Origin of the sequence: Duganella aquatilis, from assembly GCF_009674565.1 — a bacterium.
In the GTDB taxonomy this organism is placed as follows: domain Bacteria; phylum Pseudomonadota; class Gammaproteobacteria; order Burkholderiales; family Burkholderiaceae_D; genus Rugamonas; species Rugamonas aquatilis.
Map to the genome: position 1 here is coordinate 56936 of NZ_WKJL01000015.1, position 57671 is coordinate 114606.

Genomic DNA, 57671 nt, shown 5'->3' on the forward strand with positions numbered 1-57671 from the left:
AATGTCCCTGATTCTTTTTAATAAACCGTTTCAAGTGCTGTGCCAGTTTTCGGCGCAGGACGGCAAGGCCACGCTGGCCGACCACCTGAGCATTCCCAACATCTACCCTGCCGGCCGGCTCGACTACGACAGCGAGGGCCTGATGCTGCTGACCGACGACGGCAAGCTGCAGCACGCCATCGCGCACCCGGACCACAAGGAGGCCAAGGTGTACCTGGTGCAGGTGGACGGAATTCCCGATGCGGCCGCGCTGGCCAGGCTGCAGGCGCCGATCGACCTGGGCGACTTCGTGACGCAGCCGTGCAAGGCCACGCGCATCGCCGAACCGGAATGGCTGTGGCCGCGTAATCCGCCGATCCGCCAGCGCGCCGAGCAGCCGACCAGCTGGCTGGCGATCACGCTGCAGGAAGGCAAGAATCGCCAGGTGCGGCGCATGACGGCCGCCGTGGGCCTGCCGACGCTGCGGCTGGTGCGCACCGCCATCGGCGGCATTTCGCTGGCCACGCATCCGCTGATGCCGGGCGAGTGGATGGAGGTGGCGCCGAAGGATCTGGCGCGCTGAGTCTTACCCCGCGCGGCGCTCAGTCGCGCGGGGGGCATACGCCTGGCGTACAAACGACAAAACCCGCACTGGCAAGCCAGCGCGGGTTTTTTGCTTTGCTTCCCGGCGAGGGGAATTAAGCTGCCAGTGCTTTCAGAGCAGCGGCCAGACGGCTCTTGTGGCGAGCTGCCTTGTTTTTGTGGATGATCTTCTTGTCAGCGATGCTGTCGATGGTCGAAACCGACGATTGGAAGATGGTGGTCGCAGCAGCTTTGTCGCCAGCCTGGATTGCCTTACGCACAGCTTTGATAGCGGTACGCAGGGTCGAACGTTGAGCCGAGTTATGAGCGTTTTGCTTAACTGCTTGACGAGCGCGTTTGCGCGCTTGTGCGGTATTTGCCATGAAATTTCCTAAACAGGTAAATGATGCGTTTGCAAACGTTAATGTTTGGCAAACAGGTGCGTCCAAGGTTGCCATCAGAGCGAACCGTGTGAGTCAAACTACTGCCTGCCAAACATTAATGTCTGCGCAACAGAATTTTGTACAGCCTGTGATTATAGCGATATTTTTCGGCAGGAGCAACTATAATCACGTCCCATGAACTTGCTTAAGACACTCTCCGCCATCTCCAGCATGACGATGCTGTCCCGGATTACCGGCCTCCTGCGTGAAACACTGATCGCCCGTGCCTTTGGCGCCGGCGGCATGACCGATGCCTACATCGTGGCCTTCCGCATTCCCAACCTGCTGCGCCGCCTGTTTGCCGAGGGTGCCTTCTCGCAGGCCTTCGTGCCGATCCTGTCGGAATACAAGAACAAGCAAGGCCAGGAAGCCAGCAAACAGCTGACCGACCATGTCGCCAACACGCTGGTGTGGGCCACGCTGATCGTCACGGTGATCGGTATTATAGCCTCCCCGCTGTTTGTCTACCTGATCGCCACCGGCCTCGAAGAGTTCGACGCCGCCGTGTGGATGACGCGCCTGATGTTCCCCTACATCGCGTTCATGGCCTTCGTGGCGCTGGCCGGCGGCGTGCTCAACACCTGGCGCGAATTCAAGATTCCGGCCTTTACGCCGGTGCTGCTGAACCTGTCGTCGATCGTCGCTTCGCTGTTCCTGCAGCAATATCTGGAGCGGCCGATCTACGCCATGGCCATCGCCGTGTTTGTCGGCGGCGTGCTGCAGGTGGCGATCCAGATTCCGGCGTTGGTCCGTATCGGCATGCTGCCGACGCTGTCGTGGAACCCTGCCGCCGGCCTGGGCGATCCCGGCGTGCGCCGCGTGCTGAAGAAAATGGGGCCGGCGGTGTTTGCCGTGTCGGCCGCGCAGATCAGCCTGATGATCAACACCAGCATCGCCTCGCGCCTGGCGCAAGGCAGCATTTCCTGGCTGTCGTACGCCGACCGCCTGATGGAATTCCCCACCGCCATGCTGGGCGTGGCGCTGGGCACCATCCTGCTGCCTAGCTTGTCCAAGGCGCAGGCCGACAACGACCCGCGCGAATACACCGAACTGCTGGACTGGGGCCTGCGCCTGACCTTCCTGCTGGCGCTGCCGGCGGCGGTGGGCATGGCGGTGCTGGCCGAGCCGATGATCGCCACCCTGTTCCATTACGGCGCCTTCACCGACGAGGCGGCGCAGCAATCGGCGCGGCCGCTGATCGCCTACTGCGCCGGCCTGCTGGGCATTATCCTGGTCAAGATCCTGGCGCCGGCGTTTTACGCGCAGCAGGACATCCGCACGCCGGTGCGCATCGCCATCGGCGTGCTGCTCGCTACCCAGCTGATGAACTGGCTGTTTGTGCCGTATTTGCAGGTATCGGGACTGGCGCTGTCGATCGGCCTGGGCGCCTGCTTGAACGCTGGCTTCCTGTACGCTGGCCTGCGCCGGCGCGACATCTATCGCCCACTGCCGGGCTGGCCCAAGTTCTGCGGCAAGCTGGTGGTGGCGTGCGGCCTGATGGCCGGCGCCGCGTGGCTGGGATCGCAGCAGATTGACTGGCTGGGCCTGCAACACCACGCCTGGCTGCGCTTCGGCGCGCTGATGCTGCTGATCGGCGTGTGCGCCGGCGTCTACTTCGCCGCCCTGCTGCTGATGGGCTTCCGCCTGCGCGACTTCAAGCGCATCGCGCGCTAAGCGGCGCCGGCCATCGCGGCCGACGCGCGGCAAAAAAAAGCCGCCTTGCTTGCGCAAGGCGGCTTTTTCTTGAACGGCTACCTTAGCTGGCAGCGCGTTTGCGGCGCGCAGCCACCGCACCGATCAGTCCCAAACCACCCAGCAACATGCCCAGGGTTTCAGGTTCCGGCACGGCCGTGACGCTGTAGTTCAAGCCCAGGAAAGCGGCATTGGTAAATTGACCGTTGTGGCCCAACACACCCGATGCGAACACATCGTAGGTGCCAGCCGCCACGTTGTGGTAGCTGAACGCCCCCGTGGACGCATCCAGGTCGCCGATCAGCGTCTGAACCGACGCGCCGGTGAAAGTGACGGTATCCAGGGTAAATGGAGCGCCGAACGGGAACGAGACGGTGGTCGCGGCAAACACGCTGCCGGTCAGGTCCGACAACGAAGTCACGGTAATACTGCCGATTTTCACATTCGAGAAGCTGTAATCCGGCGCGGTTACAGCAACAACTTCCGGTCGGTAGAGCACATCAGCCGATGCACTGAACGAAGCAGCCAACATCAAACCTGCAACAAGTGCTTTGATTTTCATATTAGTACCTTTAGGAAAGAAGGTGGAGAGGCGAGATCCACACAAAGTTCACAACGAAAGAACCTGATGAATAATAGCATAAATTCATCAGAATCAATTATTATTTTCATATTTCAAATGCCGGAAGGAAACTTTTTACATCATGAAAAACCAACTTGCACTGCACCAAATTTGATCGCCAGTGTGCATGATTTTGGGGCCGCGAAAGATCGCTACTGTAGAGTGAAAACTCGCGCCGCAGCGCCCGGCAAGCGGTTTCCGCCGTCAGTTTTGGTGCAAGAATGGCGCTGTTGCAGCAAGGGGACAATTTGTGGCACATGATGCATATTGTGCTATACTAATTTCTTAATTGTAATTTTTAGGCCCGAGATCATGCTTACGCTCCAACGTTTCGCTTGCCTGGGTGCAATCGCCGCAGCCATCACTACAAGCTGCCCCTCGGCGGTTGCGGTACCGATTCTGGAAGCGCCGCCCCATTGGCAGGCGGAACGGGCCAAGCCGCCCGCACCAGGCATGTCCAATTGCGTCGGCCAGCCAGCGGGCGCCACCCGGCCGCCGACCGCATGGAACGGCAGCGGCGATGCCCCGCTGTCGGCCAGCGCCAAGCGCGCGCTGCATGGCGGCGGCAGGAACGATCTCGACAGCTATAAAGGACGCTGCCGTCTGGTCGATGCCGATCACGACAGCTCAGAGCCGCTCAATGACGGCGTCGATCCGGAACAATTGCTGAAACTGCTGGATGAAATGGACGCGATGAATCGCACGCTCAGCGAGGACGAAGAGCAGTCGCTGCTGGGCAGCCGCATACACATCGCGGTCGATAGCACGGACAATGAATTGCATGCCTACATCGGCGCCGGCGGCAGCCGCCTGGATCTGGGACAGCTGTCGCGTCTGGATCTGGAGAATCTGCCCGAAGGCGACGACCTGGCGCCGCGCTACGATGCCAGTGAGCGCACTGGTCGGGCGGAAAAACAGCTGAACCGGATGGGCCAGGCCAATCCGGTGGTACTGGCCGCAGCCATACCCGAGCCCAGCACTTACGCCATGTTGCTCGCCGGCCTGGGCATGCTGGCCTTGATGCGCCGCCGCAAGGACGGCGCCTGATACCAATTAGAACGGTTTGCTTGCACCCTTGTTGCGACGACGACCGGCAAAGCCGATCAGACCCAGCCCTGCGACCAGCATGGCAACAGTTTCCGGCTCCGGCACCGCCGTCACCGAAACGCTGCCACTGTACGACGTGGCGGCCGATGTCAGCAGCTTGCCGGTGACCTTCACGATGTAGCTGTCGTTCAGCAGCGAACCGGAGCTGGCAGCCGTCCAGGAGTCGAACGCGCCTTCCGACCATTTGGCGCCAGACAGGATGAAGCCAGCCGAGTTGATCACCTGGAAGCCGGTAATCTGGATGGCGTCGCTCAGCGATGGATTGGTGAAGGCCGAAACCACCGAACTCAGTACGCCACTGCCGGAGAACGAGAAATTGTCGGCGAAGGTATCGCCTGCCGCAGCCGAGGTGAACGAGTGGCCAAAGTAAGCGGTGCCGCTGTCGAACGTCAGCGTCTGGGATGCCTGGCTCACATCTGCCGCGCTCGCCATGCCGGAAGCTAACGCTGCAGTCGCCAGAGCGCCAGCCGCGACCAGAGATTTCAATTGAATCATAATTCCTCCTTGATAGATCGTTGAGGCCGTGTACACAGCCGCGATGGTTGTATCGCGCAACCATCCTAGCATGGCAAAAACACATATATTGGTATTTTGTCAGCAGAAAATTTCGCTCAAGTAATTGATTCCAAAAGGAAATTTGGCAGATCGGGGCGAGTGATATCCCCGCCACCATAGGAGAAATCTGGCTCTGGCGGCATTGCAGCGCAACATACGGCTGCCGATGTAGGATAACTCCTACAGAAAGACGGGAAAAAAGCGCGGGGGAAGCGAACTGTTCAGCGACGATACGGCGCCGCCAGCGGCTCGCCGATAAACACCCCTTGCGCAGGCCAGGCGACGCTCTTCCAGTAGGCTTCGATCGCCGTGTTGCCCTGCAAATACTGTCGCAGCAGCACCGTCGGCTGGGGGAATTTTTGCCAGTAATTGCACGGCTCGGTGACACTGCCATAGCTGGCGGTGGCGCCCGCATCGAGCCAGCGCAAGCTGCTCATTTGACCATCGCTGAGCAGGTCTCCGCCGGTCGACGTCAGGTGGTCGGCCAATGCCCCTGGCAGGAAGCGCAGCGTATCCAGCTTGGCCACCCGCGCCATGCCGGTCTGGTAAATCATGATGTCGCTCTGCCCTTCCAGGCTGTCGGCGTGCAACTGCTTGATGGTCAGTTTGCGCGCCGGCAGCGCACCCGGCCGGGGAAAGAACGGCGCCCGGCTGTTGCGCGGGGTTTCACTGGTAGTCAGGTAATAGGCGCTGGCGTTCGGCATGCTGAAGCCACTGGCCATGCCACGCCCGATCAGTGCCTTGGCCGCCGCCAGCGACTCGGTCGGCAACAGCATCGACAACCGCATGCCGTAGCCCTGGAATGGCAGGCCGGCGGGAGCATTGAAGTAGTTGCTCGGCTTGGACGGCTCGCACGGCTTCTGGCACAGCGCGCTGTCGAGCCCGAGCGTGTAAGCGGAGGTGATCGAATTGCATTCCACCGCGTAGGGGGCGGTCCAGACCATCAGCACGGCCTGGATCTGCGGCGTCAACCTGGCGTCGATCTGCTCTTTCAGGTGGCGGAACTGCTCGGCATTGAGCTGGCGCGGCGAGTTGGGAATCCGCACATGCACCACGTTCTGCGGCGGCACATCCCGCACCTTGCGGTAATACTCGCCGACCTCGACGCTGAGAGGGTCGTCGTCGTTGATCACCACGGCCAGCTGGGCAGCGGTAAGCGGGCTACCCTCGGCCGGGCGCACCTGCTGCGCCTGTGCAGCGCAGCAGGCCAGGAAAGCAAGGCTAAACAGTATTCGAAAACGCACGGGCAACCGATCATGGCGAAGCGGACGACGGCGCCGTCCTGATTCCATTATGCCGCCAACCAACACCAAAAGAAAAGCCCCCGCAGGACAGTGTCCGGCAGGGGCTTTCGCGCAGCGCGCCGCCGTAGCGGCGCAGTCTTAGGCGATGGTCTTGCGACGACGCGCAACGAAACCGACCAGGCCCAGGCCTGCCAGCAGCATTGCATAGGTTTCCGCTTCAGGCACGGCCGACACCAGCAGATTGCCGGAATAGGTTACCGCGTCATTGGTGGTGATGGTACCCTGGACTTTGAAGTAGTAGCTACCAGCGGTCAGGTTGGTACCCGTCAGGAACCACAGGCCGCTGTCCGCATCCAGCGAACCGCTGGCGGCAGCCACCGACGAGCCGACTTTGTACAGGTCGAAGTGGCTGAAGTCGATACCGGTGGTATCGCTGAAGCTGATCGACGAGATATTCGAGTCGGCATTGCTCAGGCTAGGAACGCTGAAGTAAAACAGGTCCGAGAAGGTCTTGTTCAGGCTGCCGTCGGAGAAGCTGCTCAGTGGACCGAAACCCGAGGTGCCGTCGATCAGCGTGATGTTCGAGGTGCGCTCGAAATCAGCGGCGCTGGCGAAGACGCTGGCGGCTGCCAGGACCAGACCGATCAGAAAGGAAGTATATTTTTTCATGCTTATCTCAAGGTTAAAGTCGACGTTTAAGCGCGCTTGTTACGGCGTGCAACAAAACCTACCAGGCCCAGGCCTGCCAGCAGCATCGCATAGGTTTCAGCTTCCGGCACAGCCAGTGCTTTCAGAGCAATATTACCCGACAGGCTACCAGCGCCAGCCGAATTGATTTTGCCGATGACTTGCAGGTAGTAGTCGCCAGCGGTCAACACCAGGTTCGAGGTGTTCAGCTTCCAGTTATCAACGCGGCCGGTCGACTTCTGTGCACCCGAGTACAACAGGGTGCCATCGAGTTTATAAATCGCGAAGGAAGTCAGATCCAGGCCGACGGCTGCAGAAGCGGCGGTCGAGGTCACGTCAGCGGCCAGCAGGCTCTTGGTGTCCACGTGGAAGCTGAACTGGTCAGTGAAAGTAGCACTTGCCAGGCCGCTAGCGAAGCTGGCGGTGTATTTGGCAGCGCCAGAGGTCAGATCGACTGCCTTGCGGGTGTGCGAGGCGTCGGCTGCATTTGCGGAAAAGGCAGCACCCGTCAGCAACAGAGTTGCGATGATAGCTCGTAAGATATTTTTCATGCCATGCCTAAAGGTTGAAAGTGATGCCAAAATCGCATCTGATTTATCGGAGAAACAACAACACTATGTGAAGTATATTGGATTTCGACCAACAAAGCTTGTGTATTTTAAATTTTTTTTTAGGGAAATGATAACTAGCGGCAACATCAATGCAAGTTACACAGTTTTAACGCAATTTCAGCCGGGAAAAGTCCTGAAATAGTGCTTTTGCGCCGTCGACATTGCATCGCAGCATCAAATTCCGTTATCGCTTGTCACTACGTGTTGTTTTTCTGTTGCATTGCAACCCGGCTGGCGGCAGCGGCATGTCAACTGCCCTGACCAGACGAGCATCGACGGAATGCACGCGGCATTCCGTCGATTTTCCGCATTGCAACATCAAGCGCGCTGGTAGACGTCCTCGAAGCGCACAATATCATCCTCGCCCAGGTAGCTACCGGACTGGACTTCAATCAGATGCAGCGGCAGCTTACCCGGATTTTCCAGGCGGTGGGTCATGCCGATCGGGATGTAGGTCGACTCATTTTCGGTCAACAAGGTCACCTTGTCGCCGCAGGTCACGCTGGCGGTGCCGCTGACCACGATCCAGTGTTCGGCGCGGTGATGGTGCATCTGCAGCGACAGCTTGCCGCCCGGGTTGACGGTAATGCGCTTGACCTGGAAACGGTCGCCGAGATCGATGCCCTCGTAGCAGCCCCATGGGCGATACACCTTGGTGTGGTGCAGGTGCTCGGTGCGGCCCTGGGTCTTCAGGTGATCGACGATCTGCTTGACGCGCTGCACCTGGTCCTTGTGCGCCACCAGCACGGCGTCGTTGGTCTCGACCACCACCAGATCCTGCACACCGACCACGGCCACGATGCGGCTTTCAGCCCGCACCAGCGAGCCGGAAACATTGTCCAGATAGACATCGCCACGCGCCACATTGCCTTGCGCGTCGGCGGTCTGCACCTCGTGCAGCGCCGACCACGAACCGACGTCGTTCCAGCCGATATCGGCTGGCACCACCACGGCGTCGCGGGTGTGTTCCATCACGGCATAGTCGATCGAGTCGGACGGCGCGCTGGCAAAAGCGGCCTCATCCAGGCGGCAGAAATCCAGGTCGCGGTAATCGCCCTTGATCGCCGCATCGCAGGCGGCCGCCATGGCCGGCTGGAACTCTTTCAGTTCGGCCAGGTAACGCTCGGCGCGGAACAGGAACATGCCGCTGTTCCAGAAGAAATTGCCTGCGGCGACAAAGCCCTTGGCGGTTTCCAGATCCGGCTTTTCGACAAAGCGGTCCACCGCGTAGCCGTTGGCGCCGCCGGCGATCGCCTTGCCGCTCTGAATGTAGCCATAACCGGTTTCAGGGCCGGTCGGCACGATGCCGAAGGTAGCCAGCTTGCCTTCCGCGGCCAGCACCGCAGCCTGTTCGACGGCGGCGTAGAACGCATCGACGTTCTTGATGACATGGTCGGCCGGCAGTACCAGCATCAGCGCGTCCGGATCGGTGGCGATCAGGTAGTGGGCGGCTACGGCCACGGCCGGCGCGGTGTTGCGGCCGACCGGCTCCAGCAGGATGCCCAGCGGCTCGATGCCGATTTCACGCATCTGTTCAGCCACCAGGAAGCGGTGCTCGTTACCGCACACCACCAGCGGCGCCATGACGCCAGGACGGCCGGCCAGGCGCAACGCGGTTTCCTGCAACATGGTCTGCTCTGACACCAGCGGCAGCAGTTGCTTAGGCAGCGCCGCGCGCGACAGCGGCCATAAACGGGTGCCGGCGCCGCCGGACAGGATGACTGGATAGATTTTCATATGATTTTCAGGACTTTCTCTTCTTGATTAACTTCACTACTGTTATCAACACGGCGCTTGGCACGACGATCGCGGGCGTTGCTCCATTCACCGTCGGTGTATTCGGACACATGCCGCATGTCACCGGAACGGTCGACACTGTAATCTTTGAATACGATCATTTCATTAAGCGAAACATCTGGTAACACGCGTGTATATTCAAACAGTACGCTGCGCACCACCGTTGCGCCCTGGCAGATATGGCTGCCATGGCCAATCCAGGTCGGCCCGACGATGGTCACGCCGGATTCGATGCGCGAGCCCGAGCCGATGTAGACCGGGCCCTGGATGCGCGTGCCCTTCCAGTCGATGGCGGTGTTCAAGCCGACCCACAGCCCCTCTTCCAGCTGGATGCCCGGCACGTCGAGATGCGCCACCTCGCCCATCAGCACGCTCTGGCACACTTCCCAGTAATCCTTGACGCTGCCGATGTCGATCCAGTTGAATGGACGTTGCTGGGAATAAAACGGCAAACCTTTTTCCGCCAGCAGCGGGAACAGCTCGGAACCGATGTCGAACGGCCGGTCGGAAGGAATCAGGTCCAGCACTTCCGGCTCGAAGATATAGATGCCGGTGCTGACAAAATTCGACAGCGCCTCCTCCTGGCTCGGCTTTTCCTGGAACGACTGGATGCGGCCGCTCTTGTCGCTGACCACCACGCCGTAGCTCGACACACTCTCCCATGGGACTTCCTTGGTCACCACCGATGCCAGAGCGCCCTTGCGCTTGTGCTCAAACAACGCCGACTTGATATCGAGGTCGATCAACGCGTCGCCGCACAGCACGATCGTCGTTTCGTCGAAGAAACCGCCAAACTTCTGGATCTTCTTCATGCCGCCAGCCGAGCCCAACGGCTCCGGCACGACTTCTCCTTCGTTATTGGTGTAACCCTCGAACGAGTAACCGATCTGCACGCCATACTGGTGGCCTTCGCCGAAATAATCTTCGATTTTTTCGTGCAAATAACTGACGTTGACCATGATTTCCTTGATGCCATACTTGGCCAGGTGCTCGATCAGGTAAGCCATGACTGGCTTGCCCAGGATCGGTATCATGGGTTTTGGTAAATCATAGGTCAGTGGCCGCACGCGCGTGCCCTTGCCTGCCGCCAGGATCATGGCCTTCATAACGAATTGCTCCTCAGATGAATTCTGCTATTAATTACGTTACCGCGCTGTGGCCCTACCAGCTCGCTGCAATCATAAGCAATTTTCAACATTCTCGCCGCACCGCAGCATTGGTGATCATAATGCAATATTTTAGCCAAAACATCAACATCAAACCACATAGCTGGCAACTCTTGGCGCGCTTTTCTTAAACAACCATACTGTCGCCGCCGAGATCGCAAACACCGCGAAGGGCAGCAATAAATCCGGCATCGGAAGAAACTTCTTAAACAATTTCATCCAAAAAATATGGGATAGATAAATTCCCAACGTGCACTCCGACAGCCAGCGTATATCGAAATGGATGTAGCGGTCCCAGGGCAGCAACAATGTCACCGCCGCCGCCGTCAGGCCAAACAAATAAGGCACGCCCATGCCGGGACTAGGCATGGCAAAAAAGACAATTAGCACCAGCACTACGCCGATGGCGATAGCGCAAGCCTGCCGTGACAAGGCATGGCAGTTGGCGAAAAATACGCCCAGTAATACGCCGTCCATCGCGTGTGCGTACTGTGCATACGGATAGTCGAAGGCCAGCGATGGCTTGCGCCAGAAATCGCAGAATCCCAGGGTCAACGCCGCCAGCAAGATACAGGCGTACGACAAAGTGTGCTGGTTGACCTTATCCTTGATCTGATCGAATGCCACAATACAGACAAAGATAAACGGCAGATACCACAGATGAATGCTAGTACCCACCAGCAAGCCGGCGATCCAACCATGTTCCAGCGACAAGAACGGCTTGTGCAGCGTCAGATTCAGCAGCCCGTAAAAGACACACCACACCAACCACGGCACTAGCAAGACACGCGCCCGCCGTGCCACGCTTTTGGGCGGACTACCGCTCTGGGCGGCGAAATACATCGAGATGATCAAAAACGCGATCAACCCCGAATATGCGACATCGCGGCCGATCGTTGCGGTGTGATACCAGACGATGCCGAAGGCGCTGAGCACGCGCAGCAGTTCGATTTCCTGCCGTCGCTTGCTACGCGCGGCCACAACCGTTTCGGCTGAACAGCCATCCGTATTGAGATATCTGATTTCGGCCATTTCAGTCGTCCGATCATATCGTTGCTGCAGCGGTGTCCGAGCTGTCCAGCACGGCCACCGTCCTTTTCTTATTTTACTTACGCTGCCGCGTCTTTCCAGTTATCCTGCACCAGCTGGCGGGTGCTGCGGATATTGCCGCGGCTGGAAGCGCCAAACACGATCGATTCGATATTCGGCTGCTCGCAGACCCAGTCGATCGCCTCTTTCGGCGGGATGGCGCCGGATGCAAACACCGACATGGCGATGGCGCGGAATTTACGGTTGCGCAGCGCATCTTCATACGCCTCGACGCCGCCGGAAACGCGGAAACCGATCTTGTTGATGTTCGAGCAGACGATCGGGTTTTCGATACCCAGTTCATCCAGCACGTCCAGCAGCTTCGGCAGGTTCATCGTGATGAAACCCGGCTCGGCGTTGTAGCGCTTCTTGACGTGATCGGCAAAGATCGCAAACGCTTCCTTGAAACCCAGGCCCAGCAGCAGGTCGACTACCACGTTCTGCAGGAAGATGACTGGCGTTTTCAGGCCCTGGAACATTTTCATTTCAGCGTCGATCAACAGCGTGGTGATGCCTTCGATATCCTTGCGCGCCAGCGACATGCCACCGCGCAGCGCCGCATCCAGGAAGCCCTCGTCGGGCATGAAGCGCTTGATCGCGCCCATCATGCCGTAATCGGTCATCGCGTTGGCGTATTTATGCGCGTAAGGCATGCATGGGTAGAACTGGAAATCGGCATAGCGCTCCGGCTTTTCGCGCACGATGTCGCACACTTCGGCGATGCGCTCGTGGGTGGTGCACATGAACGTCTTGATGCCTTCATCGTAGGCGATATCGAGCACATCCATAATGGCCTTGGTGTCCTGGAAGCGCATCGCTTGCGCGCGCGCTTTTTCCTCGGACATGTGATTAACGCCAAAGAACTGGTTATCACCAAACAGCAAACGATCCATAACTTACTCCCTCAATTTATTCCGTGACTATGCGTGATTACAGACCGAAGAAACCGCGCTTCTTGCGCGCAGGTTCAAACGTCGCACCTTCGGCCAGCGTTGCCGGGCCCTTTTCCGCATCGGCGATCATCAGGGCGATAACCTTGTCGGTTTCTGCCGCACTGGAGAAGGAGTTCACGTTCTCGGCGCGCGATTGCTGGATGCTCTTGACGAAGTAATCCAGCTGGGCGGTGTACTCCTCGCCACGCAGGTAGAAGTCCACCGGCTCAGTCAGTTCGGTTGTGTAGCGCACGTTCCAACCCACTTTATAACCTTCCGGGATGACGGCGTCTTCGCGCAGGTAGACCTGGCATTCCTGGCGGTCGGCGTAGATGCGGCCTGCCGGACCCTGGATGGTGATCTTGGTGCTCATCTTGCGGTACGACTCATCGCTCCAGTTGACCGACACCTGGGCGCTCTTGCCATCGTCGAAGTACAGCGTGCTGTACACCTCGTCGTCGGTATCCTTGGAGAAGATCTTGTTCAGCACCGTGCCGCCCACGCCTTTCGGCGCGCCGAAGTACCAGTTCACCAGATTGATCGGGTGGGCGGCGTAGTCGTACAGGCAACCGCCGCCTTCGCTGCGCTGCGTGCGCCAGGTCGAACCCTTCGGTTTCAGCACGACCGGACCGTAGGCTTCGGCCAGCACATGGCTGACGTCGCCGATGACGCCGGCGTCCAGCAGGCGCTTGACTTCCTGGAAGGCGCCGACGAAGCGGCAATGGTAACCAACCTGGTTGACCAGACCTTTTTGCTGGGCCAGCGCGGTCAACTCTTCCGCCTCAGCCACGCTCAGCACGAACGGTTTTTCGCAGAAGACATGCAGGCCTTTTTCCAGCGCCGTGCGCACCATGTCGGCGTGGAAGCGCGATGGCGTGGCAATCAGCACCGCGTCCAGTTCCACTTCCTTCAGCATCAAGGCGTAATCCGAATAGGTTTTCACGCCCGTGTATTTATTCAACACATCCAGCAGGTAGGCAGTGGCGTCGCACACGGCGACCAGTTGCACGTCCTTGTGCGCATTGATCATCGCGTGGTGCGACAACCCCATTTTCCCCAACCCGACCACGGCAACTCTAACCATTTTTCACCTCATCAAATATTTATCAATGCAACAAAACCAATCGCGGCAGAACGATTACTTGGGCAAATAGCGCAGCAATAACTGCTCATATTGACCGGCAACGTGCTCCCACGTGAATTCCTCAAAGAAGCGGCGCTTGCTGTTCGCGCGCAGCGTTGCCAGCGTCTCCGGCGACGTCAGCAACTGCTCAACGCAGGCGCCGAAACTGGCGGCGTCGCTGAAGTACACCGCCGCGCCCTGCGCCACCCAGCGGTTGTACACATTGTCGTGCGCGATCACGGCATTGGTGGCGGCCATCGCCTCCACCAGCGACGGATTGGTACCGCCCACGGTGTGACCATGCACGTAGGCCAGGCTGTGGAACCGCAGCGCCTGCACCACGGCGGGGTCGTAGATCGCCCCCGGGAACACCACCTCGTCACTGGCGGCCGCCAGCACCTCGCGGTGGTAGTCATCCAGTTCCGGCTGATACTTGCCCAGGATGACCAGCTTGCAGCCGCGACGCTTGGCGGAGAACCCTTGCACCATTTCCAGGATCGAGTTTTCCGGAATCGGCCGCGCGATCAGATTGAAATAGCTGCCGGGCTCCAGGCCCAGCGCACGCACCGCCTCTTCCGGCGCCGAGGTGACCGGATCGGCGCCGTAGGTCAGCGTGCTGACCTTGCGCTGCGGCGCCCGCGTCAGCAGGTGCTTTTCAATTTCCGGGTGATCGGCGATCAGGTGATTGCCGACGTAGCAGCCAATACGCTCGTTGACGTACAAGATGGTCTGCTTCATCCAGCCCCAGCGTGCGCGCGACCATTCAATCCCGTCCATATTAATCACGTTCGGAATGCCTTTGATGCGCTGCAGCGTATTGAACACAGCCGTGTTGTAGCCAAAGGTCAGGCACAAATCCTTGCTGCTGCGGCAAGCATGCTTGATCGATTTGAGATCGAACTGCGAGGTGCCCTTCCAGCCGTCCGTTTCGACCGGAATCGAGACCCGCTCAATGCCGCGCCACACGTCTTCGACGATCGGACCGCTACCTTTGGTTTGACAATACACAATCACACGCCAGCCCTTTCGAACCAGAAACAAAGCGATATTTTCAGCTGCGGTTTCGAATCCACCGTAAGCGGCCGGCACACCATGGGTACCCAGTATTCGTACAGTTTTTTTCATTTTTCCTATATCTGTGTGTTGCATCGAAAGGTTTTCTTGCGCACCGCAGCATTAGCTCGACAATTTTAACATCAACACAATTAAAGTGAGCAAATGTGCAATCAAATTCTCATTTTTATTGTAATTTGCGATTGAGCATGCGATACCGCTCAGCCACAGCCTCCGCTGCCACATCCCAGGAAAACTTTTGCGCCTGCTCCAGGCCGCGCGCGCGCAGTTCGTCGCGCAATGCAGGCTCGCTGACGACGCGGCGCATGGCCTCGGCCAGGCCATCGACATCGGTCGAACCCACCAGCAAGCCGCCCTGCTCCACCACCTCGGTCAGCGCGGTGTTGTCGGCAACGATCACCGGCACGCCGCTGGCCATCGCTTCCAGCGGCGGCATGCCGAAACCTTCGGCCAGCGACGGATACAGGAAGGCCATGCAATGGCGATACAGCACCGGCAGCTCGCCCTCGGCCACATCCTCCAGGATCAGCACGCGGTCGCGGCAGCTATTGCCCGCCACTTCATCGAACATCGCCTCGAAGCCAAAGTCCTTCTGCCCGACGATGACCAGCTTGGGTGCATCCGGGCCCAGCTTGGCGTAAGCCTTGAGCAGGGTCACATGGTTCTTGCGTGGTTCCAGGCGCCCCACGGTCAGCAGATATTCGCCCGAGACCAGGCCGCGGCGCGCCAGCATGGCCTCGCCATCGGAACCCGGATAAAAACGACCGTAGTCGACGCCGTTCGGCGTAACGGTGATCTGCTCCGGCCGCATGTTGTAGCGGCGCTCGATTTCGCCTTTGGAGAATTCGCTGACGGTAAACACGTGCTCGGACTGCAATGCCGCCAGGCGCATCAGCAGGCGCGAGCGCAGGCGGAAAAACGGCTGGAAAAATTCTGGATGGCTTTCAAACAACACGTCATGAATGGTTACCACGGTCTTCGACATGGAGGGCAGCGGGATAATATATTGCGAGTGCAGCAAATCCAGGCCCAGCTTGCGCTGCAGGCGCGGCAACTCCCATGTCAGGCGGCGCACAGCGCCGGTGTGCGGCAGATGCTCGACCCGCACATTCGGCAAATTGAACGAAGGATAGTTGCGCTTGAACTCGTCGACCTTGTCGAGCAAGCCGACAAACTCAATCTCCGGGCACAGCTTGGCTACGCGCGCAAACACTTCAAGCACGTGCGAGCGCGACCCCTGGAAGATTCCGTCCACCACATGCAAGTCCAGTCCTACTCTCATATTTTGCCCTTTATCTTTTAAGCTGTTTTACGGTCCGCCAGCGGCCGGCCGATGGCGCGGCGCATGGCGTCGATGGCGGCGGCCACCGCCTGCAAGGAAAATTGTTCGCGGCCGCGCACCCGGGCCGCAACGTCGATGACCGGCGCGGCCAGGCCGTCGACAATCTGCGCCGCGAACGCCGCCGGCTCCGCCGCCACGCGGCACAGCGACTGCAATGACGCCGGCAAACCAGCCACGCCTTGCGGCGTGCTGACGATGGGGCGCTCGGTCATCAGCATGTCCAGTGTCTTGACGTTGACGCCGCTGCCCGACAGTACCGGATTGAGCAACAGCCCGGCGGCAGCCATCAGGCCCGGCGCATCGGCGACATTGGCGCGCAATTCAAGGCGGGGATCGGTGGCGATCAGTGCGCTCACCTCGGGCAATGGCGACGAGCCGGCGATGGTCAGCCGGGCGTCGGGCAAACGTTGCCATACCAGTGGCATCACGTCCTCAATCAGCCAGCGCACGCCACGCACATTATTTGGCGCGCGCAAGTTGCCGAGGAATAGCAACTGCGGGCCGGCCGCTGGCGTACTCACCGGCGCGGCGTCAAACACCGCCTCCGGCAGCGGTGGCAGCCAGTGCGCATTACGGATGCCTTCGGCCTGCCATGTTTTGATATCGTCGGCCGAAATATCGAAGGTGATCAATGCCTGCGACATCAGTCCATGTTCATAGGCATGCAGATGCCAGCGCGCCAGGTTCCAGGCCAGCCGGTTTTTCAGGCTGCTGCTGGCGGCGGCCTGTCCAGCGAAATACGCGTGTTCAATATTGTGCGAGCGGTAAAACAGCGGCAGCGCCAGTTGCGCGCTGACCTCGCGCGCGAACACGCCGCCGTATGGGGAATCGAGGAAGACCGCGTGCGGCTGGAATGCGCGCACCTCGCGCATCAGCGGGCCATCTGCGGCAGTGTCGGCCATGCGGGCGGCGGCATGCGAAGGAATGCCACGGGCGATGCGCGCCAGCCGCAGGCTGTCCTGGCGCCAACCGCGCCGCTTGACGATCACATGCACGACATCGGCGACCTGCCGGACCATTTGCAAGTGGTCGGCGCTCGGCTGATCATAATCATCGCACCAGCACACCAGCATCAGCGGGCAGCCGAGTCGTTGCAAAGCGCGCATGCGGCGCCAGACGTCTGCCCTGCCGCCATGATTCGGGGGATACGGAAACTCCTGCGCCACGATCAACAGGCGCAGGTCATCGCTCGCCATGCGCTCCACCGAGCTTCGGCTCATGCTGGGATTCATTTACTCTCCGGCTCAAAAAAATCTGCAATCCGTACTGTTGGCCACCGCCCACACAAGGTAATTGCTGCAGTGCGACAACATAACACGTACTTAACGAACATACCACGCAATTGAACCGACCAGACTTTGCTCCCAAATTCAACTTCATCATTATTGAGCATGTTACAATGGATTGAAAATAACATAGTTACAACATTCTAGCTTTTTTTTCTAGTCCAAAATGACATATAAAGGGATCTTGATGAGTGCCTCTCCGAATCGCTTGCAATTCCTGGATGCGTTACGCGGCATCGCTGTGCTGCTGGTGATCTTTGCCCACGCAGCCCACTCCCGCTTTCCCATCGTCCAAGTCATCGATGCCAATTATTTCCAGACCGGGCAGGCAGGCGTCTCCCTGTTCTTCCTGATCAGCGGCTACATTATTCCCAAGTCGCTGAACGCGTCTCCCAGCCTCAAGGTGTTCTGGGTGCACCGCTTCTTCCGCTTGTATCCAGCCTACTGGGTTTGCCTGTTCCTGGTGATCCTGCTGGCCAGCGCGCAATTGTTCCGCATCCAGGAGCCGCTCGGTACAGTGGGCATGGCGGCCAATTTCACCATGCTGCAGGGCTTCGTCGGCATTAAAAATGCGGTCAACGTCTTCTGGAGCCTGAAGTTCGAAATGGCGTTCTACTTCCTCATGACAGCATTTGCCGTGACCGGCATGTTGAAGCGCCCATTCCTGATCTTTATGTTGTACTCGGCAGGCACGATCGCGCTGGCGCTCGGCATGCGTCTGGTGCTGCACAAATACTTTGCCTACGGCGTCTTCAATCTGGAACTGATGCTGCTCGGCTGGGTTCTGGCGGAATGGCACGCGAAGCGCCTGGCGGGCAAGTATGCCGTCATCAGTGTGATTGTCGGTCTCGGCACGACCTTGATTGCGGCGTACACCGCCTTTGCCGGCCGCACCGAGGAATTGACTGTCGGCACGCTGAGCTTCGTGCCCATGGCCAATGCGTGGCTGCTCAGTACGGTTTTCTTCGTCGCCACGCTGCTGACCACCCAACAGGTGCGCTGGCCACGCGTCCTGGCATGGATGGGTACGGTCAGCTATTCGGCCTATCTGCTGCACCCGCTGGTGCTGGAACTAAGCATCCACTTCCTGCCGCCGACCGCGCCAACCGTGGTACTGGAGTTCGCCGCCTCGTTTGCGGCTGCCTGGGTCTGCTTCCGGTTTATTGAAACGCCGTGCATTGCCTACGGCAAAAAAGTGGCGCCACGGGCGCAAATCGCACCGACCGTACGCGCCTGACCAGACGGTCTTGATACGCTGGCCGATTCCGCCATCAGGGGGAATCGGCCAGCGGCTACTTCGGCTGCGCGCCGAATACCTTTTTTACTTTTTCCAGGTACGAAAAACCCGACTGCTTCGTAGGCTCGATAAACGAGCCCTCACCGAATTCGTTCCAGCAGCAGATGACGCCCATCTTCTGAGTTTTCTCCGGAGCGCTCAGCATCACGGTGCGCGCGGCTTCCAGATGTTTCTCGAACTGGTCGGGCGTGGCGATCGACTTATCGTGCAACGGATCGGGGCTGCCGCCCCAGGGACGACGATCCCAGCCGGAGAACATCGGTACCACATAATTGCCTTCGACATGGCTCAACATCCACTTCCACTGGTCGCTGTAGCCCTGCGCCAGCTCGTCGTAAGAACGGGTTTGCTGACGTCCGCCGGCAAAGCGGAAGGACACCGGACCATGCAGGTTATAGGAGGAAAATCCGCGATAGCCGCTCTTCAGCGAATGGTCCGTGCCAGGCTCGCCGTTAAAGACGCCGCCGATAAAGTTCACGCCAGCCAAGCCGGCATCCTTGAAGATCTGGTCGGCTAACGCCTGCAGCTCCGCCACCGTCATGCCCAGCTTGGCGGCATTGCGGTTGAACGCCACCGCAGAGAAGATAAACACCACCGGCTTGCCATCCATCTTGAGATATTCCTTGCGGAACGCATAGCGGTCAGCCCAGAAGCTGAACATCGCCTTTAGCTGCTCCAGACTGAAGACATAGTCGCTGTGCGTGGTCCACATGACGGCAAACTGCACATTGTGCCGATCTTTTGCGCGCAAATAGGCGTTGATCGCATGATCAAGAGGGCTTTTATTGTCACGACCCCAAAACCAGTCAAAGACGACATAATCAATGCCGTATTGATTCATCCACTCCAGTTGCTTCTCCATCACGGGAATCTCGCCCTCCCGATACCAGCCGAGCAAAGGCTCACGCTCGGGGTAGGGTTTGATTTTTTCCCACGGCATGGGGAAAGGAGCACCTAATTGATTGTCCTTCCACCCGGGGAAGTAATAAACGCCGATCTTGAAGTCGTCGGCTGCATAGGACGGCGCCATGCCGACTATACTCAGCGCCAGCAACGTCGACGCAGCTTTGCGGACAAGAGCGAATGCGGGAGTCATAGTAAACCTTTCATCGACCAGGCAGCGCCAGGTGCTGGCGGTCAGAACTCACTTGGGTTGGGTGCGAGGAAATTGCAACATACCGCGCACTGCGGCGTAAGCTTGCGGCCAACGCTGGCGATAGACAAACTTGGCGACATCAATCAGGCTGAACAATATCACCGTCGGTATATGGCGCGCATGAAAGCGCGCAGTAAATCGCAGCCGATTTTTAAACAGATAATAAACGGACAGCGGTGAACCGCCGGATGCCGACGTGCCGATCGAGGCGCCTTCTTTATGATAGACCACGCTGCGCGGTGCGTAACCCAGCGTGAAATGCGCGCGGCCACGCGTGCACCAATCGATCTCTTCAAAATACAGGAAGTAATCCTCGGTCAGCAGGCCCACCTTTTCCACGAAGGCGCGCCGCGCCAGCATCGCCGCGCCAATCACATAAGACAGTGACGCCTCCACCGCCTCTGCAGTAGCCGGAATCGCAGCGAGCGGCTGGAAAGCGCCGACATGCACCGAACTGCCTTTGGCAGGCGTATAGCTGGCGCCACCGAAAGCCTGCACCTTGTCGCGCTCGTGGTAATACACCAGCGTCGAACCGCACAAGCCGATGCGCGGGTCATGCTCCATGCGCGCAATCGCCTGCGCCAACGCATCCGGCTCGACGGTTGTATCGTTATTCAACAGCCAGATATAGGCACAGGCGGGATCGTTCAGCGCATAGGCGATGCCCGGATTATTGCCGCCGGCGAAGCCAAGATTGCCGCCGTTGTGCAGCAAGACGAACGGGCTGTCGGCGACGTGGCGCGGCGCCGCACCGTCGGCAGGCTTGCCGGCCTCGCTCCAGCCAGCTTTACCGAAGCGGGCGTCGGCCCAGGCCCGCAATTGCGGCACCGATTCGTCACGCGAGGCGTTATCGCAAACGATCACACGCAGCGCAACGCCGGTGCTGGCCAGCAGGCTGTCCAGGCATTCGACAGTATCGCGCCAGCCGTTCCAGTTCAGGATCACCACGGCAACCTGAGTGGGCGCGCGCTCCACCATCAGTACGCTCCTCGCGGGCGCGGAGGCTTGGCGGGCGTACTCCCCGGCACAAAGAAACTGGCGCACAGCACGATGACAGCGACAAATTGCAGCACGCTGTACGTATTCATGAACTCCGGCTGCGTCATGCTGATGCCCATGGCAATCGGGAAGAAGGACAAGCAGGTCAGCAACGTAACCCTGTGCTCCGCAACCACCTCGGACAAGCCCTTACGTGCACCATACCATGCTCGCCAGTACAGCAATAACAGGCATAGTAGACCAGGAATGCCCAGCTTGACCGCGACGAACAAATAACTGTTATGGAGGTAGCGAACGTGTTCGTAGAAAAGGCGCAGTTCGTGCAGCCACGGACGGTACTCGCCACCAACGCCGACGCCCACCAATGGCGTGCGCTGCAAGGTCAGCATCGCCTCATGGTTTTCCAGCTGGCGCCAGCCATAAGACGTGCGCCGCCCCCCCTCGTTCTTGACGCTGAGCAGGCGCTCGCTGACATTCTCCAGCACCGTCGGCTTCACCAGCGCCAGCGTGCCGATGCTCAAAGTACCAGCCACCAGTATGGTCGCCAGCAACTTGATGGCACGGCCGCCACCAATGAAGAACAGAGGCAGCAGGACGCCGATAAAGGTCCAGGCCCACAAGCCACGGCCGAAGTTAACGTACAGACCCAGCAGCAGCACCAGTATCAGCGCGCCCCCCACCAGCAGGTTGACGCGCTTGTACAGCACTTGCAGCGTCAGCCAGATGATCGCCCAGGAGACAAACAGGAAACCAGGCATTTGCACCCGCGTCACCGATTCGCCAAACCCCGAGGTCGTGCCCAGCGAAGCCACCAGACCGACCGCCACCACCTGCACGCCGGTCACCCACTGCATCACCGCCAGCACCACCACGCTGTAGGCAATCACCAGCAGTACACGCACCAGCTTGTGCACACCGTCGGCTTCGCTGGCGGTCATGCGCCACAATATCGGCAGCCACAGCCAATATAGGAAAACTCGGCCATCACGGTAGATATTCGGCAGTTTGTTATGGAAGTAAAAAACCGACAAGCTGAAGGACAATACGACGATCGCCGCAAACAACAGTGACACCGTGCGCAACTTGCGCGGCAACGGTGGTGCAACTTTACCGCGTGTCCACAGGCCGAATATGAAGATCAGCATGCTGACTACCGTGGCGAAATCCGCAATTTTGAAATCCGGCGCCATCAGGGCCACGAAGACATAGGCGCCAAAGCCCACCCAAGGCCAGATCAACAACAGGGCAACATACGCAACCGCGGCAGCCAACCCGGCAGACAACACCCACGGCAAAATGACGCAGCACAAGCCGATGAAGGTAGATGCCAGAAACACCGGCAGCCAAAACAGCAGCAACGATTTGAAGTTCGCCTTGGTGAAAAGCCCGCCGAGCGCTGATGAGAAGCCGATCGAATATTGACGCAGGGTACTCATGTTATTTTCCTATAACGGCACCGAGTACTTGTGCCAGATTGGCCTCATAGCGGTTCAAACGTTCTTCCACCCGCTTCAAGCTGTCCTGTACTTTTTCCTTCAGTTGCTGGCGGGCGGTATAGCCTGCGGCGATCTTGCTGCATACTACATCGTCGCTATCGGCCTTGCAGTCGGCAATGGTGTTGTAGCCGAGCGTGCCAAACAGGCCATTGAACTTGCGGCTGTAGGCCATCGGCACCACCGGCACGGCGGACGAGAATGCGGCGATGCAGGCATGCATGCGCGCGCCGGTAAAGAAGTCCAGCCCGGCGATGTAGGACTTGGCTTCGCTCGGCCGGGTAAACACCGGCGCCACGATCACGCCAGGGAACTCCTGCGCCAGGCTGACGCCGCGCACATAGTCATCCTCGCTTGGCATGTGCGGCTCGATCACATGGCCAACCAGGTGCACCTCCACCTCCGGCTGCGCCTGGAAGTGCTGGATCAGGCGGCGGATGGTGGCCGGATAATCGATGCTCAGGCCGAACTGGTTGCCGCCGGTGTAGCCGCCGTTGAACAGCAGGCCGGAGACATTGATGCCGACCCGGGTCTTGCCGTTGTCGGCAAACTGCTTGGCCTGGAACGGCAGGCGGAAAGCGACGTCGATCGCTTCGCCGGTATTCTTGGTCACGCCTAATTGCTTCAGGTAGTCGCTGGACAGGTTGTCGCGCGCGAACACCTTGCGGCACCGGGCCATCACCTGTTTAGCCAGCACGCGCGCGGCGGCACCGTCAAACGGGCCGATGGTTTGCGGCGCCAGAATCAGCGGCTTGCCCAGGCTGCAGACGATGTTCTTGCTGAGCCAGTAGTAGAAGAAGCGTTTGAAGCCGTAGATGTCGGCAAAGCTGTCGCCCTCGCCGATGTCGATCACCAGGTCGCAGCGGCGCACCTGCTCACGGAAGCTGGCGCGGAACAGGCGCACCCGCTGGTTTTCCAGCGCATGGCCGGCGGCCGCCAGTTCCGCCTCCAGCGCCGGCAGGGTTTCGCTGCCGGAGCCGAGCACGATGAAGCGTACGCGCTGGCCCAGCGATTCGGCCACACCGCGCACGATGGCGATGTTCGATTCGGTCAGGGCTCCGACTCCGAGATTACCTGATGACAAAGAGTGCCAGAGCAAACCAACCGTGATCATATAGTCATCCTTATGCAACGTAATGAGGTGTAAAACAAGAGGTAGCGCGGGCCCACCGGCCCGCGCACTTTATTGCTGGCCCGGCGTGCCGATGAAGCGGCTGCGCGACTGTACCGGCAGCGCGTCGGCGATCTGGCGCACAAAGTCGTCCTGCACCTTGAACGCCTGCTGCGGGTCGTTGGAAATCGACGATACGCGGAAGATCAAACCGTCCGGGATCTGGCCGCGCAAGCCATAGCTCAATTGCGCAAACTTGGTATCGTAGCCACCCAGCACGACTTTATCGGCCATCGTGGTCCAGTAAGTGACCGGTTCGTTGCGGCTGCCCAGCGACGTTTGCAGACGCTTGACCCGCAATACGCCCTGGTGGGTCGTCAACGTGCCCTTGGTGGCCGAGGCCAGGTTGAAACCCTGGGCCGGATAGCACACTTCCGGATAGTGCAACTGCAGGCCGCTGGTCTGGTCTTCGCCATAGGCGATCGACAGCATGATGCGCTCGCCGTCGCGGTTGACGTAGTTGCGCGACAAGGTCTGGGTGTAGATCTTGGCCAGGGCATCGGCGGTTTCCGGGTTGATCACCTGGGCAGTCAGATCTTTTTCCTCGATCCAGTCACCAAAACTGGTCGGAATAGCAGTGTCCAATACCAGCGGTGCGCGCACCTGCGCCAGCCGTTCGGTAGGGGTCATGATCTTGGCCAGGACCGCCGAGGACACCATCAACACGCCTGCCACCAGGCTGAGACGCAAGGTCCGGTTCATGCTTTCGCTCCTTGAGAGGCGGCGCGGCGCGAGACCACAAATTGCAGGAAGGTGTCGAGCGACAGGATCAAGGCCAGCGCGCTGATGAACAGCACCATGCCGGCAAAACCATGCAGGAAGCCCTGCCCTGCTGCATCGCCGAAGTAATAGGTCACCAGCGTCAGCACGATCACGCGGATCACGTTGGCCGAGAACGAAATCGGAATAATGAACAGCGCCAGCGTAATATTGCGAAAGGCCGAGGTATGGCGCACCAGGTTCAGGTAAAACAGCCCCAGCGCCTCCAGCGTCAACAGCGTTTGCAGACCGGCACAGGCGTTCGCCACCAGCAACTGGTACTGGCCAATCTGCAGGATCACGCCGCTGCGGGCGATCGGATAGCCCATCGAGTACAGCAGCAGCTCGGTTGCCCACGACACCGCCATCTTCATCGGCATGGTCAGCATGATGACCAGTTCAGCCGGCAGTGGGATCATGAACAGCATGAAGAAGAACGGGAACCACTGCACCCGCAACGCGGTCCAGCCGCGCAGCAGCAGCAACAGCGACACCAGCAGGCCAATGAAGGAGCCGATCTCCAGGATATAAATCTGCTGCGAGCGGCCAAGGATGTAGGCCAGCAGGCTCAGGCCGAAGGGCAGCCAGCCGATGCGCGCGCCAGCCGTGCCGGCGCTACGCGTCACCATCTCGGGCCACTGGCGGTACAGCAGCCAGCACGACAGCCCGAGGATAATCGGGCCGTGCGCCTGGTCTTCGGTGGCCCAAACCCCTGTGAACAGGCGGTAGAAACTAGGGATGAACAACGCGGCCATGCCGACCAGCAGTGGCCAGATGTCCTTCATGCCTCCGCGCAAATCTGCCGCGCGCATGCCTGCTGCAGGCCGTGTCGCCGTTTCTCCCATCAGAAGTCAACCAGTACCGAGCCGACCACCTTGGCGCCGCTTTGCGCCAGCTGTTCAGTCATCGTGTTGATATCGGCCAGCAGGGTTTCGTTCTTGCGCGCCACCACCAGCACGCCGCCGGCGCGCGCGGCGATCGACAGCAGGTCGACGCCGGTCGCGTAGGCAGGCACATCGTACAGCACCACGTCGTAGCTGTGCGCCAGCGTGGCGTTGAGCGCGGTGAAGCCGGAGCGGCTCAGCAGCTCCTGCGGATTTGGCGGCAAGGTGCCGGCAGCCAGCACCGACAGCGAGACAAAGGAGTCGATCTTGGTAACTGCCTCGACGCCGGCACGGCCGGCCAAAATGTCGGACAGGCCAGCGCGCGTCTGCAGGTCGAAGATTTCATTCTGGCGTGGACGGCGCATATTGGCGTCAACCAGCAGCGTGTTTTCGCCCAACTGGGAGAACACCACCGCCAGATTGGCAGCCAGCATGCTGACGCCGTCGCCCGAATTCACGCCCACGATGGCCAGCGACTTCTGACCGCCGGTGAACCAGCGCAGCATCAGCTGGCTGCGCACGGCGCGCAATGTTTCCACTTGCGGACTGAACGGACGGAACGCCGCTGCCAGCAGACTGGAGAATTTGGTCTCGCCTTCCTGCAGGTAGGGATAGTCGAACTGGCGCGCCAGCACTTGCTGGATGTCCTGTTCGGTGATCAGGCCCAGGCGGTGCGCCGCTTCGCCGAAGCGGATCCCCAGTTCTTTTTGCATGCGCAGCACGCGTTCGGCGTTCTCCGGCGTAATTTTGCCGGCGGCCAGCAGCAGGCCGCCAATGCTGGAGTCAGCCTTGCGCTGCACGGGAGGAACGGGCGAGATGATGTTTGGAGTGGTGGTCATGGATGGATCCAGATTCTCAGGAGTTGACGCTCAGGTTGCTGCGACGCAGGAACATGCCGTTGAAACGCGACGGACGACGCTGGGACTGATGCCAGTCGATCGTGCCCAGCACCGGGATATCCAGCAGGTCGCTGAGGTCCGCCTGCGAACGGACGCGGCGGTCGAAGAATTCCAGCAGGAAGCCCAGGCCCAGGCCCAGCATCGTGCCCAGCACGATGGCCAGCGCCGTATTGAGCAGGATCTTAGGACCATACGGCTTGATCGGCGCCACGGCCGGATTCAGCATGGCCACGTCCGACTGTTCGGACTGGCCTTCGATACGGGTCTGCGACAGGCGCATCGAGGTGGCGTCAAAGGCGCGCTGGGCGTTTTCGACGTCCTTCTGCAGCACATTCAGCTCATCGCGGGTGCGATTCAGTTCCAGCACCTTGTTCTTTTGCTCCTGCAACGCCGTGCGGATGGCCGCCTCGCGCTGCATCAGGATTTGCGCGTTGTTGCCCACGGTGTTGGATGTGACCCGAGTCTGCGCCTTCAGATCGGCACGCAGTTGGTCGACTTCCGCCTTGGCGCTCTGGTATTGCGGGTGGTTCTTGTCCAGGCGCTGGGCAATGTCGGCGAACTTCGATTCGGCCGCGCTCAGCGCAACCTTCATGTTCTGGATCAGCGGATTGCCGGCGACGTCAGGCGACTCGCCCGATTCGCCCGCCGCCATACGCTGGCGCGAGTTCGCTTCCATCAACTGGCCCTGGGCCGCAACCAGTTGCGCCGACAGGTCGTTCAGACGGTTCGATTCCACGTCCAGGCGGTTGTCGACGCTGACAATGCCATGCTCCTGCTGGTATTTCGACAGCCGGCTCTGCGCCGCCTCGACCGTGTCACGCAGCACTTTCGACTGGGAGTCGAAGTAGCTGGTGGCTTTTTTCATCGGATCGACTTTCAGCTGGATGCTGGCGCGCTGATATTCGTCGGCAAACGCATTGGCGACTGCGGCAACGAACTGCGGGTCGGCGCCCTGGAAGCTAATTTCCACCACGCTGCTTTCACGCGCCGGGACGATCTCCAGTTTTTTCAGCAGCAGGTCGGCCAGCCAGTCGCGCAGCGAGCCCTGGCCGTCCTGGGCATCGTTGAACTGTTCGATAATGGCCGGGCTCTGCGCCAGCTTGAGCGCATCGACCACGCGCAACGCCACGTTCTTGCTGCTGATGATGTCGATCTGGGTCGCTACATAGCCCGGCAACAACTGGCCCGGCATCGAGATGCCGGTCAGCGGGTCTACCCCCTTGTAGTTCAGGATGACCGACGAGGTCGCTTTATAGGTCTTGGGCAGCACCAGGCTGACGATGATGGTCACCGCCACGGTGAACAGCAGCGTCAACAGGATGATCTTTTTGCGCGCCCGCAAAACCAACAGGATCTGGGAAAAATTCATGGCGTGGCCTTCATTTTGGACTGATTAAAATACGTGCCGGGTCAAGCTTAGAACAGGCTTTCCTTGATATACACCACGTCGTCGGCCTGCAACAGATCGTCATGCTTGGCGTCCAGCGTCTGCAGCGTGCCGTCGGCGCCGCGGCGCTTGATGCGCACGCCGCGCTCGGTACCGCGCTGGGTCAGGCCGCCCCCAACCGACAGCGCCTGCACCACGGTCATATTGTGTTCGAGGCGGAATACGCCAGGACGCTGGACTTCGCCGTAGATATAGAAGCGCGGTGCGCGATCCACGTAGATGACGTCGTTGCTGCTCAGTTCCAGATCGCGATTGAGGTCGCCGGTGCGGGCCATCTGCACCACGTCCACCACTTCGCGCACGACCTTGCCGTCCGTGGTTTTGCGGATCAGGTTGATGGTGTCGCCGCCGTCGGCGCTGACGCCGCCAGCCAGCGCCAGCAGATCCAGCACGCTGCGCTTGCCGTCCACAGGATAACGGCCGGGACGATTGACCTGGCCCAGTACCGACACCTGCTGGCTTTGCAGCACGGTGACCAGCAGATTGACCTGTGGCTTGCGGACGAAACCGCCGCTTTCCAGCAGGCCGGCGATTTTCTTCTCCGCCTCGGCGGTAGGCAGGCCGCCGACTTCCACTTCACCGATGAGCGGGAAGGTAATCTTGCCGGCTTCGTTGACCCGGGTTTCGGTCGTCAGATCCGGGCTGCCGTAGACGGTGATCTTGACCACATCGCTGGAACCAAGTTTCACATCCGCCGCACTGGCGCTGCCCATCATCGCGACGCACAACGCCGCCCACACCCATCCCATCCATCGTTTCATCATATGCCCTATTCCTGAGGAATTAAATTATCACGCTCACTTCAAACCGGCGACACCGCGATCCATGGCCTCGGCCGGCGCCGAAGCGGCCGGCGCGGGGGCCGGCGCCACCGGGGCAGCCGCCGGCGCCGAAGCGGCCGGAGCAGCCGCAGGCGCGGCCGGCTTGTTCAGATATTCGATCTTGGCGGCCGCGCGCAGACGCGCCAACTCGGCATCGGTGGCTTCCTTGGTGCGCTTGTTCACCAGGAACTGTTCGATCTGCGGCGTGGCGGCTTCCATCGAGACCGGCGTGTCGCGGATGTCGGCGATCGAGATCAGCAGGCTGCGCTCGCCTTCCTTGATGATGAACAGCTGGCCTTTCGGCATCGCCAGCAGCTTGCCTGCCAGTTCCTGCGGCAGGTCGGTGGTGGCACGCGACAGCTGGGCGCGGGCGTAGCGCACTTTGTGCGCGTCCAGCCAGGTGGCCACTTCTTCCAGCGACTTGGCGCCGTCCATCACCGTTTTCAGCGGTGCATCGACGTCACGGCTGGCCAGCACCAGCTGGCGCATATCCAGCTGCTTGCGGCCGGTGAAGAAGCTCGGGTTCTTTTGATAATAATCTTCCACTTCCGCCAGGGTCGGCTTGGCGATCGTGCCCACTTTTTTCTGCACATACGCCTGCGCCAGGATCAGCGCCTTGGCGCGCTCCACCGCTTGCACGACTTTCGGATCGCGGTCGAGTTTGTCTTTTTCAGCCTGCTCCAGCAGCAATTGGCGGTCGATCAGCGCTTCCAGCAACTGCTTGCTGGCAACCTCCTGCTGGGCCGGCGCAACGCCGGAACGCTGCAGCTCTTCGTTCAGCTGCAGCACAGTGATTTCATTGCCATTCACGCTGGCCAGCGACTGGCCCGGCTTCTTGGCAGCCTTGTCGCCGCAAGCGCTCAGGCCTGCCGCTGCCAGCAGCAGCCAGGCGGCGCAAACGACGGTGGATTTGGTACGAGACATGCTGTTTAAGTGATTCAAGGTCATTCCTTCAACTTAATGTAGTCGCAAACTTGTTGCAGTTGCACAGGCTCAGGCAGTACCTGCCTTCACTCTATAAATCAGGCCTCGCCAGCACTACGCGACCCGAACCCGAAAAGTATGCACGGCACAATTAACACTGTCAATATTATAAACACCCTTGACATTATTTACACTGTTTTTGCTGCAGTGCGTCACTTTTTTTAGAACGCGTTATCGCGCTTCAACACCACCTTCACGGTACGCAAAATGATCCAGATATCCAGCCACAACGACCAGCTGCGCAGATAATCCAGATCGTACTGGATCCGCGCTTCCATCTTGTCCAGCGTTTCGGTCTCGCCGCGCAGGCCGTTGACCTGGGCCCAGCCGGTAATGCCGGGCTTGACCTTGTGACGCAGCATATAACCCTTGATCAGCTTGCGGTATTGCTCGTTGTGCGCCACCGCATGCGGGCGCGGACCGACGATGCTCATGCGCCCCTGCAGCACATTAAAGAACTGCGGCAGCTCATCCAGCGAGGACTTGCGCAGGAAGGCGCCGATCGGCGTCACGCGCTGATCGCCCTTGCGCGCCTGCACCACCTTGTCGCCGTCCTCGGTGACCGTCATCGAACGGAACTTGTAGACGATGATTTCCTCGCCATTCAGGCCGTAGCGGCGCTGGCGGAAAATCACCGGCCCCTTCGAACTGAGCTTTACCATGGCCGCGATCACCAGCATGATCGGCAACAGCATGAGCTGGATCACCGTCGCCAGCACGATGTCGCTGATGCGCTTAACCATGCTGTTGACGCCGGTGAATGGCGTTTCGCAGATGGCGATCACCGGCATGCCGGCCACCGTGCCAAAGCGTGCCTGCATCAGGTCGAAGACATAGATGTCCGGCAGGAAGTACACCGAAGCGGTGGTGTCCTGCAGCTCGTCGATCAGCTTGCGGATGCGCGGCTGCGCCGAAATCGGCTGGCTAATGTAAATCATCTTGACGTTGTGAGTGCGCACGTATTGCGCGACATCGGCCATACTGCCCAGCATCGGATGACGCATGCCTGGCGGGCGGCGGTCCTCGGTGCGGTCGTCGAAAAAGCCTTCGACCTGCAACAGGTGGTCGGCGCCGCTTTCGATGCGGTCGACAAACTTCAGGCTCAGGTCATTGGCGCCGATGATGACCACCGAACTGCGCTCCGCAGCGACGCCGGTCTTGCCGCGCCCCCAGGTGGCAGCATAGTTCAGCAGCAGCAGCAGCGGTGTCAACAGCACCCACAGCAGTACTGCGTCCTTGTCATACATCTGCTTCAGGCCGCAAGACACCACCAGCAACCACAGCACGCCGACCACTACCAGCCAGCCGCCCAGCACATCGCGCACATACGCCAGCAGGCGGCCGCGCCGCCAGTTGCGGTACGGGTCGACATGCGAATAAACCGAGCCGGACACGTAAAATGCCAGCACCATCAGAATCAGCATGGCGCCATTGAACGGGGTGCCGACAATGACCGAACACACGTACAGGCTGACCATGATGATCAGGGGATCCAGCACGCGCTGGAAGAAAGATATGACTGGAAGATCGCTAATATTCATAGGTGCGGCTTAGAACTGGATGCTGGCATTGAATGACACGCTATTGGCGTGATAACCGCTGCTGAAGAGACGGTTGCTTGGGTCGCGCGTGTCACGGTTATATTGCGCATTCAACTGGGAATTGCGAGTCGGCGCGTAGGTCACGCCGGCGCCCAAGCCGCGCGTATCGTCGTTGTAACTGATCGGCAATACCGACGCCAGCACACCATTGAAGTCGCGCTTTTCACGCCGTGCACGCGCGTTCAGCGTGATCTTGGAGGTCAGGTCCCAGTCGGCAGTCACACTCCCCCCCTTGCCCAACGCATAGTTGAGCACACTGGATTCGACCGCGGTAAATTCACGCCACGCGGCAGCCGAGAAGCGCAGGCGCGCACGCGGACTCCATTGCGCGGTCAGCCGCGCATTGGTGCCGCTGGCGTCCCGCTGGGCTACGAGATCGTGCTTGCGCTCGACGCGGCCGCCGAGAAACTGCAGCTGCGTCACATCGCTGACGCGCCACAGCACGCTCAGCTTCAACTCATCCTGCGTGTAGTCGGATTCCTGTAACACCGCTCCCTGCTGCAGCCCATACGGGTAGTGCCCTTTCAGGCGGCGCGCCACCACACCGATACGGCTGCCGGTTCCTGCCAGAAAATCGATACCGGCGTCGGTTGCCTTTTCCGTACGGTTATTGAAACGCTGTGACGCCAGATCGTAATCGAATTCGTCGCTGACGTAGCCGGCGTGCGCCTGCCAGCTCGGATGGAAGCGCCAAAAAATATCGCCGAAGTTATGTTTCTGCTTCTTCAGGTTGCGTTCGTTGGTGTGGAAGTCGGCAAACGGCGCAATGGTTTGCGAATAGGTGGCGCCCAGATGGCCGTTCAGATGATTGCCCAACGCCCATTGCCATGTGCCTTCGTAGTCCAGGCCGGTGTAGTCGAGCTGGCTGAAATGGTCAAAACTGACCTTGCTGACCTTGGCCGAGCCGGTAAACACCTGGCGTCCGACCGGGCGCTCGAAGGAAAAACCAGCCTGCGCCTGGCGAATATTATCGGCGCGGCTGCCTTCCAGCTGCTGACCATCCTCCAGCCGCAGCAGGTTGTCGTCATGGGTATACCCCAGCAACACAAACGGCTTGATCGTATCGCTGATGTCGGCCTGCGCCGGCGGCGCCAGCATTGCACCGCTCACCAGCACCCAGGCCACCAGTCCGGATGGCTGCGGGACACGGCGGAACTTGCCGGAAAAAAATCGCAAATGATTGGACATTATATTTTTATCTTAAATAACTGTAAGCCGAAGCTGTAAGCCGAAAGCTGCTACCAGAAACGCCAGTTGGCGGTTGCCAATACCCAAATGCCCAGTAGTCCGTTGGTGACCGCATGCGCCAGAATCGGCGACCACAGATTACGATCACGCCAATACAAGTAACTGTAAACACCGCCAGCGACCACGCCGGCGAACCACAAGTTATGCTCCACCCCAAATAATATCACCGCGACAACAGTCGTAGCGACTTTTATATGCGCAGGATCCACAGCCAGAAAGTCCGGTCGCGTCAGCCAGCGGGTTAAAAACGAGCGCCAGAACAACTCTTCCATCAGCGGCACCACCAGCGCCGCGCCACTGATGCGTACCAGCGCCAGCGGCACGTCGATCCGACCATCAACCGTCGGATCGAAACCGGTGGACTCCCCCAGCAGCATCCACGGCCAATCCAGGTTTATCCATAACAAAAATACCACAATACCGGCAAACACTGCACCCGCAATCGTGCGCAGGTGCAACCGGGGCTGCATTAGCTCAACATACTCCCGCCGAAACACCCACAGCAGCAGCACCACGCAGCCCACCTTGACGCCGTACAACCAGCGCAGTTCGGCAGCCCCCAGTCCAAGGCGCTGCAGCAGATCGGCTATGACGATAAACAACATGTAGCAGCCAAAAGGCAACACCCGGGGTAATACTGCCCGTTCAAACATCAGCTTTCTCCATCCGCTTATCCTTATGACCGGTCAGTTTTTACTACGCGCCTCGATCGCTTCCCATTTTTCCAGCGCAGCCAGCAGTTCTTCTTCAATCTCGGCAACGCGGGCGTTCAGGCGCTTGGCTTCGGCCGGTGTTTTTTTGTAGAAATCCGGATCGGCCAGTTGCGCTGCCAGCACACCCTGCTCATCCTCTAGCAAGGCGATTAATTTTGGCAATTCATCAAGTTCACGTTGCTCTTTATAACTGAGCTTCTTTGCCTTTGCAACAGTATTTTGCTGCGGCGCAGCAGCCACTACAGGTGCCGCCTTCGTCGGCGCTTTGGCCGCCGTGGCGGCAGCCGTCGCGCGTACCCGCTCCCAGTCGCTGTAGCCGCCGACATATTCGCGCCAGTGCCCCTCGCCTTCAGCCACTATGACCTGGGTGACGACGTTATCCAGGAAGGTGCGGTCGTGGCTGACCAGGAACACGGTGCCCTCGTAATCCTCCAGCAGCTCCTCCAGCAGTTCCAGCGTGTCGATGTCCAGATCGTTGGTCGGCTCGTCCAGCACCAGGCAGTTGGCCGGCTTGGCGAACAGGCGCGCCAGCAACAGGCGGTTGCGTTCGCCACCGGATAAGGTCTTGACCGGCGAGCGCGCGCGCTCCGGCGCAAACAGGAAATCACTCAGGTAGCTCATCGCGTGCTTGCGCTGGCCGTTGATCTCGACCCAGTCGCTGCCCGGCGCGATGGTATCGAGCAGGCTGGCGTCTTCATTCAGTTGCGTACGCATCTGGTCGAAGTACGCCACCTGCAGCTTGGTGCCCAGCTTGGCGACGCCACTGTCCGGCGCCAGTTCGCCCAGGATCATTTTCAGCAGCGTGGTCTTGCCGGCGCCGTTGGGGCCGATCAGGCCGACCTTGTCGCCGCGCAGGATGGTGCCGGTGAAGTTGTTGACGATGGTGCGCTCGCCAAATACCTTGCTGACGTTTTCCAGTTCGGCGACGATCTTGCCCGAACGCTCGCCGGCCGACACCTGCAGCGTGACCTGCCCCTGCTGGTCGCGGCGGGCGGCGCGCTGCAGGCGCAAGGCTTCCAGGCGGCGCACGCGGCCTTCGTCACGCACCCGGCGCGCTTTCACGCCCTTGCGAATCCAGATCTCCTCCTGCGCCAGCACCTTGTCGAACTTGGCGTTTTCCACCTCTTCGTTTTCCAGCAGCTCAGCCTTGCGTGCCTGGTACGTGGTGAAGTTGCCGGGGAAGGACAGCAGGCGGCCGCGGTCCAGTTCAATAATGCGGGTGGCGACGTTATCGAGGAAGGAGCGGTCGTGGGTAATAAACAGCACGCTGCCCTTGAAGTCGCGCAGCAGGCCTTCGAGCCACATAATGGAGGTGAAGTCCAGGTGATTGGTCGGCTCGTCCAGCAGCAGCACATCCGGCGCCGCCACCAGCGCGCGCGCCAGCGCCACGCGTTTCTGCATACCGCCTGACAGCTGCTGCATCAGCAGATCGCCGGGCAGGTTCAGCTTGCCCAGTACGGTCTCCACCTTGTTCGACAGATTCCAGGCGTCGGCCGCGTCCAGCAGCACCTGGATATCATGCATGCGCGCCATCACGGCGTCGTCGTTGCCCTGGCCAAACTGGCCGGTCAGCTCCTCATATTCCTTCAGCAAGGCCGGCAGCTCGCCCAGGCCCGATGCCACCGCATCGTGCACCGTCATCTGCGGCTCGAACACCGGTTCCTGCTCGACGTAGACGATTTTCAGGTTCTGCTGCATGACCAGCAAACCGTCATCCAGCTTGACGCTGCCGGAAATAATCTTCAGCAGCGATGATTTACCGGTACCGTTGCGGCCGATCAAGCCGACACGTTCGCCTGTTTCCAGGGAGAATTCCGCATGATCAAGCAGGGCGACGTGGCCGAAGGCCAGTTGCGCGGAGGAGAGAGAGATGACAGCCATGATATATAGAGAGAGGAAAGCGGAAAGAAGCGCGTATTGTACCGGCAGCGCGCACGTCACCGCAGGTCTTATTAAGGAATCGGCAAGCTGGCAGCCTTCCTTTCGCGCTTAAAAGCCTATATCATGGCCGCTCGCTGCATCAGGGCGCCTGCCCTGCCTTCTGCACCGGTGTGTCACCATAGTTCAACGGATAGAATAGGGTCCTCCTAAGACCTAGATACAGGTTCGATTCCTGTTGGTGACACCATCCCTCCCCGCCCTACCTCCGCCAGCAAAGCTTTCTCAAGCTTGTTACATCTTTTTCGCCCTCCCTCAAAGCAAGATTGTTAAATCCTGGGTTAAAATCATTCACTCCTGCAGAGCTCGAAAGGTTTTGACAACTCCCGTATAAGAACCGCAACATCCGTCATTTTCTGTACATCTTCGCGCAATTCCCAACGTCAAAAAAACTTTCCCAAGTAACGAAAGTATGTCTTTAAGAAAACTTTCCGTTGTCGGAATCTGACATTTACCATAAAACATCTAAGTTTTCACTTGTGAAACTTCGCGCAAAATGCAGCGAAATGAGGTCAATTTCGCCGAAAAAAATAGCCTGGGGTAAACATTAATCAAATGATGAGAAAATAAATTTGAATTCCATGGGGCAATTAATTTCCACGCGGATACAATTCAACCATCGACTCACCCAACAAGGAAATTTGAAATGAATTCCGCTACTATCCGAACGATGCTTGCCGCAACCTCGTTCGCAGTCCTTACCGCATGCGGCGGCGGGAGCACCGATAATGGTGCTGGCGCAAATTCGGATCAAACCCTCGGTGCATTGTTCTCGTCCGAGTCCGCAGATCCCAGCGCCACTGTCAACGCAACGGCAAGCAAGGTGCGCATGGGCGGCACTACTGACGTCGCCGCCGTCACCACCCCGGAACAAGCTTCGCGCTTCCTGGCCCAGGCATCCTTCGGCCCAACCAACGGTCTGATTAACAGCGTTGTGTCTAGTGGCCCGTCGGCCTGGTTGGAGGCTCAACTGAATTTCGGTGCAGCGCCAACCTACCGCTCTTATATTGAATCGCTGCAGGCAGCTGGCCAGCCAGCCGGCCAAGGCCAATTCAACGAGTTCTTCTGGAAGCGCGTAATGGAAGGCAATGACCAACTGCGTCAGCGGGTCACCTTTGCCTTGTCGCAGATCTTCGTCGTGTCGTTCGAAGATGCCACCCTGGCCGAACAAACCCGCGGCATGGCCGACTACTACGACATGCTGGGCAAAAACTCGCTGGGCAACTTCCGTCAGCTGCTGGAATCGGTCACGCTGCACCCGATGATGGGTATTTACTTATCCAGCATTCACAACCAGAAAGAATCGGGCAACCGCTTGCCAGACGAAAACTTTGCCCGCGAAGTCATGCAGCTGATGACTATCGGCCTGCAAAAGCTGAATCAGGACGGCACTCCGATCCTGGTCAATGGCGCACCGGTCGAAACCTACACCCACGACGACATCATGGGCATGGCCAAGGTCATGACCGGTTGGAGCTTTTCCAACAGCGATAAGCTGGCCAGCCGTTTTATCGGCACCGTCAAAGATCCTGACTGGGCAATCAAGCCGATGACGATGTATTCGGCATTCCACTCCACGTCAGACAAAACCTTCCTGGGCACCACGATCCGCGGCACCACCACCGGCGAGGCCGATCTGAAAGTAGCGCTGGACACCCTGTTCAACCACCCGAACGTCGGTCCGTTCATCGGCCGCCAACTGATCCAGCACCTGGTAACCAGCAATCCAAGCCCAGCTTACGTCAGCCGTGTAGCCGCCGCATTTGCCAACAATGGCGCCGGCGTCCGTGGCGACATGAAAGCGGTGATCCGCGCAGTGCTGATGGACACTGAGGCACGCAATATCGGTGCGGACTCGGGCAAAGTACGTGAACCAGTGCTGCGCCTGGCCAACTGGATGCGTGCATTTAATGCCACCTCCACCTCGACCCGCTACCTGATTCCGTCGCTGTACGACCCGATCTACGGCCTCGGCCAATCACCGCTGCGCGCACCGAGTGTGTTCAACTTCTTCCGCCCTGGCTATGTACCTCCTGAGTCGGAAGTGGGCGCCGCCAACATGGTGGCACCGGAAATGCAAATCACTGCCGAACCTAGCGTAATTGGCTACCTGAACTACATGCAGAACGCCGTGTCCGTAGGTGTGGGTACCAACCTGGATGTCAAACCAAACTATCAGAATGAACTGGTATTGGTCGACAACCCTGGCAAACTGGTGGACCGTATCAATCTGTTGCTCCTGAACGGCAATATGTCGTCCACGCTGCGCTCGCAGATCATTAACGCGGTAAACTCGATCGAACGACCAGTCCCAACCAGCAGCAACGCTGCGCTGGTGGCCCGCCTAGCCGGCTACCGAGTACAAATGGCAATCTTCCTCGCCATGGCATCGCCTGACTACATCGTACAGAAATAAGGACAGTTATTATGAGCAAGCACAACTTTTCCCGCCGTAGCTTCCTGGGTTCGATGATGGCTGCGGCCGGTACTGCCGCCACGCCGTTCACCGTCAATCTGGCCGCCATGAGTAACGCCGCAGCACAAACCGCCGGTGACTATAAAGCCCTGGTCTGCCTGTTTATGATGGGCGGTAACGATGCCTTCAATACGGTGCTGGCGACCGACAGCACCTCCTGGAATGAATATCAGCGCCTGCGCTCCACCGGCGATTCCGCCTCGATCGCCCTGCCGGGCGTCGGTGCCAGCGGCGGTGTACTGCCGATTGCGCCGACCAACAATCAGGGTCGCGCGTTTGCCCTGCACCCCCGCCTTGGCAACCTGAAAGCCCTGTTTGACAGTGGCAACGCCGCAATCATCGCCAACGTAGGCACATTGGTGCAACCGACCACGCTGGCACAATACAAGGCCGCCTCGGTAAAACTGCCGCCGAAGTTGTTCTCGCACAATGACCAGCAATCGATGTGGCAGTCGGATGCGCCTGAGGGCTCCAGCTCCGGTTGGGGTGGACGCATGGGCGACATCATTGCCAGTTCGAATAGCAACAATATGTTCAGCTGCATTTCAATCTCCGGCAATGCGGTGTTCCTGACAGGCAAACAAACCCGACAGCTGCAGATCACAACTTCGGGCCTGCCCGGCATCACCAATCTGAACACGTCACTGTTCGGCGCAATGCCGGGCGCGAATCCGCTGCGCGCTATCATCACTGGTCAAGGCGGTAATAAATTCCAGAATGACCACGCAGCGGTAGTGAATCGCGCCATCAATGCTCAGCAGACGTTGGCATCAGCCATGGCGCCAGCCGGCGCCGGCGGCATTCCCGACCCGACGCCTTACACCAACCCGAACACGGGCATAGCTTCGACCAACCCGCTGGCCGTGCAGCTGCAAGCGGTCGCCCGCGTCATCGCCGGCCGCAACACCCTGGGCGTCAAGCGTCAAGTGTTCTATGTCAGCATGAACGGCTTTGACACCCATGGCCAGCAACTGACCGCACACGGCGACATGATGGCCCGCGTCGATCACGCGATCGCCTACTTCAACTCGGTGATGGCTTCGCTGCAAGGTACGGATATGCGCCAGCAAGTGACGCTGTTCACCGCATCGGATTTCGGCCGCACCTTTACCACCAACGGCAATGGCACAGACCATGGCTGGGGCTCGCACCACTTCATCGTCGGTGGCGCCGTAAAAGGCAAGGATATTTACGGCAGCTTCCCGATAACCGGTATCAATCACGACCTTGACGTCGGTTCCGGTTCGCTGCTGCCGACTACTTCGGTGGACCAGTACGGCGCGACACTGGCCACCTGGTTCGGCGTTCCAGCGAATCAGCTGGCCACTATCTTCCCGAACATCGGCAATTTCACCACCAAGAACTTGGGCTTCATGGGGTAATGCCGAAAGCGGCGCACCAGCCAGGCATGGCTAGTGCGCCGCTTCAGCCTTGCGCAACATAAACAGTTCTGGAGCCAGTCGCAGCACTGCGACAAAATAGATCACCAGCCCGATACCGAGCGCACCTGCGACCGCATAGCCCATCCCCCACAGACCGTACGCCGGCACCAACACCCAAGACAGCGCCACAAGGCCGCTGATAATGCCGATCTGCACAAAAGTACGCACGCCGGGTTTATCCAGCGCCACCAGCAGAATACCGAAGCTGGCCGCCAGACAGCGAATAAACACCGCCAGACCAATGCCGCCCCACAATACATTAGCGTCGGCAAACTGCGCCCCCATGAAGCGATCAACCAGATAAGGCATGATCCAGTAAATGCATCCTGCGGCGGCCGCGCCGACGCCGGCCAGCGCCAGAATCATCTGCATGACCGTGCGTGCAGGGTGAGCTTGATGCACCGCCCGCGACAACACCGGAATGCAGACACTGGATGCGACCTGAACGATGGACAGACTCATCTGCAGCACCTTGGCGCCCAACTGGTAGTTACCCAGCGCATGCAAGCCCAACAGATGCCCTACCAGCAGCGTGTCGATCTGACCAAAGGCCGCCGTAATAAAACTGTCGGCGGCATACAGGGTACGTTTGCGCAGCATGCCGGGAGCCGCCCTCAGCGCAGCGACAATGTGACCAGATGCAAAACTCAAGATGGCCGCTTTACGCCGCACCATAAAGACCGTGAAGGCCAAGGCAAACAGGCGCGACGCCAGGAAGGCCATGGTCACCGGTACGATGTGCGGCGCCACAAAGCAGACCGTCCCTACTAGCAGCAGATGGACCAGCGCAGTGACGATAGAGGTCACCGTTTCTTCGTTGTAACGTGTGGTGGCGCGAAAGATAAGCAGGATAAAGTCGGATTGCAGCGCGACAAACGAGGCAAGGCTAAGCCACAGGAATAGCTGCACGTCGGCCAGTGAGACCAGCCCCGACAGATACAAGCCAACTCCGCCGATGGTGTAGCAGACCACTCCCATCGCCACGCGGAACACCAGATAATCGTTCATGATGCCGGCGGCGCCGGGGACATTCACCGACATCTCGCGCAGCGCCGGATTCGAGCAGCCGTAATCGGCCACCAGCCCGATCAGGCTGGCGTACACCATGAACAGCGAGAATTGTCCCAACTCAACCGGCCCCAGCACTTTACCGATCAGCAGAAACACCAGGGTCTGACTCAATATTCTTGCGAGCATTGAGGAGGTTGCAAATATGGTCTTCATCAGAACGACGCCGTTACTTCTTCCAGTTCTTGATGACGCGCGTAACCAGCAGCGGGTCTTTGCGGCTGGAGAACGGCACCACCACCTCTTCCGGAATGTGGCCCACCGCGATCAGCATGATGATGGAGTCCCACGGTTGCAGGCCCACCAGCTCGCGCATCGCCTGCGTCTGGCTGTTGGTTTTGCTCCAGTTCAGGCAGCACGAACCCAGGCCGCGCAGGTGCAGGCCGTAGATCAGCGACATGGCAAACATGCCGCCGTCCATCCAGCCCTGGTTGCGTTCGCCGGCCTGCCAGAAATTGCGCAGGTCCACCGTAACCACCAGCAGCTTGTTGACAGCTTGCGAGAAACCGCGCGCGCCCATCTGCAAATCCAGCGCAGCCTTGATCAATTCCGGATCGGCGATGATATGCACCGCACCCGACTGGCGATTGCAGACCACCGGCGATTTCTGCGCCACGCGCACGGCGGCCTCGATATCGGCGATATCGACTTCGCGGTCGCTGAAGGCGCGCACGCTGTGGCGCTGCATAAAGAACTCTTCCGACACTGGCGCCACCGCATTCATGATCGTCTCGCGCTGGACCAGGCGGGTGCCGCCCATTTGCACATCCGCCTGCGGCGCTGCCGCCAGCATCTTCTGGATTTCCTGCTTGCACGGATAATCCGGATAGTTGCGGCTCTCGTGATAGCGTGCGTAGGTGGCCAGCACTTCGTGCGCCGAGCTCAGGATCGGATGTGTAGGGCCATACAGGCGCTGGTACTTTTGCATGGCCAGAATCAGGTTGGTCAGGTTTTCCTTGCCAAACCCAAGACGCGGCTGCGGCAGCGACAAGCCCTTCTCGATATTGTGATAGGTCGCGGTAATACGGGCCAGCAGGTTTTCCGCCGGCGTGCCGTCCAGCGTGCCTGAAAACTTCAGGTAGCGGGAAAAGTCCTTGACGTACTCGACCAACACTTGCGGCGCGGATTTCGCCAGACGGTACAACAGACGGCGGCGTTTAGGTACGTCGCCGCCACCCAGTATCAGATTAGAAAACGAGTTTTGCATTTGCATGTCTACAAGTCGGAAAGTAGGAGGCCAGGTGCTGGGATGCTGCAGCACAACAACTTCAATCTAGAAGTTGTCATTGATAACTGAATGATAACCGCCACGCAGGCGAATGGGTAGCGAATTCAATTGAACCCGACCAATTCCAGCCGAAAAAAGTGCCCGTTTGGAAAATGACACAGCGCAGCAATTCCCACGTGCAACAAAGTCCCGAGTTCATTGCTTTACGGCACCACCGCTGTCACCTCAATCTCCACCCGCGCGCGGTCTTCGACCAGCGCGGCCACCTGTACCGCCGTCATGGCCGGATAGTGCGCGCCGACGATCTCGCGGTAGGCCACGCCGATGTCCTTGTAGGCGGCCTGGTATTCGTTCTTGTCCACCACGTACCAGGTCATGCGCACGATGTGCTGCGGCCCGGCCTTGGCCTCGGCCAGCACGGCGACGACGTTGAGCAGCGCCTGCCGCACCTGACCGGCAAAGTCGTCGGTGTGGAACACGCCGTCACCATCCCAGCCGATCATGCCGCTGACGCACACCAGGCGGCCGCTGGCGGCCACACCGTTCGAATAGCCGCGCGGTCGCGCCCAGCCTGGTGGTTGCAAGATCTCCATCATGTCTCCTTCAGCAGTTCGCGCGCGATGATCAGTTGCTGGACTTCGGTCGCGCCTTCGTAAATGCGCAGCGCGCGGATTTCGCGGTACAGCGTTTCCACCACCTGCCCGCTGACGACACCCAGGCCGCCGAACATTTGCAGCGCCGCGTCGATGACCTGCTGCGCCGTTTCGGTGGCGTGCAGCTTGGCCATCGCCGCTTCTTTCGTCACATTGCGGCCCTGGTCTCGCTGCCAGGCGGCGCGGTAGGTCAGCAGCGCCGAGGTGTCGATGCCGGTCGCCATGTCGGCCAGCCTGGCCTGCGTCAGCTGGAAATCGGCCAGCACCTGGCCGAACATCTGCCGCTGCGTGGCGCGCTGCAGCGCCTCGTCCAGCGCCCGACGCGCGAAGCCCAGCGCGGCCGCCGCCACCGAAGTACGGAATACGTCCAGCGTCGCCATCGCCACCTTGAAGCCCTGCCCTGCTTCGCCCAGGCGCTTGCCAGCGGGGACGCGGCAGTCGGTGAACTGCAGGCGCGCCAGCGGATGCGGCGCGATGACGTTGATGCGCTCCGCGATCGTCAGGCCAGGCGCATTGGCATCGACGATGAAGGCGCTGATGCCGCGCGCGCCAGGCTGTTCGCCGGTGCGCGCAAACACGACGTAGAAATCGGCGATGCCGCCGTTGGAGATCCAGGTCTTCTCGCCATTCAGCACGTAGTGGTCGCCGTCGCGCACAGCCGCGCACTGCATGGCGGCGACGTCGGAACCGGCCTGCGGTTCGGACAGCGCGAACGCCGCAATCGCCTCGCCGCGCGCCACGCGCGGCAGGTACTCGGCGCGGTTGTCGTCGCTGCCGAACAGGCTGATGGCGCCGGAGCCCAGTCCCTGCATGGCGAACGCAAAATCGGCCAGGCCGTTGTGGCGTGCCAGCGTTTCGCGGATCAGGCAGATGGCGCGCGTGTCGATGCTGTCGCCGGCGCCGCCATATGTCGTGCCGCCGATGGCGTGGCGCAGCCAGCCGCCCTCACCCAGCTGGCGCACCAGCTGGCGGCAGGCCGCGTCCACATCCTCCGCATGATCATGCGCGACGTGCTGCCCGGCCCATGCATCCAGCGCCTGTTCCAGCGCGGCGTGTCGCGGTTCAAAGAACGGCCACGCCAGGTAATTCTTGTCGCTCATCAGTCGCCCTCGAATTGCGGTTTTTGCCTGGCCACGAAGGCGTGATACGCGCGGTGGAAATCGTTGGTGGCCATGCAGATGGCCTGCGCCTGCGCTTCCGCTTCGATGGCTTCGTCCACACCCATATTCCATTCCTGTTGCAGCATTTTCTTGGTCATGCCGTGCGCGAAGGTCGGGCCGTCGGCCAGTCCTTGCGCAAAGCCGCGTGCGGCGGCCAGCAAGGCCTCCGGTTCGTGCACGCTGTTGAAGAAACCCCAGCGCTCGGCCTCCACACCGGACATCGAGCGCCCGGTGTACAACAGCTCCGCAGCGCGCCCCTGTCCGATCACGCGCGGCAGCAGCGAGCAGGCGCCCATGTCGGCGCCGGCCAGGCCCACACGCGTGAACAGGAACGCGGTCTTGCTGCGTGCCGTGCCGAGGCGGATGTCGGACGCCAGCGCGAGAATGGCGCCGGCGCCGGCGCACACGCCGTCCACCGCCGCGATGATCGGTTGCGGGCAGTGGCGCATGGCTTTCACCAGGTCGCCCGTCATGCGCGTGAAGGCCAGCATGCCGGGCATATCGAGCTTGGTCAGCGGGCCGATGATGTCGTGCACGTCGCCGCCGGAGCAGAAGTTTTCGCCCGCGCCGGTGAGCACCACGGCTTTTATATCGTCCGCATATGCCAGGGCGCGGAACAGGTCGCGCAGCTCGGCGTAGGATTCGAACGTCAGCGGATTTTTGCGCTCGGGACGGTCCAGCGTCAGCGTCGCCACGCCATCGCTCACTTCAAACAGGAAGTGGCTGGCCTGGTAACCCGCCAGCGACGTGCGGTTGCCGGGCAGCTGTTGCGGCGCGCCGGGAAGGTATCTCATGGCGCGGTCCTCAGTTTCTGCTTCATGTCGGACAGCAGTTCCAGCAGCTGCGCCTTGTCGGCGCCGGGAATATCCTGCAGCATTTCGGTCAGCCAGCCTTCGTGCACCGCCGCCATGGTGGCGAAGGCCTTGCGGCCCGCCGACGTGAGCTTGACGCTGTAGGCGCGGCCGTCCTTGGGATCGGGCACGCGCACCACCAGCTTCTCCTGCTCCAGCTGGTCGGTGATGCCGGTGACGTTACCGCCCGTGACCATCATGCGCTTGGACAACTCGCCCATGCGCAAGCCTTGCGGATAGCGCTCCAGCTGCGCCATCAGGTCGAAGCGCGGCAGCGTGATGCCGAAGGTGGCGCGCAGGCGGCTGCGGATTTCGTTCTCGATCTTGACGGTGCACGACAGCATCCGCAGCCACAGCTTGAGCGACTGGTGATGGTCGTTCGTCAGCCGGCTGGCGAGGTCCAGTTGTTCTTCATCTTCCATAGTTTTTTTCCATTTGTTGTTTGCCCGCCAGGTACTGCCTTGGCCATGCGATTGCCTTGTAGCCGATGCGTGCCGCTTCCGTCAGCGTCCATGCGGCATTGGCCAGGTGCGGACGGCCCACCGCGCACAGGTCGGCGCGGCCGGCGGCGATGATGCTGTTGGCGTGGTCCGCTTCATAGATCGATCCCACGGCGATGGCGCCGATGCCGGCTTCGTTGCGGATGCGGTCCGCAAACGGTGTCTGGAACATGCGGCCATACACCGGCTTTTCCTTTTTGCTGACCTGCCCCGACGAGCAGTCGATCATGTCCGCGCCGGCGGCCTTGAACAGGCTGGCGATGCGCACCGCGTCGTCCGGCGTGATGCCGCCTTCGACCCAGTCGTGCGCGGAGATGCGCACGCTCATCGGCTTGTGCGCCGGCCACGCGTCGCGCATCGCCGCAAACACGCGCAGCGGATAGCGGCAGCGGTTTTCAAGACTGCCGCCGTATTCGTCGTTGCGCTGGTTGGTCAGCGGCGAGATGAAGGATGACAGCAGGTAGCCGTGTGCGCAGTGCAGTTCCAGCCAGTCGAAGCCTGCTTCGTCGGCGGCCAGCGTGGCGAGCACGAAGTCGGCCAGGATGCGGTCCATGTCTTGCACCGTCATTTCGCGCGCGGTTTGCGAAACGCCTTGCAGGTACTGCTGCGGCGATGCGGAGACCAGCGGCCAGTTGTCCTTGTCCAGCGGCTGGTCGATGCCGTCCCACATGGCGCGCGTGGAGCCTTTGGCGCCGGCGTGGCCCAGTTGCAGCGCAATCGCCGCATCCGTGTTCTGGTGGACGAAGTCGACGATGCGCTTCCAGGCTTGCGTGTGTTCCGGTGCATACATGCCGGGGCAGAATGGCGTGATGCGCGCATCGGCGGAAACGCAGGTCATTTCGGCGAACACCAGCGCGGCGCCGCCCAGCGCGCGTGCGCCGAGGTGCGCCAGGTGGTAGTCGCCGACCACGCCGCCCACCGCGCTGTATTGCGCCATCGGCGAGACCAGGATGCGGTTTTTCAGCGTCAGGCTACGTACCTGGTACGGCGTGAACATGGGCGGCACGGCCGACGGCCAAGCGCCCGCAGCAGGCGACGGCTGCCCGGCCTGAGCGGCGGCGCGCTGCGCAAACCAGCGCTCGTAGTCCGCCACATAGGCCGGGTCGCGCAGGCGCAGGTTTTCGTGCGACAGGCGCTGGCTGCGTGTCAGCATCGAATAGGCAAACTGCGGCGCTTCCATCGCCGTGTAGCGTTCTACGTTTTCAAACCACTCCATCGAATTGCGTGCGGCGTTTTGCAGCTTGAGCACCTCCACCGCGCGCACCGCCTCGTAGGCTTCCAGCGCGGCGGCCATGTCAGGCTGCGCGGCGAAACAGCGCGCCAGTTCGATGGCGTCTTCCAGCGCCAGCTTGGTGCCGGAGCCGATCGAGTAATGCGCGGTGTGGGCGGCGTCGCCCATCAGCACCACCGGCACCGCGCCGTTCCAGTGCACCCAGCGCCCGCAGACGATGCGCGGAAACTTGATCCACATGGCCGAGCCACGCAGGTGCGAGGCGTTCGACATCAGCTTGTGGCCTTCCAGCTGGTCGGCAAACAGGCGCTCGCAGAAAGCGATGGATTCTTCCTGGCTCATGTCCTCCAGCCCAGCCGCGCGCCATACCGCCTCCGGCGTTTCGACAATGAAGGTGGAGGTATCGGCGTCGTACTGGTAGATATGCGCCTGGAACCAGCCGAATTCCGTCTGCTTGAACGCGAAAGTGAAGGCATCGAACTTCTTGCGCGTGCCCAGCCATACAAAGCGGCAATGGCGCTGTTCGATCTGCGGCTGGTAGCTGTCCGCATGACGCGTGCGAATGCGGCTGTTCAAGCCGTCGGCGGCGATGACCAGGTCGGCGTCGTACTGCCGTTCGTCCGCCACATCGGTCTCGAACACCAGCGACACGCCCAGCTCCTCGCAACGATGCTGCAGGATGTTGAGCAGATGCTTGCGGCCGATGCCGCAGAAGCCATGGCCGCCCGACGTCACCTTCTCGCCCTTGAAGAAGACATCGATATCGTCCCAGTGGTTGAACGAGGCTTCGATGGCCTGCGCGGTCTGCGGGTCGGCTTCGGCCAGGTTGCCCAGCGTCTGGTCGGAAAATACCACGCCCCAGCCGAAGGTATCGTAGGGACGGTTGCGCTCCACCACCGTGATCTGGTGCGCGGGATTCTGCTTCTTCATCAGCAGTGCGAAGTACAAGCCTGCGGGACCGCCGCCTATGCATACAATCTTCATGTCATTCATCGCGCAGTTTGAAGCGTTGCAGCTTGCCGGTTTCGGTGCGCGGCAAGGCCTTGAGGAATTTGATCGCACGCGGATATTTGTACGGCGCGATCTGCTCCTTCACAAACTCCTGCAACTGCGCGGTCAGCGCCGGCGACTCGGCATGGCCGGCGCGCAGCACCACGTGCGCTTCGACGATCTGCCCGCGCTCCTCGTCCGCCCTGCCGATCACGCCGCATTCGGCCACGGCGGGATGGCGCAACAGCACGTCCTCCACTTCCGGCCCGGCGATGTTGTAGCCGGCCGAGATAATCATGTCGTCGGTGCGCGAGCGATAATAGAAGTAGCCGTCCGCGTCCATCTCGTAGGCGTCGCCGGTCAGGTTCCAGCCGTTGAGCACATAGTCGCGTTGACGCTCATCGGCCAGGTAGCGGCAGCCGGTCGGGCCTTTCACCGCCAGCCGTCCGGTCACGCCCGCGCCGACCGGATTACCCTGGTGGTCGAGAATGCAGGCCTGGTAGCCCGGCACCGGCTTGCCGGTCGCGCCGGGCCGCACGTTGTCGCCGGCAGCGGAGATAAAGATGTGCAGCAGCTCCGTCGCGCCGATGCCGTCGATCATGGTCAGGCCGGTCGCCTGGCGCCAGCTCTCGCGCGTGGCCAGCGGCAGCGCTTCGCCGGCCGACACGCTTTTCTTCAGGCTGGTGAGGTCGAACTTGTCCGCCAGCGCCGCCATCTGGCGGTAAAACGTGGGGGCAGTAAAACACACGGTGGCGTGGTGCGTCTCTATCGCTTTCAGCAGAGTTTCGGGCGTCAGCTTCTCCAGCAGCACCGCCGTGGCGCCCACGCGCATCGGGAACAGCAGCAGGCCGCCCAGGCCGAAGGTGAACGCCAGCGGCGGCGTGCCGATGAAGATGTCGCTGCGCTGCGATTGCAGCACCGAGCGCGGGAAGCAGTCGCAGATCGCCATCACGTCGCGATGGAAATGCATCGTGCCTTTCGGGATGCCGGTGGTGCCGGAGGTGAAACTGATCAGGCACACGTCGTCGGCCGCCGTATCGACCGCGTCGAAGTGCGCCGACTGGTTTGCCATCTGCGCTTGCAGCGCATCGAAGCACAGGGTGTTGGCGCGCGCGGCGGCAGGCAGTTCGGCCGCATCCAGTTCCGCGCGCAGGCTGTCGGCGCACAGCACCGCATTGACCTGCGCCTTGCTGGCAATGGCGCCCAGTTCGCGCGCGCGCAGCAGCGGCATGGTCGGCACGGCGATCAGGCCGGCCTTGAACACCGCCAGGATACAGGCCGCCATCAAGGGGCAGTTGGCGCCGCGCAGCAGCACGCGATTGCCGGTCTCCAGCCGCATCGGACCGCGCAGCACGTTGGCGATGCGGTCGACCTGCTGCTGCAACTGCGCGTAGGTCCACGCTTCCTGCGCGCCGCGAATCGCGATGCGTTCGGGATGGACGCGGGCGCCGTCATCCAGCAGCAACGCCGCGCAGTTGAGGCGCGGCGGATACTGAAGCTCGGGGAGGTCGAAGCGCAATTCCGGCCACCATTCCGCCGGCGGCAGATGGTCGCGCGCGAAATGGTCGGCGTAGGCGCTGGCTGCGAGAGGTTGGTTCATGGTCGCCCTGAAATCGGAAGTCGTAGGTATCCACTACATCGCAGATACTTTAAGCTTAAACTATCCCGACATCAAGTGATATAAATAGTATTAGACGCCGTCCTGGCGAACCAGGCCCGCCTGGTGGATCACCGCGCGCACCACATCCGCCAGCACCGCCTGCACTTCCTCGTTCGACAAGCGGTCCGGCGCGAAGCTCTTCAGTTCCGCCGCCGCGCCGTGCAGGCCCAGCGTGACGCAGCCGGCGTGCAGGCGCTCGATGCGGGTCCGCGCATCCTGCTGGTCGCCCTTGGCCAGCGCCGTTTCCAGATCGGTGGCGGCAGCCGTCAGCTGGTTCTGGAAGCCGCTGAGGTAGACCAGCAGCCGTTCGGCGTTGATGCCCAGCCGGCGCAAGGTGTCGGCCGGCGCTTCGGCCAGATGTTCGTAGCCGCTGGCCGCCTGATCGAGGAAATCCACCAGGTGCACGCGCACCTGCTCCGCCTGGAACGGCTTGACGATATAGCCGGCGGCGCCGGCCTTGGTGGCCTCCTGCACGGTGTCCTTGTCGTTGGCCGAGGTGACCAGTACGAACGGCATGCTGTTCAGCTCCGCGTGCGCTTTCACCCGCTGCAACAGCTCGATGCCCGACAGGCGCGGCATGCGCAGGTCGCAGAAGCAGATGGCAGGACGCAAACCGTCTTCCAACTGCTGCCACGCATCGGCGCCGTCCTCCGCTTCGACAATATCAAAACTGCCGCAGCTGTCGATCAGGTGCATCAACACCATTCGCGAGACGACATCATCGTCCACTACCAGAACTTTCATGCGGCTCCCTATGTCGTGTAGTAACGATATTACATCAATCACCGATTCTTGCAACCGTCCAGGACAGAGAAAGATGCACCTTACAGCGTGCTAGTCGCGCGGGCCCTTTCCAGCAGGCGGCGCAAGTGCGGCATGGCCGATTCCACCTGCGCCCAGTTGCCGTGGTCCGCCTCCAGTTCAAGGTCGCCGCACAGCGCCTGCAGCTCCTGTTCTTCCAGGTAGCCGGCGCTGCCCTTCATGCCGTGCAGCAGACGGCTGGCGGTTTCGCTGTCGCGTTCCGTCAGCGCCTGTTCCAGGTCCGCCAGCCGCAGCGGCGCATCCTGGTGGAAGGCGCTGCGCAGCCGCGCTTTCAGGTCGCTGGCGCCGCCGCTGTGCTGCGTCAGGCGCGAGGTTTCCAGCGCGGCCGGCGCCACGCCGAACATCGAATCCAGTTCCGGCGTGCCGGTCGCCGGATTGCGGCGCGGCTGCATGCGCGGCAACTGGAAGCCGCGCTGCAACTGACGCTCAATCGCGCGGCTTAACTGAAAGTGCAACTTGTCTTCGTCGATCGGCTTGGTGAGGAAATCGTCCATGCCGGAGGCCAGGTAGCGGCTGCGGTCTTCCTCGCTGGCGTTGGCGGTCAGCGCGATGATCATCAGCTCCTGGTCGCGCACCGGCGCGAATTCCGGGCCGCCGGAGCGGATCAGCCGCGTGGCGCTGGCGCCGTCCATTTCCGGCATGCGGCCGTCCATCAGTATCAGGTCATAGCGCGTCAGCGAGCAGGCCTTGACCGCCAGCGCGCCGTTGGCGGCGATGTCCACCTTGTGGCCCAGGTCTTCCAGCATCATGCGGATGATGATCTGGTTGGTCGGGAAGTCTTCCGCGCACAGCACTTTCAGCTGATGGCTGTGCGGCTCGCGCGGCACCTGCGGCACCAGCGGCGGCGCCACGCCGTTCGGCAGCGGCAGTTCGAACAGGAAAGTGCTGCCCTCGCCCGGCGTGCTGACGGCATTGATGCTGCCGCCCATCAGCTCCACCAGCTGGCGGCAGATCGCCAGTCCCAGGCCGGTGCCGCCGTAGCGGCGCGTGGTCGAGGCGTCGGCCTGTTCGAACTGCTGGAACAGGCGCGGGATCGCATCGGCCTCGATGCCGATGCCGGTGTCGGAAACACTGAAGCGGATGCGATTGTCGCCAAGATCATCGCTGCTGTCATCCGGCACGCGCTCGACGCGCATCGTCACCATCCCCTGGCGCGTGAACTTGAAGGCGTTGCCGACCAGGTTGACCAGCACCTGCCGCAAGCGGGTCGGATCGCCCACCACGAACTGCGGCAGGCCGTCGTCGAACTCCATGCGGAAGCCGACGCTGTGCGCGGCCGCCTGTTCCTCGAACAGGCTGACCACATTCTCCACCGCCGACGACAGCGAGAAGTCGATGTTCTCGATGGTCAGCTTGCCCGCCTCGATCTTCGAGAAGTCCAGCAGGTCGTTGATGATGGACAGCAGAGACTGCGCATTGGCCTGGCCGCGCAGGATCTGCTCGCGCGTGCCCTCCGCCAGGTTGGTGTCGCGCAGCGCGAAGCCCAGCATGCCGATCACACCGGCCAGCGGCGTGCGCATCTCGTGGCTCATATTGGCCAGGAATTCGGACTTCTGCCGGGTGGCGTCTTCCGCCTTTTGCTTGGCGTAGCGCAGGCGTTCCTCGTTGTCCTGCAAGGCGCGGTTGGCCAGCGCCAGCTCCTCGGTGTGCAGCCGCACCTGACGTTCCTGCGCCATCAGCTGGTCGCGCGTGTGGCGCAGCGTTTGCAGCGTTTCCTCCAGCTGCTGGTAAGCGCGCGCGTTTTCCAGGCCGGCGGCGGCATGCGACGCCAGCGTTTGCAGCATGTCCATGTGGATGCGCTGGTAACTGTTGCGCTCCGTGCTCTGCACGCTGAGCAGGCCGACCACCTTGTCGCCGACGATCAGCGGCACGTACAGCATCGAATGTGCCGCCTCCGAACTCACGCCGTCCTCGCGCACGCACGGCGCCAGCGACGCCAGGCCGGATTCGTCCATGTAGTCGCGGTACTCTTTCTGGAAATCGTTGATGAAGATCGGCTTGCGCTGGGTCAGGCACCACACCGCCAGCTGGTTCGGCTGGTCCAGCCGGCGCTGGTACGGCAAGGTGCGCACGCCGCCCTCGATGGCGAACGGGAAGTCGATCACGCCCAGCTCCTCGCGCACGAAACCGATGCCGAAGATCGGCGCGTTCATCAGGTGGTTGACGTGGCGGTACAGCGTCTGCATGGTGGTTTCCATGTCCAGCGAGGCGCTCATCTCGCGTCCCAGCTCGCTCAGCACGGAGATGTTGCGGTGGGCCTGCTCCACTTCTTCCTTTTGCCGCTCGGTGTCGATGCGGCGCTGCTCGGCCTCGGCGCGCTGCGCCTCCGCTTCCAGGCGGCGGCGTTCCAGTTCGTGCTTCTGCTGTTGCAGCTGCTGGTTCTTGTGTTCCACTTCCGCCGTGCGCGATCCCACCAGGTGTTCGAGCCGCGCCTGTTGATGGCGCAGGCTGCGCACGCGCGCGTGATAGACGGCGTAGGCCGCACCCAGCGCCGCCAGCACCAGCAGCGTGCGGAACCACCAGGTCTTCCAGAACGGCGGCCGGATGGTGATCTCCAGCGTGGCGGCGTTGTCGTTCCAGATGCCGTCCTTGTTGGCCGCCTTCACGCGGAACAGGTACTTGCCGGGATCCAGATTGGTGTAGGTGGCGAAACGCTTGGTGGCGTCGGTGACCACCCAGTCCTCGTCGAAGCCTTGCAGCTGATAGGCGAAGCGGTTGCGCTGCGGCGCCGCGTAGTGCAGCGCCGCGAACTCCAGCGAGAACACGGAATCGGCTTCCAGCAGCGTCAATGCGCTGGTGTGTTCGATGGCGGTCTTCAGCACGTCTGGATGCTCGCCCTGGCCCGGCTTGAGCGACTTGTTAAAGATCTGGAAATCGGTGATCGCCACCGTCGGCGCCACGCTGTTTTCGCGCACCTCGCCCGGCGTGAACGCGGTGATGCCGTTGAAGCCGCCGAAGTACAGCGTGCCATCCGGCGTGCGCAGCGCCGCGCCGTCGAAGTAGGCGCCCTCGATGGTGCCGTCGGCGCCGCTGTAGTTGCGCACCAGGCCTGTTTCCACATTCAGGCGTGACAGGCCGCTGTTGGTGCTCAGCCAGAGATTGCCGGCGTCGTCCGGCAGGATGGAGGCGATGGCGTCGTCGGCGATGCCGTCCTTGCGCACGTAGCGGCGGAACTTCACGCTGCCGTCCGCCGCCACCTCCATCCGGTTCAGGCCCGCCGCGGTGCCGACCCAGATGGTGCCGCGTGCGTCCTGGTACAGGTAGTGCACCTCGTCGTGACTGAGGCTGAACGGGTCGGCGGGATCGCGGCGGAAGTGGCGGAACTTGCCGGTCTTGCGGTCCAGCAGATCGAGGCCATTGAAGGTGCCGACCCACAGCTGGCCGCTGCGGTCTTCCAGGATCGGCCGCACCACGTTGTCGGACAGGCTGCCGATGTCGGACGGATCGTGGCGGAAGGTGCGCACTTCCATGGTCTGCGGGTCGAGCCGGTGCAGGCCGCCGCGCGAGGCGATCCACAGGATGCCGCTGCGGTCCTGCACGATGTTGCGGATGGTGTCGCTGGCCGGATCGCCGCGCACGAAGGACAGCGCGCGGATCGCGCCGGTGGCCAGGTTCAGATGATTGACACCGGCCGGGCCGCCGAGCCACAGATTGCCGTTCTTCTCGCGCCACAGCGAAGTGACCTGGTCATCGCTGATGCTGTTGGCCTGCTTGGGATCGTGGCGCCATACCTTGCTTTCGCCGGTGACCGGATCGTACAGATTCAGGCCGCCGCTGCTGCCCAGCCACAGCTTGCCGTGGCCATCCGGGACAATCGCGCGCACCTTGTTGTCCGACAGCGGGTTGGCCTGCTCCGACTGGCGCACGATGCGGGCAAAGCCGCCGCTGCCCATGTCGACCCGGCTGACGCCATCGTTCCAGGTGCCGACCCAGAAGGTGCCGACGCGGTCGCGGAACAGCGCCGAGACCTGGTTGTCCGCCACGCTATGCGTATCGCCGACCTGGTGGCGGTACTGCACCAGCCGTTCTTCCGACGGCAGCCAGCGGAACAGGCCATCGGCCAGCGAACCGACCCACAGATTGGCCTCGCCGTCTTCATACAGCGCGGTGATGCTGACGCCCGGCTGCAATCCCTCGCGCGCGCCCAGGCGACGGCGCTGCGGCTCCTTGCCCAGCAGGCGCCATTGTTCCAGGCCGCCCTGGGTGCCGACCCACAGCGTCTGCGCGCTATCCACCTGCAACGCCACCACCGAATTGAATTTGCTGTCGCCGCCGGCGTCGATGGTGTAGTGCTGGAACCGGGCGCCGCCCGGCGGCAGCATGTCCAGGCCCGACGCGGTGCCGACCCACAGGCGGCCGGCCGCGTCGCGCGCCAGCGCCGCCACGTGATCGTTGGACAGGCTGCCGGCATCGGCCGGATCGTGGTGCCAGGTGGTGAAGCGCTTGCTGGCCGGGTCGAAGTGATGCAGGCCGTCGGCGCTGGCGATCCACAGGCCGCCCAGGCCATCGTCGGCGATCGCCCGCACGTGGCGGTTGCCGTTGCCGCGCTGCGCCGACTCGCGCGGCAGGAAGTGGGTGAAGGTCTTGCTGGCCGAGTCGTAGCGATCCAGGCCGCCGTCGGTGCCGATCCATAGCTGGCCGGAACGGTCCAGGTGCAGCACGCGCACCCAGTTGTCCACCAGGCTATTCGGATCGGACACCGCGCTCTTGTAGGTGATGGTGCGGTAGCCGTCGAAGCGCGTCAGGCCGGCCTGGGTGCCGAGCCACATGAAACCCTGGCGATCCTGGGCGATGGCCAGCACGGTTTCCTGCGCCAGGCCGTGTTCCACGCTGAGCTGCTCGAAACGCAGGGTGCGCGGCGGCGCGCCGGCCCATGCCGTGGCTTCCCACAGCAGCAAGGCCGGCAACAGCAGCCAATAGCAGAAGCGTTTAAAACAGCGCATGCGTCACGATTCAAAGAAGGCCAGCACGTCGCTCTTGCGCGCGAAGGTGTCGCGCTGGCCGAGGCGTATCAACTCGCAGGTGTAGGTGGATTCAAACAGCAGGTAGGAAGCCAGCGCCGCGCCGCGCGCCTCGGTGGCGCCGATGCCGGACAACATGGTGCGGATCGGCGCCGGCAGGCTGCCGATGTGACGCGTGGCGATGTCGTCCAGCCGTTCCGACGGCGCGATCACCAGCAGCTTGACCGGCTTGAGCGGCGTCTGTTCCAGGTATTCCGGCGGCAGCATCGACAGCGTCTTGTTGATGCGTTCCAGCCGCTCGATGTCGACCGCCAGGCCGTCGAGGAAGATCGACGACAGCGCATGGCCGGCAATCTGCGCCAGGCTCGGATAGCGGGCGGCGTTCTTTTCGGCGGCGCTGCGCGCCGGTTCGGTCAGGCGTCCGGCGCCCACCACCAGCACCTTGCTGGCGCCGAGGTGAATCGCCGGCGAGATCGGCGCCAGCTGGCGCATCGAACCGTCGCCGCAGTATTCGCGGTGACCGCCCATGTACAGCGGCGTGGCCGGGAAGATGAACGGAATCGCCGACGACGCCAGCAAGTGCTCGACGCCGATCTGGTCCTGCAGCGCCACGCGCTGCATGCGTATCCACGGCGCGATATCGGCGGCGGTCTGGTAGAACGTCAGGTGGTTGCCGGCGGTGTAGGACGAAGCGGTGACGGCCAGCGCGTGCAGCAGGCCTTCGGACAGCACCGCGTCCAGGCGCGGCAGGTCCAGCATGCGGTGCAGCAGGCCGACCAGCGGCGTATTGTCCAGCAGGGACGCGGGCGGCGCGGCGCGCCATTTGCGCAGCAGCCAGCCGAACGACAGCAGCGACAGCCAGCGCGCGCCGGAGCGGATCACGCCCAGCGAGTCGGCGCGGTAGACCTGTTCGACCTCGATGTTCTGCCAGACGTCGAGCAGCTTTTGCACGCCTTCGCCGAAATTGTCGGCGCGGCAGGCCAGCGCCGTGGCGTTGATCGCGCCGGCCGAGGTGCCGCAGATGATGTCAAACGGATTCCGGGCCGGGGGCCAGCCCTCCTCCCATAAAATCTCGGAAATCGCCTGCAGCACGCCAACCTGGTAGGCCGCCCGCGCGCCGCCGCCGGTCAGGATCAAGCCTGTTTTCTTTTGTAGTCCCATCTTGCAAGATTAGCAGGGTCTACGCGGTTTTCATAGCCGCACACGGCAAGATCAGTCGCCCAGCACCACGCCTTCGCGGCGCGGGTCGGCGCCGCCGAACCACTCCTGCTTGCCGTTGACGGTGCGGCGCTGGATGCCTTGCAAACCGGAGTTCTGGTCATATTCGCGGATGTCGTGGCCGCGCGCCTTCAGTTGTGCGACGACCTCGCGGCTGACGCGCCCCGCTTCCAGTTCGGTCGGACCATTGCGGCTGCCGATGTTGGGCAGGCTGATGGCCTGCTGCACATTCAGGTCCCAGTCCAGCGTGCCGACCAGCACCTTGGCCACGTAGTTGATGATGGCCGAGCCGCCCGGCGAACCGGTGGCCAGCACCAGCTTGTGCGTGCCCTTGTCGAACACCAGGGTCGGCGACATCGCGCTGCGCGGGCGCTTGCCGGCCTGCACGCGGTTGGCGATCGGGCCGTCCGCATCCTGCGAATCGAAGGAGAAATCGGTCAGCTGGTTGTTCAGCATGAAGCCGTCCACCATCTGGCGCGCGCCGAAGGCGTCTTCCACCGAGGTTGTCATCGACATGCCGGCGCCAAATTTATCCACCGCCACGAAGTGCGAGGTGGACGGCGTCTGGATCGCATTGTCGGTGCCCCAGGCGACTTGCATGGTGGCCGGCGTGCCATACGGCGCGGTGCCCATCGACTGCTCGCCGATCAGCGCTGCGCGCTGTTTCAGGTAGCCCTTGTCCAGCATGGCGCTCACGCCTTTGCCGGGCAGCGGAATGAAGTCGGTGTCGGCGACGTAGCGATTGCGGTCGGCGAACGCCAGGCGGCCTGCTTCGGCGAACAGGTGAATGCCTTCCGCCGTCAACTGACCATTGACCGGCTTGTACGGGCTGATGTCCCTGTATTCGAGGATGCCCAGCATCTGTGCGATGGCGATGCCGCCGGACGATGGCGGCGGCGCGCCGCAGACGGTCCATTTTTTATAGTCGCTGCAGATCGGCGCGCGTTCCTTGGCCTGGTAGCCGGCGATATCGGCGGCGGTCAGCTTGCCCGGATTGGTCGGATGCGCCGCCACCTTGGCGGCGATGTCATTGGCGATGCGGCCCTTGTAGAACGCATCGGCGCCGCCGTCGGCGATTTCGCGCAGCGTGCGCGCCAGTTCGGGGTTCTTCAGGATGTAGCCGACCGCGCGCGGCTTGCCGTCGGCGTCGAAGAAGTAGTCGCGCGCCACCGGATCGCGGGCCAGGAATTTGTCGTGCGAGATCAGCGCGTTCAGGCGCGGGCTGACGGCAAAGCCGTTTTCCGCCAGCTGGATCGCCGGCTGGAACAGCACCTTCCACGGCAGCCTGCCGTGCTGCTTGTGCGCCAGCTCCAGCATGCGCAGCACGCCCGGCGCGCCGACCGAGCGGCCGCCGACGATGCCGGCTTCGCGCGACAGCGGCTTGCCGTCCTTGTCCTGGAACAGATGTTCGTCCGCGGCGGCGGGCGCGGTTTCGCGGCCATCGTAGGATTGCACGCGTTTGCCGTCCGAGTAGACCAGGAAAGAGCCGCCGCCGATGCCGGACGATTGCGGCTCCACCAGCGTCAGCACCATCTGCACGGCGATGGCGGCGTCGATCGCGGCGCCGCCCTGCTTCAGCACCTGATAGCCGGCCTGCGTGGCCAGCGGATTGGCGGCGGCCACCATGAATTTTTGCGAGGACTTGCCGACCTTGTCGGCGTAGCCGGTGGCGATTTCCGGCGCGGCGTCGGGCGTGGCGCCGGTCTTGGCACGCTGGGCGTGGGCTGGCGCCTGCAGTGCGCCGATCAGTGCGACGCTCAGCGCCAGGATCTTCATGCGATTCATGGACTCTCCAAAAATGAAAGCGCGCGGCCTGCGCCGCGCGCACTATCACTTTGCATCCTACACGAAATCGTTTAGATCGTTTTACGTGCTATTACTTAGGCTGCATGCGGATCGCGCCGTCCAGGCGGATGGTTTCGCCGTTCAGCATCGGGTTTTCGATGATGGCCTTCGCCAGCAGCGCATATTCGCGCGGCTTGCCGAGGCGCGGCGGGAACGGCACCATGGCGCCCAGCGCGTCCTGCACTTCCTGCGGCATGCCCATCAACATCGGCGTCTCGAAGATGCCGGGGGCGATGGTCATCACGCGGATGCCGTTGCGCGACAGGTCGCGCGCCATCGGCAGCGTCAGGCCGGCGACGGCGGCTTTCGACGAGGCATAGGCGGCCTGGCCGATCTGGCCGTCGAACGCGGCCACCGAGGCGGTGTTGATGATGACGCCGCGCTCGCCGGTGTCCAGCGCCGCGTTCCTGCTCATGGCGTCCGCCGCCAGGCGCGCCATGTTGAAGGTGCCGACCAGATTGATCATCACCACGCGCTGGAACAGGTCCAGCGCATGCGGGCCGTCCTTGCCGACGGTCTTGGCGGCCGGCGCGACGCCGGCGCAGTTGACGATGCCGCGCAGCGTGCCTTGCGCCAGTGCGGCGGCGACAACGGCCTGGCCGTCGGCTTCCGAGGTGACGTCGCATTTGACGAACACGCCTTTCAGCTCGGCCGCCAGCGCAGCGCCAGCCTCGGCCTGCACGTCCGCCAGCACGACCTTGCCGCCCTGCTCGACCACCATCCGCGCCGTGGCCGCACCCAGGCCCGAAGCACCGCCGGTGATGATGAATACGCTGTCCTGAATCTGCATGCTTGTCTCCAATGTTATTGACGTTTACGTAAACG

General features: G+C 61.4%; 47 protein-coding genes and 1 tRNA gene. 7 read left to right on the forward strand and 41 right to left on the reverse strand.

The genetic code is table 11. The annotated features are described in order from the left end of the window. Position 1 precedes the first annotated feature (1 nt). Positions 2-562 carry a pseudouridine synthase gene (locus GJ698_RS19380; protein ID WP_154359504.1) on the forward strand — a complete coding sequence of 187 codons (561 nt, stop codon included), beginning with the start codon at positions 2-4 and terminating at the stop codon, positions 560-562. Positions 563-677: 115 nt separating this feature from the next. Here GJ698_RS19380 and rpsT read toward each other — a convergent pair whose 3' ends face one another. Continuing rightward, positions 678-944 carry a 30S ribosomal protein S20 gene (rpsT, locus tag GJ698_RS19385; protein ID WP_154359505.1) on the reverse strand — a complete coding sequence of 89 codons (267 nt, stop codon included), beginning with the start codon at positions 942-944 and terminating at the stop codon, positions 678-680. A gap of 195 nt (positions 945-1139) precedes the next feature. Here rpsT and murJ point away from each other — a divergent pair, with 195 nt between their 5' ends. Continuing rightward, on the forward strand, positions 1140-2678 hold the full coding sequence (murJ, locus tag GJ698_RS19390; RefSeq protein WP_154359506.1) for a murein biosynthesis integral membrane protein MurJ: 1539 nt from the start codon (positions 1140-1142) through the stop codon (positions 2676-2678). A gap of 82 nt (positions 2679-2760) precedes the next feature. On the opposite strand, the gene GJ698_RS19395 is transcribed toward murJ, so the two are convergent. Then, positions 2761-3258 carry an FxDxF family PEP-CTERM protein gene (locus GJ698_RS19395; RefSeq protein WP_154359507.1) on the reverse strand — a complete coding sequence of 166 codons (498 nt, stop codon included), beginning with the start codon at positions 3256-3258 and terminating at the stop codon, positions 2761-2763. Between the two features lie 372 nt (positions 3259-3630). On the opposite strand from GJ698_RS19395, the gene GJ698_RS31020 reads away from it, so the two are divergent. Then, positions 3631-4365 carry a PEP-CTERM sorting domain-containing protein gene (locus tag GJ698_RS31020; RefSeq protein WP_229260076.1) on the forward strand — a complete coding sequence of 245 codons (735 nt, stop codon included), beginning with the start codon at positions 3631-3633 and terminating at the stop codon, positions 4363-4365. 6 nt (positions 4366-4371) lie between these two features. Here the strand turns inward: GJ698_RS31020 and GJ698_RS19405 are convergent, their stop codons facing one another. From GJ698_RS19405 to GJ698_RS19460, 12 genes are all read right to left on the reverse strand, one after another. Further along, positions 4372-4992, reverse strand: a complete 621-nt coding sequence (locus GJ698_RS19405) for an FxDxF family PEP-CTERM protein (RefSeq protein WP_154359508.1) — start codon at positions 4990-4992, stop codon at positions 4372-4374. A 209-nt stretch (positions 4993-5201) separates the two neighbouring features. After that, complete coding sequence (locus tag GJ698_RS19410) at positions 5202-6224, reverse strand: TIGR03790 family protein (RefSeq protein WP_371865385.1); 1023 nt, start codon at positions 6222-6224, stop codon at positions 5202-5204. 138 nt (positions 6225-6362) lie between these two features. Continuing rightward, on the reverse strand, positions 6363-6893 hold the full coding sequence (locus GJ698_RS19415; RefSeq protein WP_154359510.1) for an FxDxF family PEP-CTERM protein: 531 nt from the start codon (positions 6891-6893) through the stop codon (positions 6363-6365). Between the two features lie 26 nt (positions 6894-6919). Then, positions 6920-7462 carry an FxDxF family PEP-CTERM protein gene (locus GJ698_RS19420; RefSeq protein WP_154359511.1) on the reverse strand — a complete coding sequence of 181 codons (543 nt, stop codon included), beginning with the start codon at positions 7460-7462 and terminating at the stop codon, positions 6920-6922. 378 nt (positions 7463-7840) lie between these two features. Then, positions 7841-9259: a mannose-1-phosphate guanylyltransferase/mannose-6-phosphate isomerase gene (locus tag GJ698_RS19425; protein WP_154359512.1), complete on the reverse strand. Its 1419-nt coding sequence runs from the start codon at positions 9257-9259 to the stop codon at positions 7841-7843. Further along, on the reverse strand, positions 9256-10425 hold the full coding sequence (locus tag GJ698_RS19430; RefSeq protein ID WP_154359513.1) for a nucleotidyltransferase family protein: 1170 nt from the start codon (positions 10423-10425) through the stop codon (positions 9256-9258). Before GJ698_RS19430 ends, GJ698_RS19425 begins: the two co-directional genes overlap by 4 nt. Positions 10426-10575: 150 nt before the next feature. Further along, entirely contained in the window at positions 10576-11517 is a 942-nt protein-coding gene (locus GJ698_RS19435) for an acyltransferase family protein (protein ID WP_154359514.1), read from the reverse strand. 77 nt (positions 11518-11594) lie between these two features. Beyond that, a complete protein-coding gene (locus GJ698_RS19440; protein ID WP_229260078.1) occupies positions 11595-12419 on the reverse strand; it encodes a hypothetical protein in 825 nt (274 codons plus the stop codon). A gap of 85 nt (positions 12420-12504) precedes the next feature. After that, entirely contained in the window at positions 12505-13590 is a 1086-nt protein-coding gene (locus GJ698_RS19445; RefSeq protein ID WP_154359516.1) for a Gfo/Idh/MocA family protein, read from the reverse strand. 54 nt (positions 13591-13644) lie between these two features. Next, positions 13645-14778 carry a DUF1972 domain-containing protein gene (locus GJ698_RS19450; protein WP_307766662.1) on the reverse strand — a complete coding sequence of 378 codons (1134 nt, stop codon included), beginning with the start codon at positions 14776-14778 and terminating at the stop codon, positions 13645-13647. Positions 14779-14869: 91 nt separating this feature from the next. After that, a complete protein-coding gene (locus tag GJ698_RS19455) occupies positions 14870-15985 on the reverse strand; it encodes a glycosyltransferase family 4 protein (RefSeq protein ID WP_154359518.1) in 1116 nt (371 codons plus the stop codon). A 17-nt stretch (positions 15986-16002) separates the two neighbouring features. After that, the gene (locus GJ698_RS19460) at positions 16003-17265 is read right to left on the reverse strand and encodes a glycosyltransferase (RefSeq protein ID WP_166454906.1); all 1263 of its coding nucleotides are present in this window, start codon (positions 17263-17265) and stop codon (positions 16003-16005) included. A gap of 253 nt (positions 17266-17518) precedes the next feature. Here GJ698_RS19460 and GJ698_RS19465 point away from each other — a divergent pair, with 253 nt between their 5' ends. After that, positions 17519-18568 (forward strand): acyltransferase family protein, encoded by a 1050-nt coding sequence (locus GJ698_RS19465; protein WP_166454907.1) that lies wholly within the window; start codon positions 17519-17521, stop codon positions 18566-18568. A gap of 55 nt (positions 18569-18623) precedes the next feature. On the opposite strand, the gene GJ698_RS19470 is transcribed toward GJ698_RS19465, so the two are convergent. From GJ698_RS19470 to GJ698_RS19535, 14 genes are all read right to left on the reverse strand, one after another. Beyond that, positions 18624-19724: a glycoside hydrolase family 99-like domain-containing protein gene (locus tag GJ698_RS19470; RefSeq protein ID WP_154359521.1), complete on the reverse strand. Its 1101-nt coding sequence runs from the start codon at positions 19722-19724 to the stop codon at positions 18624-18626. A 48-nt stretch (positions 19725-19772) separates the two neighbouring features. Next, on the reverse strand, positions 19773-20762 hold the full coding sequence (locus tag GJ698_RS19475; RefSeq protein ID WP_154359522.1) for a glycosyltransferase family 2 protein: 990 nt from the start codon (positions 20760-20762) through the stop codon (positions 19773-19775). Beyond that, positions 20762-22219: an O-antigen ligase family protein gene (locus GJ698_RS19480; RefSeq protein WP_154359523.1), complete on the reverse strand. Its 1458-nt coding sequence runs from the start codon at positions 22217-22219 to the stop codon at positions 20762-20764. The genes GJ698_RS19475 and GJ698_RS19480 overlap by 1 nt, the downstream gene beginning before the upstream one ends. A gap of 1 nt (position 22220) precedes the next feature. Beyond that, positions 22221-23360, reverse strand: coding sequence for a polysaccharide pyruvyl transferase family protein (locus GJ698_RS19485; RefSeq protein WP_166454908.1), 1140 nt, complete (start codon positions 23358-23360; stop codon positions 22221-22223). A 99-nt stretch (positions 23361-23459) separates the two neighbouring features. Next, positions 23460-24149, reverse strand: a complete 690-nt coding sequence (epsI, locus tag GJ698_RS19490; RefSeq protein WP_154359525.1) for an exosortase-associated protein EpsI, B-type — start codon at positions 24147-24149, stop codon at positions 23460-23462. Continuing rightward, positions 24146-25018, reverse strand: coding sequence for an exosortase B (xrtB, locus tag GJ698_RS19495; protein ID WP_154359526.1), 873 nt, complete (start codon positions 25016-25018; stop codon positions 24146-24148). Before xrtB ends, epsI begins: the two co-directional genes overlap by 4 nt. Positions 25019-25050: 32 nt before the next feature. Continuing rightward, on the reverse strand, positions 25051-25929 hold the full coding sequence (epsG, locus tag GJ698_RS19500; protein WP_154359527.1) for a chain length determinant protein tyrosine kinase EpsG: 879 nt from the start codon (positions 25927-25929) through the stop codon (positions 25051-25053). A gap of 16 nt (positions 25930-25945) precedes the next feature. Next, a complete protein-coding gene (gene epsF / locus GJ698_RS19505) occupies positions 25946-27358 on the reverse strand; it encodes a chain length determinant protein EpsF (RefSeq protein WP_154359528.1) in 1413 nt (470 codons plus the stop codon). A 47-nt stretch (positions 27359-27405) separates the two neighbouring features. Next, entirely contained in the window at positions 27406-28197 is a 792-nt protein-coding gene (gene epsE / locus GJ698_RS19510; RefSeq protein ID WP_154359588.1) for a polysaccharide export protein EpsE, read from the reverse strand. Positions 28198-28233: 36 nt separating this feature from the next. Further along, positions 28234-29181, reverse strand: coding sequence for an EpsD family peptidyl-prolyl cis-trans isomerase (locus tag GJ698_RS19515; protein ID WP_154359529.1), 948 nt, complete (start codon positions 29179-29181; stop codon positions 28234-28236). A 221-nt stretch (positions 29182-29402) separates the two neighbouring features. Continuing rightward, on the reverse strand, positions 29403-30782 hold the full coding sequence (locus GJ698_RS19520; RefSeq protein WP_154359530.1) for an undecaprenyl-phosphate glucose phosphotransferase: 1380 nt from the start codon (positions 30780-30782) through the stop codon (positions 29403-29405). Between the two features lie 9 nt (positions 30783-30791). Continuing rightward, positions 30792-31940 carry an XrtB/PEP-CTERM-associated polysaccharide biosynthesis outer membrane protein EpsL gene (gene epsL / locus GJ698_RS19525; RefSeq protein ID WP_166454909.1) on the reverse strand — a complete coding sequence of 383 codons (1149 nt, stop codon included), beginning with the start codon at positions 31938-31940 and terminating at the stop codon, positions 30792-30794. A 140-nt stretch (positions 31941-32080) separates the two neighbouring features. Next, a complete protein-coding gene (locus GJ698_RS19530) occupies positions 32081-32743 on the reverse strand; it encodes a CAAX prenyl protease-related protein (protein ID WP_154359532.1) in 663 nt (220 codons plus the stop codon). A gap of 33 nt (positions 32744-32776) precedes the next feature. Then, positions 32777-34684: an ATP-binding cassette domain-containing protein gene (locus GJ698_RS19535; protein ID WP_154359533.1), complete on the reverse strand. Its 1908-nt coding sequence runs from the start codon at positions 34682-34684 to the stop codon at positions 32777-32779. Between the two features lie 172 nt (positions 34685-34856). Between GJ698_RS19535 and GJ698_RS19540 the strand changes: the two genes are divergently transcribed. The 3 genes from GJ698_RS19540 (at position 34857) to GJ698_RS19550 (ending at position 38599) form a co-directional block, all read left to right on the forward strand. Beyond that, a tRNA-Arg gene (locus GJ698_RS19540) sits at positions 34857-34931 on the forward strand. 456 nt (positions 34932-35387) lie between these two features. Further along, on the forward strand, positions 35388-37157 hold the full coding sequence (locus GJ698_RS19545; protein ID WP_154359534.1) for a DUF1800 domain-containing protein: 1770 nt from the start codon (positions 35388-35390) through the stop codon (positions 37155-37157). 11 nt (positions 37158-37168) lie between these two features. Continuing rightward, positions 37169-38599 carry a DUF1501 domain-containing protein gene (locus GJ698_RS19550; RefSeq protein ID WP_154359535.1) on the forward strand — a complete coding sequence of 477 codons (1431 nt, stop codon included), beginning with the start codon at positions 37169-37171 and terminating at the stop codon, positions 38597-38599. A gap of 30 nt (positions 38600-38629) precedes the next feature. On the opposite strand, the gene GJ698_RS19555 is transcribed toward GJ698_RS19550, so the two are convergent. From GJ698_RS19555 to GJ698_RS19615, 13 genes are all read right to left on the reverse strand, one after another. Then, positions 38630-39883 (reverse strand): oligosaccharide flippase family protein, encoded by a 1254-nt coding sequence (locus tag GJ698_RS19555; RefSeq protein ID WP_154359536.1) that lies wholly within the window; start codon positions 39881-39883, stop codon positions 38630-38632. Between the two features lie 13 nt (positions 39884-39896). Then, positions 39897-40934, reverse strand: coding sequence for a nitroreductase family protein (locus GJ698_RS19560; protein WP_166454910.1), 1038 nt, complete (start codon positions 40932-40934; stop codon positions 39897-39899). A gap of 224 nt (positions 40935-41158) precedes the next feature. Continuing rightward, positions 41159-41548, reverse strand: coding sequence for a RidA family protein (locus tag GJ698_RS19565; protein WP_154359589.1), 390 nt, complete (start codon positions 41546-41548; stop codon positions 41159-41161). Continuing rightward, positions 41548-42708: an acyl-CoA dehydrogenase family protein gene (locus GJ698_RS19570; RefSeq protein ID WP_154359538.1), complete on the reverse strand. Its 1161-nt coding sequence runs from the start codon at positions 42706-42708 to the stop codon at positions 41548-41550. Before GJ698_RS19570 ends, GJ698_RS19565 begins: the two co-directional genes overlap by 1 nt. Then, complete coding sequence (locus GJ698_RS19575; protein ID WP_154359539.1) at positions 42708-43562, reverse strand: enoyl-CoA hydratase family protein; 855 nt, start codon at positions 43560-43562, stop codon at positions 42708-42710. Before GJ698_RS19575 ends, GJ698_RS19570 begins: the two co-directional genes overlap by 1 nt. Continuing rightward, a complete protein-coding gene (locus tag GJ698_RS19580; RefSeq protein WP_154359540.1) occupies positions 43559-44041 on the reverse strand; it encodes a MarR family winged helix-turn-helix transcriptional regulator in 483 nt (160 codons plus the stop codon). The genes GJ698_RS19575 and GJ698_RS19580 overlap by 4 nt, the downstream gene beginning before the upstream one ends. After that, positions 44031-46334, reverse strand: coding sequence for a bifunctional salicylyl-CoA 5-hydroxylase/oxidoreductase (locus tag GJ698_RS19585; protein WP_154359541.1), 2304 nt, complete (start codon positions 46332-46334; stop codon positions 44031-44033). Before GJ698_RS19585 ends, GJ698_RS19580 begins: the two co-directional genes overlap by 11 nt. Before the next feature lies 1 nt (position 46335). Next, positions 46336-47940, reverse strand: a complete 1605-nt coding sequence (locus GJ698_RS19590) for an AMP-binding protein (protein ID WP_154359542.1) — start codon at positions 47938-47940, stop codon at positions 46336-46338. A 90-nt stretch (positions 47941-48030) separates the two neighbouring features. Continuing rightward, positions 48031-48744 carry a response regulator gene (locus tag GJ698_RS19595; RefSeq protein ID WP_154359543.1) on the reverse strand — a complete coding sequence of 238 codons (714 nt, stop codon included), beginning with the start codon at positions 48742-48744 and terminating at the stop codon, positions 48031-48033. 80 nt (positions 48745-48824) lie between these two features. Further along, positions 48825-53765, reverse strand: coding sequence for a two-component regulator propeller domain-containing protein (locus GJ698_RS19600; RefSeq protein ID WP_154359544.1), 4941 nt, complete (start codon positions 53763-53765; stop codon positions 48825-48827). A gap of 3 nt (positions 53766-53768) precedes the next feature. Then, complete coding sequence (locus GJ698_RS19605) at positions 53769-54944, reverse strand: patatin-like phospholipase family protein (protein ID WP_154359545.1); 1176 nt, start codon at positions 54942-54944, stop codon at positions 53769-53771. Between the two features lie 51 nt (positions 54945-54995). Next, positions 54996-56786: a gamma-glutamyltransferase gene (ggt, locus tag GJ698_RS19610; protein ID WP_154359546.1), complete on the reverse strand. Its 1791-nt coding sequence runs from the start codon at positions 56784-56786 to the stop codon at positions 54996-54998. 91 nt (positions 56787-56877) lie between these two features. Then, positions 56878-57636 carry an SDR family NAD(P)-dependent oxidoreductase gene (locus GJ698_RS19615; protein ID WP_154359547.1) on the reverse strand — a complete coding sequence of 253 codons (759 nt, stop codon included), beginning with the start codon at positions 57634-57636 and terminating at the stop codon, positions 56878-56880. Positions 57637-57671: the final 35 nt, after the last annotated feature.

Coding starts and splice junctions, on each gene's coding strand:
- GJ698_RS19560 (WP_166454910.1), bottom strand. CDS start 40,934: ATGCAAAACTCGTTTTCTAATCTGATACTGGGTGGCGGCGACGTACCT.
- epsG (WP_154359527.1), bottom strand. CDS start 25,929: ATGACCACCACTCCAAACATCATCTCGCCCGTTCCTCCCGTGCAGCGC.
- GJ698_RS19580 (WP_154359540.1), bottom strand. CDS start 44,041: ATGGAAGATGAAGAACAACTGGACCTCGCCAGCCGGCTGACGAACGAC.
- GJ698_RS19585 (WP_154359541.1), bottom strand. CDS start 46,334: ATGAAGATTGTATGCATAGGCGGCGGTCCCGCAGGCTTGTACTTCGCA.
- rpsT (WP_154359505.1), bottom strand. CDS start 944: ATGGCAAATACCGCACAAGCGCGCAAACGCGCTCGTCAAGCAGTTAAG.
- GJ698_RS19455 (WP_154359518.1), bottom strand. CDS start 15,985: ATGAGAGTAGGACTGGACTTGCATGTGGTGGACGGAATCTTCCAGGGG.
- GJ698_RS19530 (WP_154359532.1), bottom strand. CDS start 32,743: ATGTTTGAACGGGCAGTATTACCCCGGGTGTTGCCTTTTGGCTGCTAC.
- GJ698_RS31020 (WP_229260076.1), top strand. CDS start 3,631: ATGCTTACGCTCCAACGTTTCGCTTGCCTGGGTGCAATCGCCGCAGCC.
- GJ698_RS19535 (WP_154359533.1), bottom strand. CDS start 34,684: ATGGCTGTCATCTCTCTCTCCTCCGCGCAACTGGCCTTCGGCCACGTC.
- GJ698_RS19545 (WP_154359534.1), top strand. CDS start 35,388: ATGAATTCCGCTACTATCCGAACGATGCTTGCCGCAACCTCGTTCGCA.
- GJ698_RS19605 (WP_154359545.1), bottom strand. CDS start 54,944: ATGGGACTACAAAAGAAAACAGGCTTGATCCTGACCGGCGGCGGCGCG.
- GJ698_RS19555 (WP_154359536.1), bottom strand. CDS start 39,883: ATGAAGACCATATTTGCAACCTCCTCAATGCTCGCAAGAATATTGAGT.
- GJ698_RS19425 (WP_154359512.1), bottom strand. CDS start 9,259: ATGAAAATCTATCCAGTCATCCTGTCCGGCGGCGCCGGCACCCGTTTA.
- epsE (WP_154359588.1), bottom strand. CDS start 28,197: ATGAAACGATGGATGGGATGGGTGTGGGCGGCGTTGTGCGTCGCGATG.
- GJ698_RS19475 (WP_154359522.1), bottom strand. CDS start 20,762: ATGGTGGAGCGCGCGCCCACTCAGGTTGCCGTGGTGATCCTGAACTGG.
- epsF (WP_154359528.1), bottom strand. CDS start 27,358: ATGAATTTTTCCCAGATCCTGTTGGTTTTGCGGGCGCGCAAAAAGATC.
- GJ698_RS19435 (WP_154359514.1), bottom strand. CDS start 11,517: ATGGCCGAAATCAGATATCTCAATACGGATGGCTGTTCAGCCGAAACG.
- GJ698_RS19415 (WP_154359510.1), bottom strand. CDS start 6,893: ATGAAAAAATATACTTCCTTTCTGATCGGTCTGGTCCTGGCAGCCGCC.
- GJ698_RS19570 (WP_154359538.1), bottom strand. CDS start 42,708: ATGAGCGACAAGAATTACCTGGCGTGGCCGTTCTTTGAACCGCGACAC.
- GJ698_RS19520 (WP_154359530.1), bottom strand. CDS start 30,782: ATGAATATTAGCGATCTTCCAGTCATATCTTTCTTCCAGCGCGTGCTG.
- GJ698_RS19480 (WP_154359523.1), bottom strand. CDS start 22,219: ATGAGTACCCTGCGTCAATATTCGATCGGCTTCTCATCAGCGCTCGGC.
- GJ698_RS19380 (WP_154359504.1), top strand. CDS start 2: ATGTCCCTGATTCTTTTTAATAAACCGTTTCAAGTGCTGTGCCAGTTT.
- GJ698_RS19430 (WP_154359513.1), bottom strand. CDS start 10,425: ATGAAGGCCATGATCCTGGCGGCAGGCAAGGGCACGCGCGTGCGGCCA.
- GJ698_RS19440 (WP_229260078.1), bottom strand. CDS start 12,419: ATGTCCGAGGAAAAAGCGCGCGCGCAAGCGATGCGCTTCCAGGACACC.
- ggt (WP_154359546.1), bottom strand. CDS start 56,786: ATGAATCGCATGAAGATCCTGGCGCTGAGCGTCGCACTGATCGGCGCA.
- GJ698_RS19405 (WP_154359508.1), bottom strand. CDS start 4,992: ATGCTAGGATGGTTGCGCGATACAACCATCGCGGCTGTGTACACGGCC.
- GJ698_RS19615 (WP_154359547.1), bottom strand. CDS start 57,636: ATGCAGATTCAGGACAGCGTATTCATCATCACCGGCGGTGCTTCGGGC.
- murJ (WP_154359506.1), top strand. CDS start 1,140: ATGAACTTGCTTAAGACACTCTCCGCCATCTCCAGCATGACGATGCTG.
- xrtB (WP_154359526.1), bottom strand. CDS start 25,018: ATGCGCGCGGCAGATTTGCGCGGAGGCATGAAGGACATCTGGCCACTG.
- GJ698_RS19420 (WP_154359511.1), bottom strand. CDS start 7,462: ATGAAAAATATCTTACGAGCTATCATCGCAACTCTGTTGCTGACGGGT.
- epsL (WP_166454909.1), bottom strand. CDS start 31,940: ATGCTGGCGCCGCCGGCGCAGGCCGACATCAGCGATACGATCAAGCCG.
- GJ698_RS19395 (WP_154359507.1), bottom strand. CDS start 3,258: ATGAAAATCAAAGCACTTGTTGCAGGTTTGATGTTGGCTGCTTCGTTC.
- GJ698_RS19575 (WP_154359539.1), bottom strand. CDS start 43,562: ATGAGATACCTTCCCGGCGCGCCGCAACAGCTGCCCGGCAACCGCACG.
- GJ698_RS19515 (WP_154359529.1), bottom strand. CDS start 29,181: ATGTCTCGTACCAAATCCACCGTCGTTTGCGCCGCCTGGCTGCTGCTG.
- GJ698_RS19600 (WP_154359544.1), bottom strand. CDS start 53,765: ATGCGCTGTTTTAAACGCTTCTGCTATTGGCTGCTGTTGCCGGCCTTG.
- GJ698_RS19450 (WP_307766662.1), bottom strand. CDS start 14,778: ATGCAACACACAGATATAGGAAAAATGAAAAAAACTGTACGAATACTG.
- GJ698_RS19460 (WP_166454906.1), bottom strand. CDS start 17,265: ATGAGCCGAAGCTCGGTGGAGCGCATGGCGAGCGATGACCTGCGCCTG.
- GJ698_RS19445 (WP_154359516.1), bottom strand. CDS start 13,590: ATGGTTAGAGTTGCCGTGGTCGGGTTGGGGAAAATGGGGTTGTCGCAC.
- GJ698_RS19595 (WP_154359543.1), bottom strand. CDS start 48,744: ATGAAAGTTCTGGTAGTGGACGATGATGTCGTCTCGCGAATGGTGTTG.
- GJ698_RS19590 (WP_154359542.1), bottom strand. CDS start 47,940: ATGAACCAACCTCTCGCAGCCAGCGCCTACGCCGACCATTTCGCGCGC.
- GJ698_RS19470 (WP_154359521.1), bottom strand. CDS start 19,724: ATGACTCCCGCATTCGCTCTTGTCCGCAAAGCTGCGTCGACGTTGCTG.
- GJ698_RS19465 (WP_166454907.1), top strand. CDS start 17,519: ATGAGTGCCTCTCCGAATCGCTTGCAATTCCTGGATGCGTTACGCGGC.
- epsI (WP_154359525.1), bottom strand. CDS start 24,149: ATGAACCGGACCTTGCGTCTCAGCCTGGTGGCAGGCGTGTTGATGGTG.
- GJ698_RS19565 (WP_154359589.1), bottom strand. CDS start 41,548: ATGGAGATCTTGCAACCACCAGGCTGGGCGCGACCGCGCGGCTATTCG.
- GJ698_RS19550 (WP_154359535.1), top strand. CDS start 37,169: ATGAGCAAGCACAACTTTTCCCGCCGTAGCTTCCTGGGTTCGATGATG.